This window comes from Microvirga sp. GCM10011540 (assembly GCF_042650665.1).
In the GTDB taxonomy this organism is placed as follows: domain Bacteria; phylum Pseudomonadota; class Alphaproteobacteria; order Rhizobiales; family Beijerinckiaceae; genus Microvirga; species Microvirga lenta.
The window spans coordinates 1-54456 of record NZ_JBHSBQ010000010.1; the positions used below are offsets into that span (position 1 = coordinate 1).

56 protein-coding genes and 4 pseudogenes (1 of these 60 only partly in view) are annotated in these 54456 nt (G+C 62.3%); 26 read left to right on the forward strand and 34 right to left on the reverse strand.

The features are described from left to right. Positions 1 to 753: 753 nt before the first annotated feature. The 8 genes and pseudogenes from ACFOYU_RS04170 to ACFOYU_RS04205 form a co-directional block, all read right to left on the reverse strand. Positions 754 to 1770, reverse strand: a complete 1017-nt coding sequence (locus tag ACFOYU_RS04170) for an LLM class flavin-dependent oxidoreductase (RefSeq protein ID WP_377032540.1) — start codon at positions 1768 to 1770, stop codon at positions 754 to 756. Between the two features lie 270 nt (positions 1771 to 2040). Continuing rightward, positions 2041 to 3672: an acyl-CoA synthetase gene (locus ACFOYU_RS04175; RefSeq protein WP_377032541.1), complete on the reverse strand. Its 1632-nt coding sequence runs from the start codon at positions 3670 to 3672 to the stop codon at positions 2041 to 2043. Between the two features lie 128 nt (positions 3673 to 3800). Further along, the gene (locus tag ACFOYU_RS04180) at positions 3801 to 5030 is read right to left on the reverse strand and encodes an ABC transporter substrate-binding protein (protein ID WP_377032542.1); all 1230 of its coding nucleotides are present in this window, start codon (positions 5028 to 5030) and stop codon (positions 3801 to 3803) included. Between the two features lie 219 nt (positions 5031 to 5249). Beyond that, positions 5250 to 5810 (reverse strand): alpha/beta fold hydrolase, encoded by a 561-nt coding sequence (locus ACFOYU_RS04185; RefSeq protein ID WP_377032655.1) that lies wholly within the window; start codon positions 5808 to 5810, stop codon positions 5250 to 5252. Positions 5811 to 6122: 312 nt separating this feature from the next. Next, a pseudogene (locus tag ACFOYU_RS04190) lies at positions 6123 to 6376 on the reverse strand (DUF1272 domain-containing protein). Between the two features lie 33 nt (positions 6377 to 6409). Beyond that, on the reverse strand, positions 6410 to 7108 hold the full coding sequence (locus ACFOYU_RS04195; protein ID WP_377032543.1) for a GNAT family N-acetyltransferase: 699 nt from the start codon (positions 7106 to 7108) through the stop codon (positions 6410 to 6412). Positions 7109 to 7207: 99 nt separating this feature from the next. Further along, positions 7208 to 8137 (reverse strand): DMT family transporter, encoded by a 930-nt coding sequence (locus ACFOYU_RS04200; RefSeq protein ID WP_377032544.1) that lies wholly within the window; start codon positions 8135 to 8137, stop codon positions 7208 to 7210. A 53-nt stretch (positions 8138 to 8190) separates the two neighbouring features. Next, positions 8191 to 9168, reverse strand: coding sequence for a quinone oxidoreductase family protein (locus ACFOYU_RS04205; RefSeq protein WP_377032545.1), 978 nt, complete (start codon positions 9166 to 9168; stop codon positions 8191 to 8193). A gap of 97 nt (positions 9169 to 9265) precedes the next feature. On the opposite strand from ACFOYU_RS04205, the gene ACFOYU_RS04210 reads away from it, so the two are divergent. Further along, entirely contained in the window at positions 9266 to 10144 is an 879-nt protein-coding gene (locus ACFOYU_RS04210) for a LysR family transcriptional regulator (RefSeq protein WP_377032546.1), read from the forward strand. 134 nt (positions 10145 to 10278) lie between these two features. Continuing rightward, complete coding sequence (locus ACFOYU_RS04215) at positions 10279 to 10950, forward strand: cysteine hydrolase family protein (protein WP_377032547.1); 672 nt, start codon at positions 10279 to 10281, stop codon at positions 10948 to 10950. A gap of 40 nt (positions 10951 to 10990) precedes the next feature. Here the strand turns inward: ACFOYU_RS04215 and ACFOYU_RS04220 are convergent, their stop codons facing one another. Then, complete coding sequence (locus tag ACFOYU_RS04220; protein ID WP_377032548.1) at positions 10991 to 11932, reverse strand: LysR family transcriptional regulator; 942 nt, start codon at positions 11930 to 11932, stop codon at positions 10991 to 10993. A 114-nt stretch (positions 11933 to 12046) separates the two neighbouring features. On the opposite strand from ACFOYU_RS04220, the gene ACFOYU_RS04225 reads away from it, so the two are divergent. The 4 genes from ACFOYU_RS04225 to ACFOYU_RS04240 all read left to right on the forward strand — a co-directional run bounded on the left by ACFOYU_RS04225 (position 12047) and on the right by ACFOYU_RS04240 (position 14914). Further along, complete coding sequence (locus tag ACFOYU_RS04225) at positions 12047 to 12670, forward strand: glutathione S-transferase (RefSeq protein WP_377032549.1); 624 nt, start codon at positions 12047 to 12049, stop codon at positions 12668 to 12670. Positions 12671 to 12681: 11 nt separating this feature from the next. Next, the gene (locus tag ACFOYU_RS04230) at positions 12682 to 13575 is read left to right on the forward strand and encodes a pyridoxamine 5'-phosphate oxidase family protein (RefSeq protein WP_377032550.1); all 894 of its coding nucleotides are present in this window, start codon (positions 12682 to 12684) and stop codon (positions 13573 to 13575) included. Positions 13576 to 13644: 69 nt separating this feature from the next. After that, positions 13645 to 14277 carry a glutathione S-transferase family protein gene (locus ACFOYU_RS04235; RefSeq protein WP_377032551.1) on the forward strand — a complete coding sequence of 211 codons (633 nt, stop codon included), beginning with the start codon at positions 13645 to 13647 and terminating at the stop codon, positions 14275 to 14277. 70 nt (positions 14278 to 14347) lie between these two features. Then, a complete protein-coding gene (locus tag ACFOYU_RS04240) occupies positions 14348 to 14914 on the forward strand; it encodes a cysteine hydrolase family protein (RefSeq protein WP_377032552.1) in 567 nt (188 codons plus the stop codon). 89 nt (positions 14915 to 15003) lie between these two features. On the opposite strand, the gene ACFOYU_RS04245 is transcribed toward ACFOYU_RS04240, so the two are convergent. The 3 genes and pseudogenes from ACFOYU_RS04245 to ACFOYU_RS04255 form a co-directional block, all read right to left on the reverse strand. After that, entirely contained in the window at positions 15004 to 15576 is a 573-nt protein-coding gene (locus ACFOYU_RS04245) for a DUF4865 family protein (RefSeq protein ID WP_377032553.1), read from the reverse strand. Further along, positions 15573 to 15983 carry a cupin domain-containing protein gene (locus ACFOYU_RS04250; protein WP_377032656.1) on the reverse strand — a complete coding sequence of 137 codons (411 nt, stop codon included), beginning with the start codon at positions 15981 to 15983 and terminating at the stop codon, positions 15573 to 15575. The genes ACFOYU_RS04245 and ACFOYU_RS04250 overlap by 4 nt, the downstream gene beginning before the upstream one ends. Next, a pseudogene (locus ACFOYU_RS04255) lies at positions 15984 to 16385 on the reverse strand (tautomerase family protein); the annotation flags it as partial. A 119-nt stretch (positions 16386 to 16504) separates the two neighbouring features. Between ACFOYU_RS04255 and ACFOYU_RS04260 the strand changes: the two are divergent. After that, positions 16505 to 17404, forward strand: coding sequence for a LysR substrate-binding domain-containing protein (locus tag ACFOYU_RS04260; protein ID WP_377032554.1), 900 nt, complete (start codon positions 16505 to 16507; stop codon positions 17402 to 17404). Between the two features lie 241 nt (positions 17405 to 17645). Here the strand turns inward: ACFOYU_RS04260 and ACFOYU_RS04265 are convergent, their stop codons facing one another. Beyond that, positions 17646 to 18341, reverse strand: a complete 696-nt coding sequence (locus ACFOYU_RS04265; RefSeq protein ID WP_377032555.1) for a DUF2182 domain-containing protein — start codon at positions 18339 to 18341, stop codon at positions 17646 to 17648. A gap of 128 nt (positions 18342 to 18469) precedes the next feature. Continuing rightward, positions 18470 to 19114: a DUF1326 domain-containing protein gene (locus ACFOYU_RS04270; protein ID WP_377032556.1), complete on the reverse strand. Its 645-nt coding sequence runs from the start codon at positions 19112 to 19114 to the stop codon at positions 18470 to 18472. A gap of 539 nt (positions 19115 to 19653) precedes the next feature. On the opposite strand from ACFOYU_RS04270, the pseudogene ACFOYU_RS04275 reads away from it, so the two are divergent. Then, positions 19654 to 20540: pseudogene (locus ACFOYU_RS04275) on the forward strand (PhzF family phenazine biosynthesis protein). A gap of 187 nt (positions 20541 to 20727) precedes the next feature. On the opposite strand, the gene ACFOYU_RS04280 reads toward ACFOYU_RS04275, so the two are convergent. Beyond that, entirely contained in the window at positions 20728 to 22095 is a 1368-nt protein-coding gene (locus ACFOYU_RS04280; RefSeq protein ID WP_377032657.1) for a PLP-dependent aminotransferase family protein, read from the reverse strand. Positions 22096 to 22248: 153 nt separating this feature from the next. Between ACFOYU_RS04280 and ACFOYU_RS04285 the strand changes: the two genes are divergently transcribed. Further along, positions 22249 to 23109, forward strand: coding sequence for a DMT family transporter (locus ACFOYU_RS04285; protein WP_377032557.1), 861 nt, complete (start codon positions 22249 to 22251; stop codon positions 23107 to 23109). Positions 23110 to 23353: 244 nt separating this feature from the next. Here ACFOYU_RS04285 and ACFOYU_RS04290 read toward each other — a convergent pair whose 3' ends face one another. Next, positions 23354 to 23767, reverse strand: a complete 414-nt coding sequence (locus ACFOYU_RS04290; RefSeq protein ID WP_377032558.1) for a hypothetical protein — start codon at positions 23765 to 23767, stop codon at positions 23354 to 23356. A 120-nt stretch (positions 23768 to 23887) separates the two neighbouring features. Then, entirely contained in the window at positions 23888 to 25072 is a 1185-nt protein-coding gene (gene ampC / locus ACFOYU_RS04295; RefSeq protein WP_377032559.1) for a class C beta-lactamase, read from the reverse strand. A 100-nt stretch (positions 25073 to 25172) separates the two neighbouring features. On the opposite strand from ampC, the gene ACFOYU_RS04300 reads away from it, so the two are divergent. Then, complete coding sequence (locus ACFOYU_RS04300; protein ID WP_377032560.1) at positions 25173 to 26045, forward strand: LysR substrate-binding domain-containing protein; 873 nt, start codon at positions 25173 to 25175, stop codon at positions 26043 to 26045. 61 nt (positions 26046 to 26106) lie between these two features. Here ACFOYU_RS04300 and cml read toward each other — a convergent pair whose 3' ends face one another. Together cml and ACFOYU_RS04310 are read right to left on the reverse strand one after the other, a co-directional pair. Then, positions 26107 to 27306, reverse strand: a complete 1200-nt coding sequence (cml, locus tag ACFOYU_RS04305; RefSeq protein WP_377032561.1) for a CmlA/FloR family chloramphenicol efflux MFS transporter — start codon at positions 27304 to 27306, stop codon at positions 26107 to 26109. 493 nt (positions 27307 to 27799) lie between these two features. Then, positions 27800 to 28945: a D-alanyl-D-alanine carboxypeptidase/D-alanyl-D-alanine-endopeptidase gene (locus ACFOYU_RS04310; RefSeq protein WP_377032562.1), complete on the reverse strand. Its 1146-nt coding sequence runs from the start codon at positions 28943 to 28945 to the stop codon at positions 27800 to 27802. 743 nt (positions 28946 to 29688) lie between these two features. Here ACFOYU_RS04310 and ACFOYU_RS04315 point away from each other — a divergent pair. The 11 genes and pseudogenes from ACFOYU_RS04315 to soxA all read left to right on the forward strand — a co-directional run bounded on the left by ACFOYU_RS04315 (position 29689) and on the right by soxA (position 38562). Further along, positions 29689 to 29937, forward strand: a complete 249-nt coding sequence (locus tag ACFOYU_RS04315) for a hypothetical protein (RefSeq protein ID WP_377032563.1) — start codon at positions 29689 to 29691, stop codon at positions 29935 to 29937. A gap of 425 nt (positions 29938 to 30362) precedes the next feature. Continuing rightward, the gene (locus tag ACFOYU_RS04320) at positions 30363 to 30674 is read left to right on the forward strand and encodes an integration host factor subunit alpha (RefSeq protein WP_377032564.1); all 312 of its coding nucleotides are present in this window, start codon (positions 30363 to 30365) and stop codon (positions 30672 to 30674) included. A gap of 446 nt (positions 30675 to 31120) precedes the next feature. Next, positions 31121 to 31489, forward strand: a pseudogene (locus ACFOYU_RS04325) (DoxX family protein). 804 nt (positions 31490 to 32293) lie between these two features. Continuing rightward, complete coding sequence (locus ACFOYU_RS04330) at positions 32294 to 32752, forward strand: (2Fe-2S)-binding protein (protein ID WP_377032565.1); 459 nt, start codon at positions 32294 to 32296, stop codon at positions 32750 to 32752. A gap of 19 nt (positions 32753 to 32771) precedes the next feature. After that, a complete protein-coding gene (locus ACFOYU_RS04335; RefSeq protein ID WP_377032566.1) occupies positions 32772 to 34946 on the forward strand; it encodes a molybdopterin cofactor-binding domain-containing protein in 2175 nt (724 codons plus the stop codon). 4 nt (positions 34947 to 34950) lie between these two features. After that, complete coding sequence (locus tag ACFOYU_RS04340; RefSeq protein WP_377032567.1) at positions 34951 to 35271, forward strand: c-type cytochrome; 321 nt, start codon at positions 34951 to 34953, stop codon at positions 35269 to 35271. Between the two features lie 9 nt (positions 35272 to 35280). Next, positions 35281 to 36543 (forward strand): FCSD flavin-binding domain-containing protein, encoded by a 1263-nt coding sequence (locus ACFOYU_RS04345; protein ID WP_377032568.1) that lies wholly within the window; start codon positions 35281 to 35283, stop codon positions 36541 to 36543. Next, positions 36497 to 36991, forward strand: coding sequence for a sulfur oxidation c-type cytochrome SoxX (soxX, locus tag ACFOYU_RS04350; protein ID WP_377032569.1), 495 nt, complete (start codon positions 36497 to 36499; stop codon positions 36989 to 36991). Before ACFOYU_RS04345 ends, soxX begins: the two co-directional genes overlap by 47 nt. Then, complete coding sequence (locus ACFOYU_RS04355; RefSeq protein ID WP_377032570.1) at positions 36988 to 37455, forward strand: SoxY-related AACIE arm protein; 468 nt, start codon at positions 36988 to 36990, stop codon at positions 37453 to 37455. The genes soxX and ACFOYU_RS04355 overlap by 4 nt, the downstream gene beginning before the upstream one ends. A 1-nt stretch (position 37456) precedes the next feature. Next, positions 37457 to 37777 (forward strand): thiosulfate oxidation carrier complex protein SoxZ, encoded by a 321-nt coding sequence (gene soxZ / locus ACFOYU_RS04360; protein ID WP_377032571.1) that lies wholly within the window; start codon positions 37457 to 37459, stop codon positions 37775 to 37777. Beyond that, positions 37774 to 38562, forward strand: coding sequence for a sulfur oxidation c-type cytochrome SoxA (soxA, locus tag ACFOYU_RS04365; RefSeq protein WP_377032572.1), 789 nt, complete (start codon positions 37774 to 37776; stop codon positions 38560 to 38562). Before soxZ ends, soxA begins: the two co-directional genes overlap by 4 nt. Before the next feature lie 19 nt (positions 38563 to 38581). Here soxA and ACFOYU_RS04370 read toward each other — a convergent pair whose 3' ends face one another. Next, a complete protein-coding gene (locus ACFOYU_RS04370; protein ID WP_377032573.1) occupies positions 38582 to 39094 on the reverse strand; it encodes a hypothetical protein in 513 nt (170 codons plus the stop codon). A gap of 470 nt (positions 39095 to 39564) precedes the next feature. Then, complete coding sequence (locus ACFOYU_RS04375; RefSeq protein ID WP_377032574.1) at positions 39565 to 40620, reverse strand: SDR family oxidoreductase; 1056 nt, start codon at positions 40618 to 40620, stop codon at positions 39565 to 39567. Positions 40621 to 41012: 392 nt separating this feature from the next. Between ACFOYU_RS04375 and ACFOYU_RS04380 the strand changes: the two genes are divergently transcribed. Continuing rightward, the gene (locus ACFOYU_RS04380; protein ID WP_377032658.1) at positions 41013 to 41720 is read left to right on the forward strand and encodes a L,D-transpeptidase; all 708 of its coding nucleotides are present in this window, start codon (positions 41013 to 41015) and stop codon (positions 41718 to 41720) included. A gap of 446 nt (positions 41721 to 42166) precedes the next feature. On the opposite strand, the gene ACFOYU_RS04385 is transcribed toward ACFOYU_RS04380, so the two are convergent. From ACFOYU_RS04385 to ACFOYU_RS04395, 3 genes are all read right to left on the reverse strand, one after another. Next, on the reverse strand, positions 42167 to 42628 hold the full coding sequence (locus ACFOYU_RS04385) for an Lrp/AsnC family transcriptional regulator (RefSeq protein ID WP_377032575.1): 462 nt from the start codon (positions 42626 to 42628) through the stop codon (positions 42167 to 42169). A gap of 915 nt (positions 42629 to 43543) precedes the next feature. Beyond that, positions 43544 to 43756, reverse strand: a complete 213-nt coding sequence (locus tag ACFOYU_RS04390) for a NepR family anti-sigma factor (protein WP_377032576.1) — start codon at positions 43754 to 43756, stop codon at positions 43544 to 43546. Positions 43757 to 44106: 350 nt separating this feature from the next. After that, on the reverse strand, positions 44107 to 44919 hold the full coding sequence (locus ACFOYU_RS04395; RefSeq protein WP_377032577.1) for an alpha/beta fold hydrolase: 813 nt from the start codon (positions 44917 to 44919) through the stop codon (positions 44107 to 44109). 167 nt (positions 44920 to 45086) lie between these two features. On the opposite strand from ACFOYU_RS04395, the gene ACFOYU_RS04400 reads away from it, so the two are divergent. Beyond that, positions 45087 to 45518 (forward strand): DUF1772 domain-containing protein, encoded by a 432-nt coding sequence (locus ACFOYU_RS04400; RefSeq protein WP_377032578.1) that lies wholly within the window; start codon positions 45087 to 45089, stop codon positions 45516 to 45518. Positions 45519 to 45699: 181 nt separating this feature from the next. Here ACFOYU_RS04400 and ACFOYU_RS04405 read toward each other — a convergent pair whose 3' ends face one another. Then, positions 45700 to 45873 carry a hypothetical protein gene (locus ACFOYU_RS04405; protein ID WP_377032659.1) on the reverse strand — a complete coding sequence of 58 codons (174 nt, stop codon included), beginning with the start codon at positions 45871 to 45873 and terminating at the stop codon, positions 45700 to 45702. Between ACFOYU_RS04405 and ACFOYU_RS04410 the strand changes: the two genes are divergently transcribed. Then, positions 45790 to 45978: a hypothetical protein gene (locus tag ACFOYU_RS04410; RefSeq protein ID WP_377032663.1), complete on the forward strand. Its 189-nt coding sequence runs from the start codon at positions 45790 to 45792 to the stop codon at positions 45976 to 45978. The two genes, ACFOYU_RS04405 and ACFOYU_RS04410, sit on opposite strands and share 84 nt — an antisense overlap. Before the next feature lie 158 nt (positions 45979 to 46136). Here the strand turns inward: ACFOYU_RS04410 and ACFOYU_RS04415 are convergent, their stop codons facing one another. From ACFOYU_RS04415 to ACFOYU_RS04455, 9 genes are all read right to left on the reverse strand, one after another. After that, a complete protein-coding gene (locus tag ACFOYU_RS04415) occupies positions 46137 to 46316 on the reverse strand; it encodes a nuclear transport factor 2 family protein (protein WP_377032579.1) in 180 nt (59 codons plus the stop codon). Beyond that, on the reverse strand, positions 46300 to 46434 hold the full coding sequence (locus ACFOYU_RS04420; protein WP_377032580.1) for a hypothetical protein: 135 nt from the start codon (positions 46432 to 46434) through the stop codon (positions 46300 to 46302). Before ACFOYU_RS04420 ends, ACFOYU_RS04415 begins: the two co-directional genes overlap by 17 nt. Positions 46435 to 46549: 115 nt before the next feature. Next, positions 46550 to 46912, reverse strand: coding sequence for a DsrE family protein (locus ACFOYU_RS04425; RefSeq protein ID WP_377032581.1), 363 nt, complete (start codon positions 46910 to 46912; stop codon positions 46550 to 46552). A 146-nt stretch (positions 46913 to 47058) separates the two neighbouring features. Then, positions 47059 to 47955, reverse strand: coding sequence for a hypothetical protein (locus ACFOYU_RS04430; RefSeq protein WP_377032582.1), 897 nt, complete (start codon positions 47953 to 47955; stop codon positions 47059 to 47061). Positions 47956 to 48199: 244 nt separating this feature from the next. Then, the gene (locus tag ACFOYU_RS04435; RefSeq protein WP_377032583.1) at positions 48200 to 48565 is read right to left on the reverse strand and encodes a GlsB/YeaQ/YmgE family stress response membrane protein; all 366 of its coding nucleotides are present in this window, start codon (positions 48563 to 48565) and stop codon (positions 48200 to 48202) included. A gap of 257 nt (positions 48566 to 48822) precedes the next feature. Continuing rightward, entirely contained in the window at positions 48823 to 49386 is a 564-nt protein-coding gene (locus ACFOYU_RS04440; RefSeq protein ID WP_377032584.1) for a gamma-glutamylcyclotransferase, read from the reverse strand. A gap of 1009 nt (positions 49387 to 50395) precedes the next feature. Further along, positions 50396 to 51277 carry an MBL fold metallo-hydrolase gene (locus tag ACFOYU_RS04445; protein WP_377032585.1) on the reverse strand — a complete coding sequence of 294 codons (882 nt, stop codon included), beginning with the start codon at positions 51275 to 51277 and terminating at the stop codon, positions 50396 to 50398. A 16-nt stretch (positions 51278 to 51293) separates the two neighbouring features. After that, on the reverse strand, positions 51294 to 52253 hold the full coding sequence (locus ACFOYU_RS04450) for a tripartite tricarboxylate transporter substrate-binding protein (protein ID WP_377032586.1): 960 nt from the start codon (positions 52251 to 52253) through the stop codon (positions 51294 to 51296). 29 nt (positions 52254 to 52282) lie between these two features. Continuing rightward, entirely contained in the window at positions 52283 to 52642 is a 360-nt protein-coding gene (locus tag ACFOYU_RS04455) for a hypothetical protein (RefSeq protein ID WP_377032587.1), read from the reverse strand. A gap of 98 nt (positions 52643 to 52740) precedes the next feature. On the opposite strand from ACFOYU_RS04455, the gene ACFOYU_RS04460 reads away from it, so the two are divergent. Together ACFOYU_RS04460 and ACFOYU_RS04465 are read left to right on the forward strand one after the other, a co-directional pair. Further along, complete coding sequence (locus ACFOYU_RS04460; RefSeq protein WP_377032588.1) at positions 52741 to 53685, forward strand: LysR family transcriptional regulator; 945 nt, start codon at positions 52741 to 52743, stop codon at positions 53683 to 53685. Between the two features lie 646 nt (positions 53686 to 54331). Further along, positions 54332 to 54456, forward strand: partial view of a GGDEF domain-containing protein gene (locus ACFOYU_RS04465; RefSeq protein WP_377032589.1) — the beginning only. It continues 814 nt past the right edge of the window; the window shows 125 of its 939 coding nt (coding positions 1-125); its start codon is at positions 54332 to 54334; the stop codon falls past the right edge of the window.

The window sequence follows — 54456 nt, forward strand, 5'->3', positions numbered from 1 at the left end:
CCATCGTGCAGCGTCAGCTACATCAGGGCGAGCACGGCCTCGTCAATCTTGTCGTGGTCGATCTCCATGCGGCCACTTTACCACGCCGCAGCCGAAATTCCGCGGTCCTCGGCGGATGCGTACGATCTAGCCGCCCGTAGCAAGATTGGGCACAACGGTACTCGCACGGAACCGTGTAAAGCAACCCTCCTAGCCGTTGGGCAAGAGGCGCGCAGTGAGAGAGCCAGCTCCCACAGGAACCAGTGGCAGGGCAGCACCGCCCATAGAACCATCAGCACCAAAGTTACGGATAGCTGTAGTCCCATCGCTGCTCCGGTATCACTTCGAACTCCATGACATTCTGATCGACGTGAGTAGTTCGTGCGGATCAGCACCTGCCACTAAGAGACGAGTTACTCAGGGAGGGTAGGGAACTGGCAGCCGGGAGGACGCACGGAACAGAGTATGTCAAGCCGCATGGCACCCTTCCAGGCCGGCGTGAATCGCCTCGAGCCGCCTTTCAAGCTGTCTCGCATTCGGTACCTTCCCTAAAATGATAGACCGCTGCTGTCCTTGCTGCTTGTCTCGACAGCAGCGGCATTGAATGGTGGTCGTGAAATGGCACTTCTCGTAGGCCGAGGGTCTGCTTCAGCAAGGAACAGCGGCCGCTCCCGGAGGGCAGGGGATCGTCTCTGCATGACCTAACAGAGACATTCAGCCGACGAGCCCAAACTCGCACCGATCAGCCTGTCCGGCTAATCCCTGCCTCGACGGTCATCGCCAGCCCAGCGCTGGAGCGACATGCTTTAGGATGGCCTCGATGACATGGGCGTTGTAGTCGACGCCAAGCTGGTTCGGTATGGTCAGAAGCAGCGTGTCGGCCTCTGCAATTGCCTCATCCGCCTTGAGCTCCTCCACGAGCCTGTCCGGCTCGGCAGAGTAGGAGCGGCCGAAAATTGCGCGCATGTTGTCGATGATGCCGATCTGGTCGTTATCCTTGCCGTACCCGAAAAAGGCGCGGTCGCGGTCGTCGACGAGAGCGAAAATCGAGCGCGAGACCGAGACGCGCGGCTCATGGGCATGGCCTGCCTCCTTCCATGCTTCCCGGTAGCGACGGATCTGCTTGGCCTGCTGGACGTGGAAGGGCTCGCCCGTCTCGTCCTCCTTCAGGGTCGAGCTCTGGAGGTTCATGCCCTGCTGCGCGGCCCACACAGCAGTCGCATTGGAGGCGGACCCCCACCAGACACGCTCGCGCAGACCCTCGGAATGCGGCTCGATGCGCAGCAGGCCAGGCGGGTTAGGGAACATCGGGCGCGGGTTCGGCTGGGCAAAGCCCTCGCCTTTGAGGACGTTGAGAAGCACTTCCGTGTGGCGGCGTGCCATATCGGCGTCATTTTGGCCCTCTTCGGGCACGTAGCCGAAGTACCGCCATCCGTCGATCACCTGCTCCGGTGAGCCGCGGCTGATGCCGAGCTGGAGCCGGCCACCACTGATCAGATCGGCCGCGCCTGCATCCTCGGCCATGTAGAGTGGGTTCTCGTAGCGCATGTCGATGACGGCGGTGCCGATCTCAATGCGGCTCGTCTTCGCACCGATCGCCGCCAGCAGGGGGAAGGGCGAGGCGAGTTGGCGCGCGAAGTGATGGACGCGAAAGTACGCGCCGTCCGCGCCGAGCTCCTCGGCCGCCACGGCAAGGTCGATGGATTGGAGGAGGGCATCCTGGGCCGAGCGCGTCTGTGACTGCGGTGAAGGGGACCAGTGCCCGAACGAGAGAAAGCCAATCTTCTTCATCAGCCCGCCCTATGCAAATGCCTTCAGTTGATACGACACGATAGCAGGAAGACCGTATGTTCGTGCCGAAGTCCTCCTAAGACTGTTGCCACGGTAGATCAATCCGGCCGCATATCTGCTCAAGAAGGAAACATCGGACATTCTCGAGGGCAGGGGATCCTCGCAGCCTGGCCCGAAGCTTACCATTATTGATCTCGGGATCTCACGAGTCAGCATTGCGAGCACTCGCTGTCACGGGTACCGACGCCTTCCTGGTGGCGAGCAAGAGGCCTAGGGCTGGGCCCGCGCCAGCTCCCGCAGGCAAAACTTCTGGATCTTGCCCGTGGACGTCTTCGGCAGCTCGGTGAACACCACCGTGCGCGGGCATTTGTAGGAGGCGAGGTGCTGCTTGCACCAGGCGATCAGGTCTTCCGCCGATGCGGCCTCGTCCGGCTTGAGCTCCACGAAGGCGCACGGCGTCTCGCCCCATTTCTCGTCCGGCATCGCCACGACGGCAGCGGCCTGGACGGCAGGATGCTTGTAGAGCGCGTCCTCCACCTCGATGGAGGAGATGTTCTCGCCGCCGGAGATGATGATGTCCTTGGAGCGATCCTTGAGCTGGATGTAGCCGTCCGGATACTTGACGCCGAGATCGCCCGAATGGAACCAGCCGCCCTCGAAGGCCTTTGCGGTGGCGCCGGGATTCTTGAGATATCCCTTCATCACCACGTTGCCGCGGAACATGACCTCGCCGAGCGTCGCGCCGTCCGCGGGCACGGGCTGCATGGTTTCGGGATTGAGCACGTCGAGGGCTTCGAGAACCGGATAGCGCACGCCCTGGCGGGCTTTCTTCGCGGCGTATTCCGCCGAATCCAGCCCGTTCCATTCCTCGTGCCATTCGTTGACGACGGCCGGGCCGTAGACCTCAGTCAGGCCGTAAAGATGGGTCACGTTGAAGCCGGCATCCTTCATGGCGGCGAGCACCGCCTCCGGCGGCGGAGCGGCGGCCGTGAAGAATCGCACGATGTGGGGCAGGGGCCGTTTCTCGGCGACCGGCGCGTTGAGGAGCGTCGACATGACGATGGGGGCGCCGCACAGATGCGTGACGCCGTGATCGGCGATGGCGTCGTACATCGGCTTCGCCCGCACGGCGCGCAGGCACACATGGGTGCCGGCGACGATGGACAGCGACCAGGGGAAACACCAGCCGTTGCAGTGGAACATGGGCAACGTCCACAGATAGACCGGGTGCTGGCCCATGCCGCCGATGACGATGTTGCCTATGGCGAGCAGATAGGCGCCGCGATGGTGATAGACGACGCCCTTGGGATCGCCCGTCGTGCCGGAGGTGTAGTTGAGGGCAATCGCGTCCCACTCGTCCCGAGGCAGGCTCCAGGAGAAGTCCGGATCCCCGTCTGCCAGGAAGTCCTCGTACTCGATCTCGCCCAGGCGCTCGCCCGATCCCGAGAATTCCGGGTCGTCGTAGTCGATGACGAGCGGCTTGACGCTGGAGAGTTCAAGCGCCGCCTTCACGATGCCTGAGAACTCCCGGTCGGTGATGAGGATTTTGGCGCCGCTGTGTTCGAGCGAGAAGGCGATGATCCGGGCGTCGAGGCGGGTGTTGAGGGTGTTGAGCACCGCGCCGGCCATCGGCACGCCGTAGTGGCATTCCAGCATGGCGGGTGTGTTGGGCAGCACCACCGAAACCGTGTCGCCGCGCCCGATCCCGCACTTGGCGAGAGCCGAGGCAAGACGCCGGGAGCGGGCATAGAAATCACGGTAGCTGCGTCTGAGAGAGCCATGGATAATGGCTGTGCGCTCAGGATGAACGCTGGCGGCTCGCTCCAGGAAGGTGAGGGGCGTCAGGGGCTGAAAGTTGGCTGGATTTTTGTCGAGATCTATGTCGTAAGTGGTCAAAGTCATGGTTGTTTCTCGAAGCCCAGCCGGTGACGCTGCTCAGCAATTTGTAGATCCATGGGGATGCATGATCCTGAGCCGGTAGACATGAAAATGGAGTCCAGGGCCCCGCGAAGTGGCCCTGGACTCTGATCTTAGTGTCTACTCTTGATGAGTGGACACTCACCCTCTGCCAAGGGGCGGAATGCCTGGTCGCCGGGAATCGTTTGAACGAGCCTCAAATAATCCCAAGGCTCGCGGGACTCTTCCGGCTTCTTCACTTCGAACACGTATAGGTCATGCACCATGCGGCCGTCCTCGCGCACCCGGCCATTTTCGGCGAAGAAGTCTTTGACCGGTAGCTCCTTCATCATCCGCGCGACCGCCTCGGCCTCGTCGGTACCAGCTGCCTCAATCGCTTTGAGATAATGCAGGATCGACGAATACACGCCCGCCTGTCCCATTGTCGGCATAGCGCCATGGCGCTTATGGAAGCGCTTCGACCAGGCCCGCGTCTCGTCGTTGAGGTCCCAGTAGAAGGCCTGCGTCATCAGGAGACCCTGAGCCTGCTCCAGGCCGATCGCATGGATATCGGTGATATGCAGGTAAAGGCCTGCAAGCTGCACACCCGACTGTGTGATGCCGAATTCATGCGCCTGCTTAATGGCATTAACCGTATCAGCGCCGGCATTGGCGATGCCAATCATCTTCGCTCCTGAGCTTTGCGCCTGGAGAAGGAAGGAGGAGAAGTCATGATTGCCCTGCGGGTGCTTCACACCGCCCGCAATCTTGCCACCGGCCCTGACCACAGCGTGGGCTGTGTCTCGTTCCAGGGCGTGACCGAACGCGTAATCAGCAGTCAGAAAGAACCAAGGGCCACGGCTTGCCAGCGGCTGCCCTGTGCCCACCGCCAGGCCGTAGGTGTCATAGGTCCAGTGAATGCCGACAGTCGAGCAGAACTTACCGGTGAAGTCTGATGACCCTCCGGTGGAAGCAATCACCAGTCGGTTCTTTTGCCGCCCGATCTCCTGGACGGCTAGCATGACCGAGGAGGTCGGCAGATCGACGATTGTGTCGACCTTGTCCTCGTCGATCCAGCGTCTGGCGACCGCCGCCCCGACATCGGGCTTGTTCTGGTGATCGCCAGCCACAACCTCGATCGGCTTGCCCAGCACTGACCCGCCGAAATCCTCGATGGCCATTCGGGCCGCAATGGTCGAGCCTGTCCCGGCCATGTCGGCATAGATCCCGGACTGGTCGTTCAGCACGCCGATTTTGACGATGTTGTCGGAGACAGGCTCTGCGGCCACCGCTGGCCCATGCAGGCCTCCCAGCGCGAGGGTGCAAACTACCGCGAGTGGCGCAGCCCGGTGCTTGTAAAGCATCGGCATTTTCCTTTCATGCAGAACTGATCGCCGCAAAAAACGATGCCAAGGCTGTTCTTGTCAACGGAAAAGTTCGTTATATAGAACGAGATTTTGCGGTATGATGGCTAACAACTGTTGCATTTTGGTCTAAATGTTCCGTTGCATGTCCTCGGTCCAAACTCTCAGATGCCACACAAGTAGCGGATCTGTTCGTTACAGCGGACAAGCTACTGCATGCTAGGCGCGGTGCCTCACATTGGTACTGGCGCCATCGTGGTGCTTGCTGTGTCTGCGGGATCCATGCAGCTTTTGGATCCTTGGCTGTGGCCCGGGTCCGGTAGTACACCAGACAGGCCGCGAAGGTGCCCGGGCGCGCGTAGGCATCGACCATGATGGCGAGTTCCTCATCTGACAGCATGTCCCACTGCCGAGTCCAGTAACGATAGAAGTAGCGCAGGTACGCACCAACCGTCTCGCGGCTGTGGCCGACCAGTTCCTCAGCGAGAGGCAACTGATGGAAATGGTGATACCAGAACTCGCGCTGGGCCTGGGGCTCAAAGCGGCGCCAACTGATGCCAGGATAGAAGGGTTCAGTAGGGCCAGCGCCCGCACATGGTGCGGAAACCGGCGGGCGAGCGTCTGGGCGATTGTGGCGCCGATGTCGTGCGCGACGACCACGACGGGAGCCAGCCCGAGATGTTCGACCAAGCTGGCGAGGTTATCCGCGTGAACCTCAGAGGTGTACCCGGAGGACGGCGGCAGGTTGGGCTTTTCGCTGTCGCCGAATCCGAAGGTCAGGCGCGATCACATCGGCCAGGGAGGCAAAGCCCGAATGACGCGGCGCCAGTCGTACCAGAGCCCGGGCCAGCCATGGAACAGCAGGACCGGGTTGCCGCGGCCTTGCCGCACGTAATGCAACAGGACTTCCCGACTGCCTGGCCCCACGCCGGGTCCCCAACTTTGGATGATGGTGAGAGAGCCTGCGTGCCCGCCGAACGGTCGTTCGGTATGGGAGGATACATTGCTTTTATCCTTGGGTTGAATTGGGCGCACGGGAATAAAATCCGGGACGGCGCTCGCCGTCGCCGGAGCGGCCAGCCACAAGGGAGGTCAGGGTGCTGCGACTTGGCTCGTCGGACACGGGGTGCTGCGATGCACGCGCTCGGCGGAGGGTGGATATTTGTCCAGGAGCCGCGCAGGCCGGACGGGACGGACCGCAAAGCCGCCACCGCAGTTCGGGCAGATCCCCTTGAGCCTGTCCTCGGCACATTCGGCGCAGAATGTGCACTCAAAGGAGCAGATCCTCGCGTCTGGGCTGGCCGGTCCCGGTTGCAGCACTCGCAGTTCGGCTTCAGCGTCAACATGTCATTTCCTCGTGCGGCGGGAGCGCTACGGGGTCAGTCCGAATCGCGGTTGCGCCCAGCAGCGCGGTTCATCAGGTTAGACAGCGCTCTGAGCTGGTGCCCAGTCGCGTCGAAATTCGACGGCGACAGCCATCGCACGTACGCCGACTTCCGCGAAGACCAATCCCGTTCGGTCATGGCGAACCACGCCGTATCCCGATTCTCGCCTTTGACTACCATGTGCTGCCGAAACAGGCCCTCGTACGAGAAGCCAAAGCGGACCGCAGCGCGCTTGGAAGGCGCATTGCGGTTGTCGCACTTCCACTCGAGGCGGCGGTAGCCCAGGTCGTCGAAGACCCAGCGGGCGAGCAGGAAGATCGCTTCGGTGGCGCCCCGGCTGCGTGCCAGGCGAGGGCCGAACAGGATGTGCCCGACCTCGGCCACACCGTTGGCGGGATCAATCCGCATGAGCGCTAGACGGCCTTCGGTGCGACAGGTGTCGCGGTCGACGATGGCGAAGAACAAGGGATCCTCCGATGCGGCGGCTTGGGCGAGCCACGGCTCGAACGAGGGCCGGTCCGGGAAGGGACGATCCGTCAGGTAGCGCCAGAGCATGTCACGATCCGGTCCGCTGCCGGCCTCGAAGAGTTCATCGCCGTGCCGAGCGGGATCGAGCGGCTCGAGGCGGATGTAGTCCCCTTCCAGTCTCATCCTGTGCGGCCGCGGCCGCGGTGCCCAATCCGTCAGCGACATCGTCGTTCTCCTCATCTCATTCAGAGTAACCCGCCCGGGCCGCATCCCGGAACCGCTACGGTGCGGAACTTAGCGTTCCATTCAGTGGAATGATCGTGCTCACCTGCAACCGCGTGCACCAGGCAGCGTCCTCGCGGCGAGCACCGGAGCGGCAGCTCGGTCCGCCAGGGTGGGCTGGCTGTCGAGGGAACGTCGGGCGGCGACCGCCAATCCGCCTAGGACCAGAACCGCTCCGGCCATCTGCCACGGGCCCATCGCCTCCTCGAACAGAAGCCATGCCGCAGCGGCCGCCAGCACGGGGCGGGCAAGCGCGGTAGCGGACGCATACGATGCAGGCAGACCGTGCATCGCGTAGGCCATGAGGCCATGGCCGCCGATCTGCACGCCGAGGGCCATGGCGACGATGGGCAGCCAGCCAGGGGCCGCCGAGGGCAGAAGCGGATCGCTCGAGCCGATCGCCACAGGTGCGAGGAGGGCGGCCGCGATCCCGCTCGTCCACAGCATGATCTGCGTGGCCGACATCCGCCGGCGGAGATCCTTCACAACGAGGAAGTAGGCCGCATAGAGAAATGCCGACAGCAGCGCGAGGCCCTCCCCAAGACCCAGTCGCCAGCCCTCGAATGAAGCCCCGGTCATCAGCGCAGCCCCGCCGATCGTCACCCCATATCCAGTGAGTTGCCCCATGGAGGGGCGCTCCCGGAGGAATACAATGGCAAGGAGCGTCACGAACACCGGCGAGAGGTTCATCAGCAGGACGGCGTTCGCGACCGTCGTCTCGACGGCGGCCCAATGATTGGCCGCCATGTCGCCGACCGAGAGTAGACCCGCGGCGACCAGGAGGAGGTAATCGCGTCTGCGCAGGGGCTCTGCGTTTGCCAGCCGCGCGGGTGTGATGGCGATCAGCACACCCGTGGCGAGGACCATGCGCAACCAGAGTGTCGCGGTGGGGTCGACCGGACTGAAGCGGACGAGGAGAGGGGCAGCCGCGACGAGAACGCAACTGGCCACGAGGGCAACGAAGTAGTGCATGGGAACTCCGGGACAGGACAGGAGGCCCGGAGACGTCCGGGCCCAGATACAGGTCAGGCAGCTAGGAGAATGGACCCGGTGGTGCGTCGACCTTCGAGATCGGCATGGGCTCGGGCGGCGTCGGCGAGCGGGTAGACGGCTCCTATCGCCACGTTGATCCTGCCTTGCTCGAGCAGGGACATGAGCGCGGTCGCCGCCGTGCGGTAGGCTTCGAGGTCGGTCATGTAACCGAACACGCTCGGCCGCGAGAGCGACAGCGAGCGCCGCGGGCCGAGCTGCGCCACTTCGATCGGCGGGATCGGTCCCCCTGCCTGGCCGACGCTCGCTACGGTGCCGAACGGACGCATGGCATCGAAGGTCTCCAGCAAAGTCGATGCGCCGATGCCGTCGTAAGCCACGTCAACGCCGCGGCCGCCTGTGAGCTCCTTCACCGCATCGACGAAGCTGGTCTCCCGATAGAGAATTGCGTGGTCGAGACCTGCCGCACGGGCGATCCCGGCCTTCTCCGCGCTGCCCACAGTGCCGATCACAGTGGCACCTAGCAGCTTCGCCCATTGCGTCACGACCAGGCCCAGGCCGCCCGCGGCGGCGTGCACGAGGATAGTGGTGCCGGGCTCGACCGGATAGGTGCGGTGAAGGAGCATATGGGCCGTGATGCCGCGCAGCATGATGCCGGCGGCATCGCGCTCGGAGACGGTCGCCGGCAGGCGCAGGAGCCGCTCGGCCGGGACCAGCCGCGCGGCAGCATAGGCGCCGGCCGGAAGGGCCGTGTAGGCTACGCGGTCGCCGACTACAACGGAATCGACGCCGGCGCCGACCGCCGCGACGGTTCCTGCCCCCTCCACACCGAGGACGGCTGGAACCTGCGGCAGAGGGTAAAGGCCGGTGCGATGATAGACATCGACATAGTTCACGCCGGCGAAGGACTGGCGCACGAGCGCTTCGCCGGGACCGGGTGGAGGAAGCTCGACGGCGTCGAGCCGGAGGGTCTCGGGGCCGCCGAATTCATGGATGCGAACGACGTTGGTCATGTCTAGTCACCAGGATTGAGGAGATGCAGTCTTGGTCTGGGACCAGCTTGGCTGCTATTCGGTATTCTTGCCGGGCATCTGGGGATTTTTACGCAGAATGGATTGGGATGATCTGAGGTACTTTGCCGAACTGGCCCGGACCGGAAGCCTTTCGGCCTCCGCCCGCACGTTGCGGGTCGACCATTCCACCGTGGCCCGGCGCATCACGTCGCTCGAGGAGGCACTCGGTATCCGTCTCTTCGACCGGCTACCGCGCGGGTACGTGCTCACGCCCGAGGGCGAGCACGTGCAAGAGCATGTAGATCGCCTGGAGGAGGATGTGTTCGCCCTTCAGCGCGCCGTGCAGGGACGGGGGCCCGGATTGTCCGGCACGGTGCGGGTCAGCGCACCGCCGGCCTTCGCCAGCCTGTTTCTCGCGCCGCGTCTCAGATTGCTGCGCGAACGGCATCCCGATATCGCCCTGGAACTTTCAGGCTCCAACGTCTCCGTGAGCCTCACGCGACGCGAGGCGGACATCGCGCTTCGGCTGGCGCGGCCCGAAGGCTCGTCCCTGGTCACCCGCAAGGTGGCCACGGCCGGCTACGGGCTCTTTGCCTCACGTGCCTATGCCAGCGGGCGGGCGCCTGATGCCCTGGATCTTCTCGGCTACGAGGAGAGCTTGGAGCACGTGCCCCAGCAGCAATGGCTGCGGCGCTTCGCAAATGGACGGCCGTTCGTCTTCCGCACGAGCGATCTCGTCGGCTTGCATTCGGCGGTCAGGGCAGGTCTAGGAGCCGCGGTGCTGCCGTTCTTCGTGACCGGCAGCGACTCCGACCTCGTCTGCATTCAGCGGGAAGGGGTGCCCCGGCGCGATGTCTGGCTCGTCGTACACGAGGACGTCCGGCGCTCGCCGCGCGTGCGCGCCGTTATGAACGTGCTGGTCGAGATCCTGGGGCGCGAACGGGCCCTGTTGGAAGGGGACAACCCTGGAGAATAATGTCGTTCTGTGCATTCGTGCCCAGAAACGTCGCTCAAACACTCAGGGCAGACGGCCGGGGTCGGTGTCATAAGGGAAATGGGACAGAAGCCATCCGTCTCTGCCCTATTAACTCCCGCTACAGGAAAACAAAGATGTCATCGACCCCCAGAACCCTTCGCCAGATTGCGGGCGCGCCGTCCACACCCGGCTCCCCCGATGATGCCGCCCTCGTGCTCATCGACCATCAACGCGAGTACCTGCCGGACGGCGGCTTGCCGCTCACCGGAATCGAGGCCGCCGTCACGGAGATCGTGCGATTGCTCGATTTCGCCCGCCGCCATGGCATGCCCGTGTTTCACGTTGTCCACCATGCCCGTCCCGGTGCGCCGCTCTTCGATCCCGGCGGTCCGAGCGCGCAGATCATCGCGGGGCTCGAGCCCAATGCTGGCGAAGATGTCATTGCAAAGTCCCTGCCCAACGCCTTCGCGGGCACGGATCTGCACGATCGGGTTCAGGCAACGGGCCGTATGGACCTGCTCATTGCGGGCTTCGCCACCCATATGTGCGTCAGTTCCACCGTGCGGGCCGCCCTCGATCTCGGGTACAGGGCCACGGTCGTGGCGTCGGCGACGGCAACGCGCGACCTGCCGTCCCCGCTGGGCAGCGGGGAAATCGTCTCGGCCGAAGTGGTGCAGCAGGGGACGCTCGCAGCCCTGGCCGATCGGTTCGCCATCGTCATGCCCGATGCCGAGGCTCTTGCCCAGGCGATGCAGACTGAGGGCCAGCATGAGGTGGTTTCCTCCCGAGGCCGTCTCCACGGGTAGTCGACCGTCCCCGGGCGGCCGGGGGACTCAGTGGATCAGGTCAGTACCGCTCCCCGTCGCCGTCGGCAGGGAGCAGGGCTTCCGGTACTCCTCTCAGGACGTCGAGGGCGCCGAGCGCCGGAGCCGCGAGATCGACAAAAGCCCGCGCCTTGGGCGGCATGCGCTGTGTGCTGGGCATCACGATGTGAACGGGCAGCGGCTCGGGCTCGAACTTGGGGATCAGCCGTACCAGGTGTCCCGCGGCGAGATCGTCGACGACCTGATAGGAGAGCGGGCGCCCGATGCCCCGGCCAGCCCTAACCGCCAGCAACATGGCGTCGATCTCGTTCACGGCCAGGCGGGGCACCAGGCGAACCACTTGCTCCCGCCCGGCGCTTCGGAAGCGCCATGCCTGTTGATCGGCGCGGTCGCTCGCGAAGATCACGTCGTGCTCGGCAAGATCCGCCGGCCGGCGCGGTAACCCGCGCCGCTCGATGTAGGCGGGGCTCGCGACGAGCAACCGCCCGACCGCTCCGACCCGCCGGGCCACGAGGCTGGAGTCCGACAGGGGACCGATGCGCACCGCGACATCGATCTCGTGCTCGATTAGGTCGAGGTTGCGGTCGGACAGGATCAGTTCGGCCCGCATCGACGGATACGCATCCAGGAAGTTCCCGATGACCGGGGCCACGTGACGGCGGCCGAACACCAGGGGCGCGGTGACGCGCAGGACCCCCCGCAAGGGTGCGCCGGAGATCTCCCCAATGGCGCTGTCGTAGCCTGAGAGCAGGCGTCTCGCATGCTCTGCGAGTTGCCGGCCCGCCTCGGTCGGGGCAAGGCGCCGGGTCGAGCGCTCGACCAGTCGCGCCCCGACCCGCTCCTCCAGCGCCGCCAGACTGCGCGTGACGGACGGCGGGGACCGCCGGAGCTTCCGTCCCGCACCGGTGAGACTGCCGGCATCCAGGATCGCGATGAAGACGGCGAGCTCGTCCAGTCGGTCCATGATCATTCCGTGAAGTGGAAAAGTGTATTGCAAATTGAGGGCATTCTTGCCGCTGAAGGCAAGGATTATTCAAGGATTATTCCTGTGGCGGTTAAACTCCTTGAGGCCAAGCGCATGTCCGACACGACAATCCTCCTGCACGGAACGGCCCTTTCCGGTCACACCCACCGTGCGGAACTCATGCTCTCCTTGCTCAGCCTGCCTTATCGCCGGGTCGACGCTCCGGATACCGTGCGCCGGACGCCAGAGTTCCTCGCCATGAATCCCCTAGGCCAGATCCCGGTGATCGAGGACGGGGAAGTGGTGCTCGCCGACAGCAACGCGATCCTCGTCTACCTGGCCAAGCGCTACGATGCGGGAGGCTCCTGGCTTCCGGAGGACCCGGCCTCCGCGGCCGCGGTCCAGCGCTGGCTGTCCGTGGCCGCGGGCGAGGTCATGTACGGGCCCGCCATGGCGCGGATGGTGACGCTGTTCGGCGCTACGGCGGACCCCGCCAGCACCGCCGCGATCGCAGCCCGGCTGCTGTCCCTCATGGAGACACACCTCGCGACGCGCAACTACCTGGCTGGAGAGGCTCCGACCATCGCCGACGTCGCCTGCTATTCCTACGTGGCTCATGCACCGGAGGGGCGGATATCCCTCGAGCCTTACCCCGCCATCCAAGGGTGGTTGGGTCGGGTCGAGGCGCTGCCGCGCTTTAAGCCGATGCCGCGCTCCGCGATCCCCGACGCCGCATAAGGGTGACGCGAATGACCCAGTCCCCGTTCCATGCGGGCGAGTTGGAGGTCCAGGCCCGCGCCGGCGTGCAGGCCGCCGGCGGCGCGATCCGCGACTTCATGCCGGAGCAGCACCGTGCCTTCTTCGGCCTCCTGCCATTCCTGCCCGTCGCCACGACCGATCAGGATGGCTGGCCCGTGGCGACGATCCTCACGGGCCGGCCCGGCTTCATCGCCAGCCCCGATCCCGGGAGCCTCCACATCGCGACGCTTCCGGACGCCGCTGATCCCGTGAGGCCGTACTTGGCGTCCGGTGCCCAGGTGGGAGTGCTCGGCATCGACCTGGGCACCCGCCGGCGCAATCGGGCCAATGGCGTGATCGCCTCGACGGGAGCCGACGGGATTCTGATCTCCGTCCACCAGAGCTTCGGGAACTGCCCGCAATACATCCAGGTCCGCGACGTCCGGCCGGCTGATTCTTGGCCCGGCGTGCCCGAGCCGATCGAGGGGCTGGACGGGCCAGCCCGTACGTGGATTGGCCAGGCCGACACCTTCTTCGTGGCCAGCGGCAGTGGGTCGGTCACCGGTCCGGCGGGCGGCGTGGATATCTCGCACCGCGGGGGCACGGCAGGATTCGTCCACGTCGACGGCGACACCCTGACGATCCCCGACTACCGCGGCAACCGCTACTTCAACACCCTCGGCAACCTCCTGCTCGATCCTCGTGCGGCGCTGCTGTTCGTGGACTTCGGGTCGGGTGACCTGCTTCACGTGCAGGGCGAGGTCGAGATCCTGTGGGAGAGCGGTGGCACCTGGGGCTTCGAGGGTGCCGAGCGGCTGTGGAGGCTCCGAGTCGCGCGGGCATGGCGTCGCAAGGGCGCGCTTCCGCTCCGGTGGTTCACGCGGATCGGGGACGCTGGAGGCTGAACCGAACCATTTCCAACGCCGGGCTTCCCGGCTCCATTCCGTCGTTCCGAAAGTGCAGGAGACCGCTTGATGTACAAGCTCTACTACTCGCCCGGGGCCTGCTCCCTCGCGGCCCACATCGTCCTTGAGGAGATCGGCCTGCCTTACGAGCTTGAGCTCGTGTCGGTGCAAGGCGGTGCCACGTCTCGACCAGAGTACCTTGCCATCAACCCCAAGGGACGGGTGCCGGCGCTGGTCCGCGACGGCGAGGTCCTGACCGAGGTCGGCGCCATCCTCGTGTTCCTGGCGCGACGCCACGCGGACAGCGTGCTCCTCCCCGACGATCCATGGCTTGCCGCGCGGTGCCACGAATGGCTGTCCTGGCTGTCGAGCGAGGTGCATCCGGCATTCGGCCAGGTCTGGCGTCCGGAGCGATCCGTCGGGACGGCGGCCTATCAAGCCGATGTGCAGGCGAAAGGCCGCGAGAACGTTCGTGCCCGCCTCTCCGACATCGAGTCGCGGCTCACTGACGCCAGCGAGTATGCGGTCGGCGGTCGATACACCGTGGTTGACCCATATCTCCTCGTCTATTTCGGATGGGGGCGGTACGTGGGCGTCGACATGGCGGAATATCCGGCATTTGCGCGCCATGCGGCCCGGGTCTCGTCCCGCGAGGCGGTTCGCCGTGCACTCCTGCACGAAGGGTTGTTGAAGGCCGCATAGGTCGACGAACCCGCCTGATCATAAGCCGATGTCTTACTCAGATCCCTTCATTGCCAAGGAAGAGAATTCTATGAACCGCCTACCTGCCGATGCGGCATTGATCGTCATCGACGTCCAGCAGGCCTTCGACTTGCCGCTATGGGGCGCACGCAACAACCCGGAAGCGGAAGCCAACATTGGCCGCCTTATCGGGGGTTGGCGGCAGAGCGGCCGCCCCGTGATCCACGTGCATCACGAATCCTCATCCCCGGCCGGAGCCTTTCGGAAGGATGGGCCGGGCGTTCTGACGAAGCCCGAGGCGATGCCGAAGGAGGGCGAGAAGCTCTACTGGAAGACGGTCAATAGCGCTTTCATCGGCACCTCCCTTGAGGCCGACTTGCGCCAAGCTGGGATCACGACCCTCGTCATCGTCGGGCTGACCACCAATCACTGCGTCTCGACCACTGCCCGCATGGCCGGCAATCTCGGGTTCGAGACCTTCGTCATCGCCGATGCAACCGCGACGTTTGAACGGATGGGGCTGGACGGGCACATGCGGCCTGCCGCAGAGGTTCATGCATCCGCCCTCAGCGACCTTGACGGTGAATTCGCCACAATCGTCGGAACGCACGATATCCTGAACATAATCGGGGTCTGAACCTGAAGGTCGGCATGCCTGTGGCCGCCGTTGCCGGATTAAGCAACGAGCGCCACCGGGTCCGCGGACCCGGTGGCTGCGATCCTCGTCTAGCCGAGAGCGGGCCTGCCTCTCGCAACATGGCCCACGCGGTACGTTTGGACACTGCGGCCTGGAACCATCCCCGGCACCTTGTTCCAGAGCCGGAACCGCACCCGCGTCCACATAGTCGGTTCGAAACCCGCGACCGACGCGAGGACGTCGCCGCCCTCGACCGTCGCCCGTGCCTCGTCGCTGTCCCGCCGCCTGATTTCCTCGAGCGGCGCATGGGATTCGATCGGGAGGATCTCGCGGGTGGCGAACTTCGCTTCCCTGAACTCCGGGGCAACGCTGGTCTGCCAGACAATCCAGGTACTGACGCTTGGCCAGCCGAAGTCATTGGCGAGGGTCTGGAACCCCGGGCCGCACAGGAAGTCGCTCGTACCCTCCGCCCTGTCCCAGACGTAGAACGGGGCGTAGAGGTTCTCATGGCTTCCCAGATCGCCCCTGGCTGCCCTGAGGTAGGCCTTGAACGTCAGGTTCGGGAACCCGTCGAGCAGGAGGCCCTTGTCTCGAATGCGGCGGTCGATGATTTTCATATCGTAATCAGCCGGAAGGGCGAGGCTGTACTGCATCGCGATCATGGCCGCATCTCCACAGGCTCGAACCAATCGACGGCCCGGCCGTCCTGCACGGACTGGATGCTGATGTAGCTGAAGGTGTCGTCGGGAGCCGCTCCATGCCAATGGCGCTCGCCGGGCGCGAACCAGACGGAGTCGCCCTGACGGACGGTGATGATCGGGCCACCATCGGACTGCACGCGGCCTGTGCCCGACACGACATACAGGAGCTGGCCGCGTGGATGCGCATGCCAGTTGGTGATGGTGCCGGGATCGAGCACCGTGCGCATCGCCGTGTTCTCTCCGTCCTGACCGCCGTCCAGAAGCGGCTCGACCTGAATCGGCGCCGTGGACACACCCGCCGGTGAACGTGTCAGCCTCTCTCCGGACCGACGGATCGTCATTCGCTCTGGGTTGGATGCGCCATTCATTGCGGGGCGGACCCGAGCGCTATCGTCTGAGATCGTCTCGCCCTTGCTGAAAGACCAGTCCTCGGCCGAAGTCGTGTTGATGACGATCATCACGTCCTCCGGGCGGATCCCCGGCGACTGCCGGAGCCGTTCGACGACGCGCTTGTAGAGGCCCTTCTTGACCTCGGCTGACCGCGGTTTTCCGGCCGTGATGGCAATCAGCACGAAATCCTCCGACCGCGGGCCGCCGAGATAGGTCGGATCGAAGATCAGCTCGCCGTGTTCATGCTGGTGGATGACCTGGAAGCGATCATCGGCGGGAACGTCGAAGATCTCGACGAGGGCGCGATGCACGTTGTCGGACAATGCGCGCAGATAGTCCGGGCTCTTTCCCTTGAGGAGGGACATGCGAACGTAAGGCATAGAGTTCATCCTGGTGTTCAGCCGCTCAGCGGCCTTGACAGCCCGACACTCGCACGCAAGGGTAATCCATAAAATCAGAAAGATTAAAACAAATAGTCCTGAAAAATGGGATGATCGAAATGCGCCATGTCACCTTCGACCTGGACGTGCTCCGGAGCTTCGTCGCCGGGGTTGAGTTGGGCAGCTTCGCCAAGGCCGCCGAGCGGTTGGGCCGCTCGACATCGGCGGTGAGTACGCAACTCCAGAAGCTGGAGGGCCAAGCAGGCACGGCCCTGCTGCGCAAGGCAGGGCGGGGCTTGGCGCTGACGGAAGCGGGCGAGACGATGCTGGCCTATGCGCGCCGTCTCCTCGAACTCAACGACGAAGCCGCCGCCGCGGTTCGTGGTGTTGAGCTCGAAGGATGGATCAGGCTCGGCATGCAGGAGGACTTCGGCGAGTCGTTGTTGCCCGAGGTGCTGGGGCGGTTTGCTCGGGCTCATCCCAAAGTCCGGATTGAGGCCCGCGTCGTCCGCAATGCCGAGTTGATGGACCGGATCCTGTCGGGCCGTCTTGATCTCGCTCTGGCCTGGGACAGCGGGGTGGCGACGCCCTTCCGCGAGACCATCGCCGAACTTCCCATGTGCTGGATCGGTCCGGAGGACGGGGACATTGGATGGAGCATGACGAGCGGAGATCCCGTGCCGCTCGCCTCCCTCGAGGCGCCATGCCTGATCCGGTCCGCGGCCACGGAAGCCCTTGACCGGGCGGGCCTTGCCTGGCGACAGGCGTTCGTCAGCCCGAGCCTCTCGGGATTGTGGGCCGCGACCGCCGCAGGGCTCGGGCTGACGGTGCGCACCCCGCTTGGCCTCCCGCCACGGGTTCGCCCGTTGACCTCGGCGGCGACGGGTCTTCCGGACTTGCCCAAGCTCAATCTGGTCCTGCACCGGGGCGAGGCTGAGCCGAGTCCCGCGGTGGCTCGCCTCGCAGAGATCGCGCAGCACTCCGTACGAGAGGAAGTCACAAGGCAGACCAGGGCTTGATGATGCATCCGCTCGTGGATCCTTCCGAAGCCAGCGTGTAGGCGTCGCAAAAGGTAAGCACGGGACACATCAGGAAACACACGATGACAGGGCAGCCCCATCCGATGACCAGATGGTAAGAGCGATCAATCCGCTGCTTAGGCGAACGTCAGTATATGGCGCATCGGAAACTTTGCGCATAAGTGAGTTTGGGACTCCAAAGCGGAAGTTCCTCCAGGGTATGTCCCGAAGAGCCTTTCGGTCACGATGCAAGGGCTAGGAGCCATGCGCCGGCCCCGACGAAGGCTGCTCCCGTGATCCGTGTGATCCACCATCCCGCTGGGGTGATCTTCTCGACTAGGACGAGGATCGCGATGCCGGCGATCCATAGTACGTTCATCACCCCACCCAAGAAAAGCAGCGCCATCAGCGCCCAGCAGCACCCAATGCAGTAAAGACCATGCTCCGTCCCGAGCCTGAGAGCCGCCTGAGGCTCACGGCGAAATCCGCCATGCCGCTGAATGAAGAGGAGCGGGGATCGGCATTGCGACAGGCAGGCGTCCTTGAGCGGCGTCCACTGGTAAACGCCCGCAGCGATCAGGATCGCGCCACCAAGAGCGGTGCTCGCGCTTTTCATCATTGGGGTCAGCAGGAGAACTTGCTCAAGCGACCATTGCACCAGCGTGGCAACGAGAGCGAAACTCGTCCAAGCGAGGAGGTAGCCCCCTGCAAACCAGGCCGTTGCGGCAAAAGGCTTATGACGAGCCTGAGCCTGACGGGCCACACCCGCATAAATCAGGACCATCGGAGCCGCAGATGGCAGCATCATGCCGACCATCATGACGGCCCACATGACGAACATGAACCCAAACTCGGTGGCGCCCCAGGCGCGCAGGCTCGGTCCCGTCATTTCAGCCATATCCAGTCCCGACATTCCCATCCCCGACATGTCGGTCATCGCCGCATGATCGGCGTCCGTGGCGGAGAGCCATAGGACATAAGCCCAGGCCAACGCTGCAAGGGCACCGAGCGCAGCCAAGATCACCACACGGTCCCGCCGCAGCACGAGGTCGAGAGCCGCATCCGTCATGGGGTTGGCCGCACCACTCCAGACCCTGTCATGTGAAGATGAGCGAAGTGGGCGTGGGAGTCTTCCAGATTGAGTTCGATGGCGCCTGTTGCCGTTCCCCAGCCCCGGCCGATCTCGGCCACGGTGTATTCGAAGCCGTTAGGAAGATTGATTCGCGCCTGGTGCGGCTGACCTGTGACTGGATTGAGAATCGGCTCGCCCCGGGCGTCGATCACGCCCGGCACCCGGAGGCGCGCCGTGCGGCCATCGACATCGATCTCGAGGTCGATCCGGGCAAAGATCGGATCGTTCACCTTCTCATAGGTCGTGGCAAAGACCTGGAAGAAGGTGGCTCCAGGCTCAGTGTCCTCGCCGCTCATGATGCGCAGGAGTGCCTCCCGCTGCTCTGGGGTTGCCCGCTCATCGACAATGGGCGTCGCGTGGCCTCGCCCCTCATGGATCGCGCCTGGCCAGGCAAGGACACAGGCTACCTTGAGGCCATCGAGCTTTGTGTTGCCGTGATAGCCTTCCGCGATCTCGAACCCGGCAACGGCTTGGCAGTGGCCGTGGGTTGGCTGGGCATTGAACTGGCAGGGGCAGCCATAGTCGCAGTTGCAATGGATAAACTCGCGCCCTTTGATCGTCCATGTGACATCAGGCATGGTCACCTCCCTAGGCTCTGGCGCAGACCGCATTCGGCGGAACAGGGATAGCGATGAGCAGGATACTCCCAAGGCCCATCAGGCACCAGCCTTCTACCTCCTCAGGACAGAGGTCTGCGGATCAACTCGCAGGGTGTGATCATCCAGAACTTTCATGGAATGATCCTGTGTATCGCTCGTTTGGCGACAAAGTGACCTTGAGCGGAAATGCCAATGACCCGTGGGGAGTTTCCTGCGATAAGCGTGGTGAGACCGGAATGTCTCTGATTGGCACCGAGCTGAAGTAGAGCCAACGTCCGCTGAAGCAGGGAACACCGGACGTTCCTGGAGAGCAGAGGATCGTCAGTGTGTGGCCCAAGCGCTGAGATTCATGGCGAACGTCCGGGGGCTCTCGGCGTAGCAAATCCGAATCTAGGAAATCGATCAGGCCAACTTCGACAATCAGCAAGGATGATCAGTCGCATTCCATTGCTGAATTATTCCTCAGCCGACTTCGCTGGTACGAAATGGCTAAGTCCGATCTGCCTTTGGAACCTGCCGTGCCCCGCTTTCCGTACGAGACTGTAGACGTCTTCACCGACCGCCCCTTCGGCGGTAATCCGCTGGCTGTCTTCACTGATGCACGAGGGCTTTCCGATGCGCAGATGCAGGCATTGCGGCGGAGATGAACTACAGCGAGACAACATTCGTCCTTCCACCCGACGACCCAGCCAATGATGCCCATGTGCGCATCTTCAATCGCACGGCCGAGATGCCCTTTGCCGGACACCCAAATGTCGGCACGGCTTTTGTGCTAGCGCGCCACGGGCGGGACCGCGACGGCGTGCTGCGGTTTGAGCAGAAGGTTGGCCTCGTCGAGATCGCTGTGGAACGCGATGTGGACGGAGCGGTGACAGGGGCTGTTATCGGTGCCCCGCAGGCCTTGTCCCTCGGTATGGAATTGCCGGACGACGAGATCGCCGCCTGCACCGGGCTTTCAGTCAACGACATCGTTACAGCAGCCCACAAGCCGGTGCATGCCTCGGTGGGTGTCAAGTTCGTTCTGACGCAAGTCAAGCCAGAAGCTCTTGCTGGTGCGACGCCTGATCTCGCCGTCTTTCGCAAGCTCGTGCGGTTGCATGGCGAGTTGGCTGGACGCTTGTCACTATTCGTCTATGGGCGTGACGGCGACAGGATCCGAGCACGGATGTTCGCACCGCTCGCGGGTACCTGGGAAGACCCGGCCACGGGCAGCGCCAGCGCGACGCTCGGGGCGCTGCTGCTCTCGCTCGACGGTGGCGACAAGGCCACCTTCAGCATCACACAAGGCGTCGAGATAGGTCGGCCGAGCTTGCTCAAGGTGACGTCGTGGCGCGACGAGGATGGCTATCACTCGCGCGTCGGCGGCAGTTGCACCCCGATGTTTCAGGGCGAAGCGCTGCTTTAGAGGACTGAGAGCTCCAAAGGCGTCCTCCGCGCCATCAAGCCGGAACTCAGAAAGGTTCGCACTTGGCACGTTGGTGAAGTTGACTGAATGTTGGCTCTAGAAGGGAACGGCGGACGTAAGGATCGGAAATCTCCTTGCTTGACCCCAACCACTCATGGTGGGCAGGTGCGGATCAATCGTGAAGGTTTTATTTGGCACGATGGGTACGCATTGCCCGCTCGAGAACTGCCACGATGTGCGGATCGCCCGACTGCGCGACATTGAAGCGGAGGAATGAAGTGGCGGTCTGTGAGACACTGAACACGTTGCCCGGGGCGAGAACAACGTTCTCCTCCACGACCATGCGGGCGAGCGCGGAGGAATCCTGGTCCTCCGGCAGGCGGCACCAGAGATAGAAGCCGCCACGCGGCATGAGCCAGGGTCGGATACCGAGAGGCTCCAGCCGGGTTGCCGTTTCGCGTCGGGCCCGGGCAAGGCGCTGGCGCAATTCCTCCATGTGTTTGCGGTAGCCGCCCCCTGCGAGAATGCCGGCAATGAGCTCGGTAGCGACCGGGCTCGGCCCGCCGAAGCACGTCGCAACTTGGAGGTCGACCAGACCTTCAATCCAGTCGGCCCGTGCGGCGATGTAGCCGCACCGGATCGCGGCGGACAGCGTTTTCGAAAAGCTGCCAATCCGAATGACTCGGTTGAGCCCATCGAGCACGGCAAGACGGGGTGAGGGTTCCGGCTCGAAATCGGCAAAGATGTCGTCCTCGATGATCGTCAGGTCGTGAGCTGCGGCTGCACTTAACAGCCTGTGGGCGATCTGCGGCGACAGGGTGGCGCCGGTCGGGTTATGGAGCGCAGAGTTGGTGATGTAGAGGCGCGGTCGCTCTGCCGCGAGGATCGTCTCGAAGGCTGCTACATCGGGCCCAGTGGCTGTGTAGGGCGCGCCGACGATTCTGACTTGGTGCGCCCGAAGCAATGCCTGAAAGTTGAAGTAGCAGGGGTCATCCACCAGCACCGTGTCACCAGGCCTCAGCAGAAAACGGCAAATTAGATCAATTGCCTGTGTACCCGATCCAGTGAGCATGATCTGGTCGGGTGAAACCTCAGTACCTTCTTCGGCGAACCGGCCGAGCAGCAACCGGCGCAGAGCCGGCGAGCCACGCGTCGTTCCGTAATCGGCAAGCACTGGATCTTCAGCACGCGCCAGTGCCCGCAAGGCACGGCGAAGCGCGGTATTCGGCATCCAGTCTGCCGGTAGCCAGCCGCAACCGGGTTTCAACATCGTGGGATCGGCGTCGAGCGATTGGCGCGATACCCAGAACGGATCGACAGCCCGATCGCGCCGCGGCTCTATCTCCGCCAGCGCCAGCGGTGGCAACCCGTTGCGAGCAACGTAGAAGCCGGAACCGCGTCGGGCGCGGATTAGGCCCTCAGCCGCAAGACGGTCATAAGCCTCCACGACGGTGGACGGAGATACATTCATAGTTGTGGCAAGGCTCCGGATCGAGGGCAGCCGGTCCCCTGAAACGAGGGCACGGCTTGACACCTTCAACCGGATTGCCGCCATCACCTCACCCGTGCGGGTCAGTTCTCGGTCCTTCACGTGCGCTCCCCTGACTGTGTGGCCACCTATGCCCATACAGTATTGTGAAATCGTATGGCACTGTCTCTGTCTGAGCTAGCCTTGAAATCCTATGATCCCTGCTGAAAGGGAGATCACATGGATCGAACAGCGAACGGGTGGGGCAGCGGCCTCCTGGGTGTCATCATCTTCAGCGGCTCGTTACCGGCCACGCGGGTCGCCGTCGGCGACTTCTCGCCCCTGTTCCTGACCTCAGCCCGCGCGGTGATCGCCGCGCTTCTTGGAGCAGCCTTCCTCGTCGTGCTTCGGCAGGTGAGGCCCGGGCGCAGCGATCTTGGCTCGCTGGTCGTGGTTGCTCTCGGTGTGGTAATCGGTTTCCCATTGCTGACGGCCCTTGCGCTCCAGCACATCACCTCGGCGCACTCCATCGTCTTCATCGGCCTTCTGCCGCTTGCGACCGCCATCTTCGGCGTCCTGCGCGGCGGCGAGAGGCCGAAGCCGATGTTCTGGCTGTTTTCGGGCCTTGGTGCTGCAACGGTCGTAGGCTTTGCCCTGTCCAGCAGTGACATAGGCTCTCTCACGGGCGATCTGCTGATGGTAGCCGCGATCGTGCTTTGCGGCCTCGGATACGCTGAAGGAGCCACACTGTCCCGAAGGTTGGGCGGCTGGCAGGTCATCTCGTGGGCTCTGCTTCTGGCGCTGCCGATGATGGTGGCGGTCGCGCTGATCACGATGCCGGAATCCTGGAGCGAAATCGGCGGTCCGGCTTGGCTCGGGCTCGCCTATGTTTCGATCTTCAGCATGCTGGTCGGCTTCGTCTTCTGGTATCGCGGCCTAGCGCTCGGGGGCATTGCGGGCGTCGGGCAGTTGCAACTGCTCCAGCCCTTCTTCGGATTGGCGTTGGCGGGCCTGCTGCTTCATGAACCAGTCGCTTTGACGATGGTTGCGGTGACGGGCTTTGTGGTTCTTTGCGTCGCCGGCGCCAAGCGTTTCGCCTAAGCTTTCGAGAAGAGAACACACAGCCTCTTCGTTGTGTCGGTGCCGACTTAGGAAGGCTCCCTAGCCGCTGAGCAGAGAAAGGTCCGGACCTGGCACTTCGCGGAAGAAACACTTCGGTCTGCTCACGAGGCGGTGAGCAGATCTTTTTCATTTTACTGTCCTTTACTCTTCGACCCATAGCGGGTCTCGGCTGCTCTTGTCGAGACTGTCGCCGGGCTGTCGCAAGACCGTTCCGGGCGATGATCTATGGCTCTGGTCGACTGGTAAGACAGGGATCCAGAACGACGTAGTTCGCGGCCATCTTGCGATAGCTCCCGGTCACAGTCACGGTATCACCGATCTTCAGATCGTTCGTGGCGTACGTCACGCAGAGGACCTTCGCGTCCGGCTCATTGCAGATTCCTATATAGGCGAGCACGCCGTCGAAGTACACGAGGGTCAGGGTGCCGACCGCACTGAAGTCGATCCGGTCCAATCCCGACGGGGATGGCACACTTCGGATCATGTCCTCGATTTCATGGCAGCGGGCAGGCCGCTCAGGGATCATCTCGGCAGGGGCGAACGGGCCCTTATCACGTCTACCCTGCCCCGATGCTGCCTGGAGCGGCGTTATGACTGCCGTCAGCGTGAGAAGAACGGCACCTTCTTTTCGAAGCATGTTTCTCATAACCTGTCCCTGTCACGCAATGCTTCAGCAGCCTCCTAGACTTGCCACGCGCATGGTATGTACGTGGCAGGCAGTTTCCGTCGCCTCTCGGATCGATGAAGGACAGCATTCTCAGCGTGCGCTCGTCACGTCGGACTGCTTGTCCAGAGCGGTCAGGATCCGGTGCGCGGCTTTCACACGGGCCGGGATGGGATAGTTCCTGTTCGCCAGCATCACGACGCCAATGCCCTTGGTGGGAACAAAGGCTACATAGGCCCCGAACCCGTTCGTCGACCCGGTCTTGTTGATCAGCACATCTTCGCGGGGAGGCAGCGGCGCGCCAAACCTCGTCACTTCATTAGGTTTGAAAGATACCTGGACCGAATTGCCCTCCAGCAGTCGGTCGAGATCCGTTGGATAAGCATACATCTCCCAGGCCAAGCCCTGGATCATGTCACCGACCCTGTAGTATCCGGTATGCGTCGCCGTGATCGCGCGTTGCATCGTCTCGTCCAGGGCCGCGCTGTCCATATTCACTTCGGCAAAGCGGATGAGATCAGCCGACGTCGTCTTCACGCCATAGGCTTCTGAGTCCCAGATGCCGGGCGATACCCGAATGGGCTTGCCATTCCTTGAATAGCCGTAGGCGTAGTCGCCCATCCGATCTTGAGGAACCCTGATGTAAGTGCGTTTCAGGTCAAGCGCTGGGAAGAGCATATGCTCCATCAGGTCGTCGAAGGACTTGCCCATGCTTCGGGCGGCAAGATGGCCGAATAGGCCGATGCTCGGGTTCGAGTATTGCCGATGGGTGCCGGCGGGGTAGGCTGGGCGCCAGTTCCGGTAATAGGCGATCATCGTGTCCTGATCGGTGACATCGTCGGGAAACTGCAAGGGCAGGCCGCCCGCCGCATAGGTGCCGAGATCGAGAAGGCTGATCTCGTCGAAGCTGCTGCCTGCGAGAGCGGGCATGTAACGGCTCACCTCGTCAGAGAAGGACAATGATCCCGTCACCTGCGCATAGGATGCGAGGGTTGCGGTGAACGTTTTGCTGATCGAACCGATTTCGAACAGCGTATCCTCGGTGACCTTCCGCCCGCTCTCCTTCGAGGCGACACCATAGTTGAAGTAGGAGCGCTGGCCCCGAATCGTGACCGCCACGGCCAGGCCTGGTATATTGTACTCTTCCATCACGGGCCGGATCGCCTCATTCACGATCTGCGCGAGACGATCTTGGCTGCCGCCCTCCGCGGCATGAGCCCATGGACTGAAGAACAGGGAAGCGGCTGCAAGACTCCCGAATCGTCGCCGTGTGATCATGGCATCTTTCCTCCGTTGTCCGGCGGAACTTGACCGACGGACTGGATTCCCGCAAACGAGGAATTCTCGACGGAGCCATTAGAAAAATTTGGTCTTCGGCATGACCCGGCCATATCTCCCTCTCAACGCCTTGCGGGCATTCGAAGCCTCGGCCCGGCATCTCAGCTTCACCCGGGCTGGGCTGGAACTGCGTGTGACGCAGGCCGCGATTAGCCACCAAGTGAAAGGCCTCGAGGAGATGCTGGGCGTCAGCCTCTTTCGCAGACTGCCGAGGGGGCTTGCTTTGACGGACGAAGGGCTGGTGCTCGTGCCTGTGCTCACGGAGGCGTTTGAGCGGATCGGTGCGACGCTTGATCGGCTGGAGCATGGCCAGATCGAGGAGGTCGTCACGGTCGGGTGCAACAGCACTTTCGCGAATGGATGGTTGCTCCAGCACCTGGATGAGTTCCGGGCCCGGCATCCTCTGATTGACCTGCGCCTGCTGATCAACAACAACCGGGTCGATGTGGCGGGCGATGGCCTCGACCTCGCCCTGCGCTTTGGTAACGGATCGTGGCATGGAACCGAAGCTGTTCATCTCCTGTCGGCACCCCTATCTCCGGTGTGTGCGCCCGCGACGGCCAAGCGCCTGCGCCATCCCTCAGATCTCGCGCAGGAAACCCTGCTGCGCTCCTACCGGGTTGAGGAATGGCCTCTCTGGTTCGAGATGACAGAGACCCCGTGCCCCACCATTCGCGGACCGATGTTCGACAGTTCCGTGACGATGGCGGAGGCTGCCGCCCAGGGACTGGGCCTTGCCCTCGTTCCAGTCTGCATGTTCCAGCGCGATCTCGCCGCCGAGCGGCTCGTGCAGCCCTTCGAAGTTGGGGTGTCTGCCGGCTCCTACTGGCTGACATGGCTCAAATCCAAGCCTCTGACGCCGGGAATGGAGGCCTTCCGGGACTGGCTCCTGCTGAAGTTGGGTTGCGATTGAAGCTCTTGATCTCCGTAAATGGGTCGGTGAGGTCGGGCATATCGCCCGACCTCACGTTGGATCACGTCCGCAGGCGGCCTCGTTGATGCAGGAATCCCAGTGCGGTCAGGACGACGATGGCCATGATCGAGGAGAAGGTTGCAAGCGGCCATGCGGTGTCACCTGGCAACCGGATCACAGCCAACGTTCCACCAATGCTGACGATGAGGCTCTGCACGCAGAAATGCAGCGCCACCGCCGATCCGGCGATGTCTCCGAACTTTTCTAGGGCGCCGTTCGCCGTCACCGACACCGTGAAGACGATGCCGATTGCCATGACCCACATGGGGACGATGAACGTCCCGAAGGATGGTGCCCCGTGCACCTGCCCCATGCTTAGCAGCCCTGCGCCCAGGAGCAGCATCGCCATGCCGCGCGTGAGACTGCCAGAGTTCCCCCATCGGGCAACGAACCGCTTGGCGAAGCGCGTCGTGATAATCATCACGATCGCTGCCGTGGCAAACGCGAAACTGAATTCCAGCTCCGAATAGCCAGCCCTGTCGATGAGGATGCGGGGGGCGGTCGAGAAGAACACGAAGAACGTCCCCATGGCGGCGCTGAACCCGAGCGTGTAGGTCCAGAACCCAAGGCTGCGGAGGACGGGCAGGAACGAATGTCGTGACATGGCGGCTGTTTTCGGTCGGGTTTCACGCCAGCGGAACAGAGCATGAAGGACCGCGAGAACGGCAAGAACACCCAGCGTGACGAAGATCGAGTGCCAACCGAAGCTGTCGGCAAGGAGCGCTCCGGCGATCGGTCCTAAGGCGGGCACAAAGGCCAGCATGGAACTGAACAGGCTGTAGATGACCACGCTTTCCGGGCGATCGGCATATACATCCCGGACGGTCGCGAAGGTGGCCACCAGGGCTGCCGAGGCTCCCACCGCTTGCAGGAAGCGAAGGATAACGAAGGGAATGGCAGTCGAGGATGCAGCCAAGCAGAATGATGCCGCGGCGAACAGGATTGCACCGCTGACCAGAATGGGCCTCCGTCCGACACGATCCGAGATCGGCCCGAAGATGATTTGACCGAGCCCGAGCATCACCATGTAGAGGCTCAACGTGAGTTGGACGACGGCCGGGCTGGTGCCGAGAATGCCCGGCATGGCCGGAACGATGGGAAGGTAGATATCCATCGCCAGGGAGGCGAGAATATCGAAGGGTGCCATCAGCAAGAGCGCTGTCGGCAGGGAATAGGCCCACTTGGGGGGCTTTGGAGACATGATGAGGCATCCGCTCAAATGAGGATCATTCGGCGGCGACCTGCCTGTCAGCATAGGCTGGGATCAGTTCGACAGACGCCGCAACAACAAGGAAAGCGTTGTTGCGGCTTACTTGTCCGACGAGGGCTCGGCTCCCATGCCACGGCTCCAAGGTCATACGAGGTAAGAACAGAGATCGTCGATTAACATGGCGTCCTGGAGTAGACAATCCTCGCGGGATCTCTAGGACGAGGTCTTCCAAGACAATAAGGCTACTGGCAAGGAGACGGAGTTTGCCTTGAACATGGCCGCTCGGACCGGGCGGCATGCGGAATGACCCCTCTCCGACCTTCGGAAGGTCCGCTCTTGGGCATGACCTCCCGGTCCGGAGGCAAAGCCTTCAGGCCGGGGGACGTTAACGATCCACGCGAGTTCCTCTCTCAGGGCTCAGTAGGGGGCATTGTGGTCTTTTGGGACGCATTGGGGAGCTTCGGCTCGATAGGTGCACCTGCGGCTACAACTGGGACTGAATGGCTTTGAGGAGCCGGAAGCGCATCGCGCCGTTGTTGCTTTCGAGCGCGATCACGAAGCGCACACGCCCATGCTTCGAAGTATCGGTATAACCCGCTAAGGTGCGGACGCCGGAAAAGCTGCCGGTCTTGAAGTGAGCGCCGTCGCCGCTTTGGAGCAAGTGGGCATGGGGCTCAAAGAGGTGCAGCAATTGGGCAAGGCCGCGGGCCGTGAAGCGGTTGCCGCGGCTGATGCCCGAGCCTTCCTCAAGGTAGATGGACTCGGCGAGGCCGTGCCTGGCGAGCACCTCGTTCGCAACCTGGAGCGACTTCTCAAGGCTGACGGGCCCGCCTAGGCGGTGCCCGCCAATCTCCAGAAAGACCTGGTTAGCGATGTAGTTGTTTGAGCCTAGCAGCAACCCGGCAAGGATCTCCGAAAGCGGGCGTGATTGGCGGTGAATGTAGACCGGCTCCAGGCCCGCAGGCACGGCTCCGGTCGAGATCTTGCCCTTGACGCTGCCGCCGGCCCGCTCGATGAAAGCGGCAATCAGCTCGCCGGCATATTGCATGCCCACTGTGGGATCCTGGGTCAGGCTGATGCGACCGCGACCCTGGGCGCCCCGTGCTAGGAACTGGCTGACAGCGAGCGGCGTGATCGGGGTCTGTTTCTCGGCGGAGTGGACCGTCTTGCCCTTCCGAACAGCATGGATCGTGTTGAAGTTCACCGCGAGCGCGGAGTTCAGCGCGTTGTAGGCCTCCTCGGTGTCCTCGATGCCCGGGATACGGATGTTCGAGGGGTAGTAGCTCGCGTCCAGCACGATGCCGCTTAGCGGCTGCGTACCGGTTGCAGCGACCAGCACCGGCGCGAGCTGAGCCAGCTCTTCGGAGACAAGAAAAGGATCGCCGCCACCGCGAATGTAGAGCACTCGGTCGCCACCCAGGTAGAAGCGGGTCTCAAAGCGGTAGTCGGCGCCGAGGACTTCCATCGCCAGCCAGGCGGTTACGATCTTGGCGACGGAGGCCGGCACGAAGGGCCTATCGGCATTCTGAGCCACCAGTTCGTTGCCCTTTTCGTCCATCACGAGCACCAGCCCCGACGGAGCAAGCGCGGCGAGCTTCTCCCCAGCACCGGCCAGGGCTGGGGCAGGCATCAGGAGCAGGGCGCAGGCGAGCAGGTCAGACCGCAGGAGGGCGCTAGCCCGTGCCCTCCAATTCGTCGTTCTCGGTGATTGGCTCAACATAGCACTATAGTCTCATTGGCCTATATGGGAGTTCGAGGATTGTCCGCTTCCGCGCGGCTCCTGAGCGCTTAGCGGACATGCGTTGCGAGGGTGGTCGACGGAGAATGAAGGTGACGTTTGCCTCCTCGATCGGCAAGTTCTCGGAAATCACAGATACTTGAGGCCAGCTTCGTCAATCTAGCACCTCAGAAGTGCACCATTCTATCAACCCAGCTCCTCTCCGAAGATCCTCAGTTTGCTGGAACTATATCGATAATGTGGTTGCTGGAGCGTACGTTCAACGGCACGCTCGTGGCAGTCGTGGTCAATGATGCGTTTTGCGCATTACCACTTAGAGGGTGGTTGGCGCCCAGGATCGGACTGCACCATTCTGACTAAATAACCGACTTTACCTGCTGCGTTGATTCGCCGGCAAGCCGTTATTTCCGGGTCGTGTGTGTCGGTGCTTATTGTCAGGCCTTGTTAGACAAGTCACAGCCCATCAAGGTCATAGGCGGAGCTGTTAGCTGTCCGGGGGCACTGAAGGTTGTTGCCTGCTGCTGGGATGGATCCTGGGGCGCTTACGGTCGCTTTCGGGATCAGTGCGGTACGCCTTCATCTCGCCCCGAAACCCACTATGATCTCCTGCTTCACAGAATGAGGGAGGGTGTTCAATGCCGCGTACCTCTACCGTATCGATGCAGTTCCCCTGGTATTCTGCCGACCTTCAGGCCGCCCTGGCGGCGCTTGCGGATACTGAAGCCGAATATCGCAGCGATTGTGAGCAGCTTCGGCTTTGGGCCGGTCCTGAAATCATCAAGGAGCGGCTGCTCGCCCAACTCAAAGATCGCCATCAGCGGCTGCGCGAGCCTCTAATCCAGCGGTTGACCGAGTTACAACATCGTATGGGGCCACCGCATTAGGCGGCGCAGGCACGTTAAGCTATTCCAGCGACATCGATAGGGGGATACATGCGGCAGGCTTCATCGACGATGCTCACGGGGGTCACCCTGCTTGTAACATCGTCGCGCACCTTGGCCCAGGCACCTGCTCCGGGTGCGCTACCGGCTGATCCGGCAGTCGCGCCAGAAGGCGGTCTCGCCGACTGGTGGTGGGTGATCCTGCTGGGGATCGTGGTGATTGGTACAATCTGGTATCTCGCCCGTAGAAGGCGAGCCCCGTAGAACGACGGGAGGTATCACGTGTGTCCCTGGCGATACAGCCATACTCGTGCCGATCAGGCATTCTGGTGATGTCCAACGGGAGGGCTGCGGGGCACTTCCTCCTTGGTCCTCGGGAAACGCCTCAGCTCCAAGCTGGGGCGTTTCTCATTATCGGGAGCGGGCTGATGGCGGGAAACACAGTGACTCGAACGGAACTGAGCGAGGCGGTTCGTCAGAAGCTCGGTTTCTCGCGGGCGGAATCGGCAGAATGGGTCGGGCAGGTACTTGAGGAGATTTGCGACTGCCTCGCGGCGGGCGAGGATGTGAAACTCTCGGGCTTTGGTCACTTCATAGTGCGAGACAAAGGAGAGCGCGTCGGGCGCAACCCCAAGACCGGAGTTGAGGTGCCGATTGAGCCGCGCCGCGTTTTGGCATTTAGGCCGTCCAATGTGCTCAAGGCGCACATCAATGGCGGCAGCAACACCGTCGGCGGTTGACGTACAGTGTCATTCGAGTTTTCCCAAACATATTGTGATCAACCCAACAGCAAGTTTCTGCGTTGAGCGGCCAGTATCATCGGACACGTAGGCAGAGACCGTTAGGGTCGGAACGAAAACTTTCATCTTTACCGACGCTGAAATGGCAGACTCCATAGCGAGCGTCGAAGCTCGTCCCTCACTTCAGCGTGCTTCGGTTCTATTCGTTGCCTCCGTGAGCGCCTTTGTTGGGGCAAGTCTGTTCTTCGCCAGCCTCTGACCGACGCATGGAAGTCTGCGCCTATTCTGGGGCCGGGAACCCATGAGCGAACTGCGGGGTCTGGAAGGCATTTAGCCTACACGTCTTATCGGCCTGGAATGCCACGTGATGGCGAGAAGGATCGCCTGATGCCTACTCGGATACGCTCGACCGCTGGTCACCCTAAGCCTTGGCTACTCTGCGGATCATGACGGCCCTGATCTTCATGCTGCATGGCACCAAAAAAACTGCTCGGCTTTCCGGTCCCGCCGCAAAGCGGAATGCCGCCACTCTTCTCCCTTCATGGGACCGGCGGCGTTCTTGAGCTTGTCGGTGGAGTGGTGGTCCTTGTTGGCCTGATCACCCGTCCGGTAGCCTTCACATCCTGGCCGGGGAGATGGCCGTCGCCTACTGGATGTTTCATGCTCCTCGAAGCCTGTATCCCGTGCTCAACAGAGGGGATGCATCGATCCTCGACTGCTTCGTGTTCCTGCTGTTGATGTTTGCCGGCCCAGGAGCATGGAGCATTGACGGCGTGAGCAGGAGGACAGGTCCGCGACATTTCTGGGAACAGTGAATGGCACGCAAGGAGACGCTGCGCGCAGAGCGCAGCATCATGATGCCCGCCAGCGGAAGGGGCTTAGGCTCAGATGCTTCCGCGCTCTGAGGGTGGTATTGCTGCCGTCGCTCATTCCTTATGGAGAGCCACCTCACAACGATTAGAACACCCCAAGGCCCACCACCGCACGACGTGACCCATGGGGAACGCGGTGTGCTGGCTCTGGAGCGCTTGCCCCGAACTGCCCTGTCGTGGGTCTTGTGATGAAGCCGGTCGGAGAACCGGATGCGGTAGCGTCGCACGCCCGGTTTGATGAGCCGAGGTAGGAAGCGGGGCATTGCCGCATGGCCCAAACAACCGCGCCCATCCTAGACTCTACCGCCTGAGACCTAAGCTCGAAGGCAGCAATCCTCACGCAACCAAACCTTTCGAAAAGCGAATGGACTTCACTGCCTGACCCGGAGCTACCCGTCCAATTGGTAGAGGAAGGGGCGAAGGGTAGCCGCGGGCCGCCCAGCCATCGAGGAACTGACCAACAGCCTGTTTTCTCGGCCTAGACGGCACTTAAGGACTAACCCATCTGAGGTATCATGTACATCCGACAGGTGAAAACGGGCCAACAGGGATGGCGCTCGAACCCTGCACCATGTCCAGACGGCTGTCTCTACGACAACAGGCATCAGTAACCAGAGGGCTGCCAGGGCAGCAGGTCTGCAAACCGCCAGATCGCGAACGATTGACTGGAGTCTAGGTGAGCCTAGGATCCATACTTTGGTACTGCGTACGGAGGCGGCGCTCACAATACAATCTGGGAGGAAGCTCATGGTCAGCCTGACGATCAATGGAACTGTCCGCGAAATCGATGCTGAACCGGACACGCCTCTCTTGTGGGCCATTCGCGAACAGGCTGGATTGACCGGTACGAAATATGGATGCGGCGTCGCCCAATGCGGCGCCTGCACAGTGCATATCGACGGCCTCGCCACCCGCTCCTGCACCCTGCCTATCTCGGCGCTCTCGGCCGACCAGAAGATCGTGACGATCGAGGGACTGTCGCCGGATGCATCCCACCCTCTGCAGAAGGCCTGGCTCGAACTCGATGTGCCGCAATGCGGCTATTGCCAGACCGGCCAGATCATGGCGGCCGCGGCTCTCCTCCAGGCCAATCCCAAGCCTTCCGACGAAGATATTGTGGCCGAGATGTCCAACATCTGCCGGTGCGGGACCTACAACCGCATCAAGGCAGCCATCAAGCTTGCCGCTGGACAGAACCGCGGCTGACCGGCGACGGGAGGAATCAATGACTGCTGCACTCGACGTATCGCGCCGCACATTCCTCGTCAGCTCCGCCGCTGCCGCTGGCGGGCTTGCGCTGGGATTCACCCTTCCGTTCGGCACGGAAGCGTTGGCCCAGACATCTTCCGAGATCAACGCCTGGGTGGTGATCAGGCCTGACGACACGGTTGTGGTCCGCATCGGCCGCGTTGAAATGGGTCAGGGAACGCTCACCGGCCTAGCCCAGCTCGTTGCCGAGGAGCTGGAATGTGAGTGGGACAAGGTGACGACCGAGTATCCGACGCCGGGCCAGAACGTAGCCCGCAGCCGCGTCTGGGGCAATTTCCAGACGGCGGGCAGCCGGGGCGTGCGAGACTCGCACGACTATATGCGCAAGGGCGGAGCCGCCGCCCGCCATATGCTCATCCAGGCCGCAGCCAATGAGTGGGGAGTGCCGGCAGGCGAATGCAGCGTCGCGAAAGGTGTGATCACCCATGGGCCATCCGGACGGACCACGACCTATGGCAAGGTTGCCGAGGCAGCCTCGAAGCTCAATGCGCCCAGCGACGTCACGCTCAAGGATCCGAAGGACTGGACGATTGCCGGCAAGCCCGTGAAGCGGCTCGACACTGTCGAAAAGCTCAATGGCGCTCAGATCTACAGCATCGACGTGAAGCGGCCCGGCATGCTCAACGCCGCAATCAAGGCGAGCCCCGTCTTTGGCGGGAAGCTCAAGAGCTTCGACGCCGCCAAAGTTGAGGGCATGCCGGGTGTCAGAAAGGTCGTCCAAGTCGGCGATGATGCCGTTGCGGTTGTCGCGGATACGTGGTGGCGCGCGAAGACCGCGCTCGACGCCCTGCCGATCGAGTGGGATGCAGGGCCCAACGCGCAGCTCTCCAGCGAGACCATCGCCGAGATGCTGAAGGAAGGGTTGACTGCCGACCAGGCCTTCGTCGGCAACCGGGCGGGCGACGTCAAAGCGGTCCTGGCAAACGCGGACAAAACGGTCGAGGCGGTCTATGGTTTCCCGTATCAACACCATGCCACCATGGAGCCGATGAACGCCACCGCCCTGTGGACCGATGACCGTTGCGAAGTCTGGACGGCAACCCAGAATGCCGAGGCGGCGCTTGCGACCGCGGCCACGGCGGCGGGCCTGCCGGTGGGCCAGTGTGAAGTCTATCGCCACAACCTCGGCGGCGGCTTCGGCCGGCGTGCGACGAGCCACGATTTCGTCCGGCAGGCCGTTCTCATCGCCAAGCAGATGCCCGGAACGCCCGTGAAGCTGATCTGGTCCCGTGAGGAGGACATGCTGCACGGGCATTATCACCCAATCACCCAGGCCAAGCTGGTGGGCGCTCTCGACAAGGACGGGAACTTGACCGGGTTGCACATGCGCATTTCCGGCCAATCGATTCTTGCGGCCGTGAATCCTCAGGCCCTCCAGAACGGACGTGACCCCGCGACGTTCCAGGGGCTCAACCCGAGCGGGACGGAGGGCGTGCTTGGTTACACCATCCCGAACCTGCTCGTCGATCACGCCATGCGCAACCCGCCAGTGCCTCCCGGCTTCTGGCGAGGCGTGAACAACAACCAGAACGCCCTTTATCTCGAGAGCTTCATGGATGAGCTCGCCCACGCGGCCGGCCAGGATCCGCTCGAGTTCCGGCGCAGGCTGCTCGTGAACCACCCCAAGCACCTCGCCGTGCTCAATGCCGTGGCCGAGAGGGCAGGCTGGGGCACGCCGCCGCCGCAAGGGGTTCACCGCGGTCTCGCCCAGCATATGGGCTACGGCAGCTATGTCGCGGCCTGCGCCGAAGTCTCGGTCGACGATGACGGGGTCTTGAAAATCCATCGCATCGTGGCGGCAACAGATTGCGGGCATGCCGTCAATCCCCAGCAGATCGAGGCGCAGATTGAAGGCTCTTTCGCATATGGTCTAAGCGCCCTCCTTCTTGGCGAGATCACGCTGAAGGACGGCAAGGTCGAGCAGGAGAACTTCGATACCTATCCCGTGGTCCGCATGGAAGAGATGCCGGCTGTCGAGTCCATCGTCATGCCGTCGGGAGACTTCTGGGGCGGCGTCGGTGAGCCGACGATCTTCGTGGCGGCTCCGGCGGTTCTCAATGCGATCTTCGCCGCGACCGGCAAACGCATCCGCTCCGGGCCGTTGACAAAAGCGGACCTGCGTCGGGCGTGAGGTCGTGAACGGCGCAGGCCCGAAGGCCTTTCCGACCCGCGAGAGCTTCATGATCCTCGCGGCGATCATGATCGTTGCAGCTACACCGGCGAGGGCGCAACCGGCTGCGCCTCCCGGAGTGACGGCATGCTCCGGGTGCCATGGTCCCGGAACCGTTGGTACGGTCGTTCCCACGCTCCAGGGGCGCGAGCCGGGAGAGATCGTTGCAGCCATGCAGGCCTTCCGCACCGGCCGAAGACCGGCGACGGTCATGGACCGCATTGCGAAAGGCTTTTCCGAAGAGGAAATCCGCGCCATTGCGGCCTGGATCGGTCGGCAACGCTGAGGTGACGTCATGTCCGGAACGATGAGCCGCAGGACGTTCTTGGGATCGGCGGCGCTCGCGGCAGCTGCAGTTACGCGGTGCGCGGCGGCGCAGTCCTCCCCTCGGGTGGTGGTCATCGGGGGCGGGTTTGGAGGGGCGACCTGCGCACGGGAGCTGGGTCAAAAGGGGCTTGCCGTTGTGCTGGTCGAGCCTGAACCGACCTACACGGCGTGCCCGTTCAGCAACGCCGTGATAGCCGGGCTGCGGCCCATCGTGGCCCAACAGTTCAAGCTCGGCATGCCTGGGCCGGATGGCGTCAACATCGTCCGGCAGCTAGCTGTCCAGGTTGATCCCTGGAACCGCCGTGTCGGCCTCGCGGACGGCTCGTCCATTGATTACGACCGGCTCGTCCTCTCGCCCGGCATCGACATCAGGTTCGACGCCTTGCCCGGCTACGACGAGGATGCTTCGCTGGTGCTGCCCCACGCGTGGAAGGCAGGAGAGCAGACCGTGCTGCTGCAGCGCCAGCTTGAGGCGATGGACGATGGCGGCACCGTCATCATTGCCGCCCCGAGCAACCCGTTCCGATGCCCCCCTGGGCCTTACGAACGAGCGAGCCTGATTGCCCATTATCTCAAGATGAACAAGCCCCGCTCGAAGCTTCTCATCCTGGATGCAAAGGATAGCTTCTCAAAGCAGCGCCTGTTCCAGGATGCCTGGCGAGAGCTGTATCCGAGCATGATCGAGTGGGTGCCGCTGTCATCCGGCGGGAAAGTGATCGAGGTGGAGCCTAAGTCTAAGACGCTGGTGACGGATTTCGATCGCCACACGGGCGACGTGGTGAACGTGATTCCGCCTCAGCGGGCCGGGAAGATCGCACAGGCTGCGGGCGTCGCCGACCGGAGCGGATGGTGTCCGATCGATCCTGTCACGTTCGAGTCGCGCCTCCAGCCGAATGTCCATGTGATCGGCGATGCCTGCATCGCAGGCGGCATGCCGAAATCGGCATTCTCCGCGAATGCGCAGGCGAAGGTCTGCGCCGCTGCGGTTGCCAGCCTTCTTCGGGGAGAGACGCCCGCCGCACCGAAGCTCATCAACACCTGTTACAGCCTAGTTGCCCCCGATTACGGGATCTCGGTCGCTGGCGTCTATCGCCCTGTCGACGGTGTTCTGACCGATGTGGAAGAGGCCGGTGGGACGAGCCCGCAGAATGCTCCACCATCGTTTCGAGAGCAGGAAGCCACCTATGCCGAAGCATGGTTCAAGACCATCACCAGCGAAGTCTTCGGGTGATGTCCTGGCGATAGCGGCGGCTTCTCTCTTGCTGGTGGCATCCGCACCGATTGGGGCGCAGGAGATGCGCTTTTTCGAGATCGTCGACGATGGCATTCCGGAGCCGCTCACAGGCACCAGGGGCGACCCTGCTCGCGGCCGTGCAATCGTCGTTGATCGCCAGAAAGGGCTTTGCTTGCTCTGTCATTCCGGACCGTTTCCGGAGCAGCGCTTTCAGGGAAACCTCGCTCCCGACCTGAGCGGCGTCGGCGCACGCTGGTCGGAAGGGCAGCTGAGACTGAGAATCGTCGACAGCAGGCGGATCAATCCTGCCACGATCATGCCGCCCTATCATAGTATCGATGGACTCGTCCGGGTCGGAAAAACCTGGCAGGGCAAGCCCGTGCTGAGCGCGGAGCAGGTCGAGGACGTGGTGGCGTTCCTCACAACATTAACGGAGGCTCCATGAGCGACGGACCAGGCCCCAGGGGCGCTACTAGGCGTGAGGTGCTCGCCACCGGTGCTGGCGCTCTGGCGCTGATCGTCACGCGTCCTGCCCAGGCAACCCCGGAGAGCATGGCGGCGGCCATCAAGGCTTGGGTTGGCGAGGCAGAGGTGCGGAAGGGGAGGGTTGCCCTCGATATTCCGCCGCTGGTCGAGAACGGCAACTCCGTTCCCTTGAAAGTTACGGTCGAGAGCCCGATGACAGCGGAGGAGTTCGTGAGGTCCATTGCCATCTTCAACGAACGGAATCCGCAGCCGAACGTCGCTCATTTCCACCTCAGCCCGCGCGCCGGCCGAGCCGAGGTCTCGACCCGCATCCGCCTGGGCGACTCCCAGAACATCGTCGCGATTGCACAGCTCAGCGACGGCACCTTCTGGTCCGACACCGCCGAACTCATCGTGACCCTGCCGGCCTGTGTGGAGACCTGACATGGCGCGCGCCCTCATCAACGTTCCTAAGACAGCCAAGCGCGGCGACATCATTGAGATCAAGACCCTGATCTCCCATCCCATGGAGACCGGCTATCGGACCGGCGCGGATGGCGCGCTCGTCCCGCGCAACATCATCAACAGGTTCATATGCACCTATAACGGGGAGGAGATCTTCAGCGCGGATTTGTTCCCGGCCATTGCGGCCAATCCGTTTTTCTCGTTTACAGCGGTCGCGACGGAGAGCGGGCGCATCGCCTTCCGGTGGATCGGAGACCAGGGCGAGGCTCACCTAGAGACTGCAGAGATCATCGTCGAATGAGCGGGCTTCTGCAAGGAATTGCCTGGAGCGCTGGAGCGCTGAGTCTCGGCGCTGTTCTTGCGAGTGCTCAACCATCTCCTCCGGCGGAGCGCCTTTCTGGCTTCGACTTCATGAGCCCCGAGTCCCAGACAATGCAGCGGGACGACATCGCCAATCCGGGGATGCTGTGGGTTGCGGAGGGAGATGCGCTGTGGAGCAGCAAGGCCAATCCGAGTGGCCGCTCCTGCGGTGATTGCCATGGCGATGCGGCGGTGAGCATGAAGGGTGTCGCCGCGCGCTACCCGGCCTACTCCGCCGAACAGGGGCGGCCCATTGATCTCCAGGGGCGCATCAACCTGTGCCGGACCGCGAACCAGAACGCTACGCCTCTTCCATTCGAGAGCCGGGAGCTCCTCGCTCTCACTGCCTTCGTCGGGAAACAATCGCGGGGCATGCTGATCGTAGTGGGAGACGATGAACGCCTCGAGCCGTTTCGTGTCCGAGGCCAGGAGCTTTACGAGCGGCGGCAGGGACAGCTCAATTTTTCGTGCGCCAATTGCCACGACGACAATTGGGGGCAAAAGCTCGCGAGCAGCGTAATTCCGCAGGCGCACCCGACCGGATATCCCATCTATCGCCTGGAATGGCAGGACATGGGCTCCCTCCAGCGCAGGCTTCGGAACTGCATGGTGGGAGTGCGAGCGGAACCCTACGCTTACGGCTCACCCGAATATGTTGACTTAGAACTGTTCCTCATGACGCGCGCCAGAGGCATGCCGTTGGAAACGCCTGCCGTTCGCCCCTGAGGGGCGGCAGCGGATGGCCTCAGCCGCTCGTCGGCTTGTCTGCCAGTTTGGGGCCGATGGTCAGCGTGATTGCCTCTCCCGGCTTGAGGCCGTATGCGGCCAGGGCTTGGCTCAGCTCCTTTCCTGCATCGCCTGCCCTAATGCGTTCGTGACCAATCCTCTTGCTCCAATCGTCCGATTCATTCTCCGGTGGCGTCCACCCGAGCTGCTTGAGGATTTCGGGGGCCTCTGCCTTCATCAGAGGATAGTTGAACTTGCTGACGGCCTCAGCCAGGACACCTTCGTCGGTTCGGATAATGGTGACGTAGTACTTTTCGCTCTCGCTATAGACCGTCGCGGCCATTTCGGGCTGTGATGCCACGAACGTTACCAGCTCGGACAGACATTTCTCGCTGAAACGCCTCAGCTGCTGGGTCATCGTTCCGGTGCACGATAGCCCTTCCGCCTGCTGTGCGGCGGCCGTTTCTGGGCCTAAGACGTAGACCGGGAGCACGAGAGCTGAGAATTGCAAGATCTTCCGCCAATGAGTCATGGGGCCTCTCCTCTTGGAGCCGCAACGGACCAACAAAGCACAGCAATTTCGGTTCCTGATGGTTCATTTCGCTACGGCTCAACTGAGGCGAATAGCCATTCTCAGGCGTCAAACACTTCCATTCCTCCACCACGTCTGAGCCTAGGGGCATCGGATGGGTAAAGTGGGTTTGCACTTTCGAGATCAGTCCGATGCCCATTCCATGGGTGAGCACATCATCCGGAGCGGAAACCGGGTCCGCTTTTCGCTCCCGCGGTCCTTCAGTTCGCAGACGCGGACTTCCGGATCCGCACGTCGCACGTAAGTGGCTACGGAAAGCCAAGATTCTCACGCAGTGCTCGTAGGAACAATTGCGGTGCTACGGGTCGCCTATCTCTCGTCCGCTTCGCCCTTTCCAATCCAACCCCAGGCACACGCCTTAAGGCCAAGTTCCAGACCACGGCCGCCGTCTTACACGCCCGGGTTTCGTGCTAGTGCGACCCGGTGCTACGCCGACGCGGCGACGCGGCTCTCGGGCGCAGCAACTGCAGCGCCGCGAAGCCAAAGCCCGCCGCAGCGGCGAGAGCCGCTCCCGGCAGAAAGCTGGCGGGGTGAAGCTGCGCCTCCAGGAACAGGCTCGTCTTGCGCGATCCGCCCGGCAGCGACGATCGCTCGGTGCCGTCTGACCGGGACTTGTAGAGATTGTCCCGCCGCTCCATGCAGCCCGGATCGCTGGTCTCCTGAAGAATCCGTCCACCGGCTTCCATCGCATAGTCAGTCAGGCGTGGCGCAAGAGTGCCCATCATGGAGAGCGCCCAGCCCCCGAACCCGACAATGATGTCACGCCGATCGTGCTCGCAGGCGAAGACGATGGCCCGCGCCACAAGCTCGGGATCATAGGAGGGCGGTGGATTCTTGGTGCCGGGCGAGTCCAGATAGCTGCGCGCGTGCTCCATATAGGGCGTGTCGATAGCAGATGGCTTGATGAGAGTGACCTGGATTGGTGCGCGATCCTCCTCAAGCTCCATCCTGAGTGCGTCGGTAAGACCCTTCACGGCATGCTTCGAGGCGGAATAGGGACCTTGCAGGATGTCGGCTCGGTCGCTCAACACACTTCCCATGTTGATGATCTTGCCGCCGTGCTGACGCAGATGTCCGGCGGCCACCAGACAGCCATGCAGAACGCCGAAATAGTTGGTTTCGAACAGCCGCCGGTGGTCCTCGATCGGAATCTGCTCGACGGTTCCGAAGATCGCCACGCCGGCATTGTTGATCCAGGTGTCGAAGCCGCCGTACTCCTGGACAGCTCTGTCTGCGACTCGCTCCATATCCTCAAAGCGGCCGACATCGGCCGCAACAGCAATGGCTCTTCCACCCTTGACCTCGCAATCACGGGCGATCTCCTGCAAGGCGACCTCGTTCCGGGAGACGAGAACAAGCTTGGCGCCCCTGGTGGCCAAAGCGCGGGCCGTCGCCAGGCCGATGCCGCTGGATGCTCCGGTCAGAACCACAATCTGCTCCCCGACGGGTTTGAGGCGTACTGTCATGGAATCTCCTGGTTCGGGAACCGGACCGAAGCCACACCCGAAATTTGTTCCGCACCATCTTCAAGGCGCTGCGAGCAGGGAGGTTCCGCTCGATCCAACCTCCGAAGAAGCAGCGGCGCTCCTCGCGGGCGGCTTCTCCGACGTTGTGGTGAGCATCCGCATTTATCGCCGCGGTGCCGAAGCCAACCATCAGATCGGGCCACGCGGAGTGAAACCGCGAGGCCATCTGGATTTTCCAACCAAGTTTTTGGTAAGCCACGCGCAGCGACGGCCTGGGCTTGCCAATTGAGCCGGGTGACGGCACTCTCTAGCTCAGCAGGACGTTCAGCGGGTGGTTGCCGGAGTTTTGGCTCGTCGGGCAGCAGGAGAAGGGAAGCAGCCAAACCATGACCATGGACAGTGGCAGCGCCGATGCCGGCGAGACAGACGAGGTGGCTTCGCATGGCCGTCGTCGGGCGGGGGGGCTTAGCCGTCGGTCGTTTTTGGTCGGCTCGGCCACCGGTCTCGGCGCGCTGGGGTTGGCCGGTTGCGTGACATCCGACGGCATGAGCCTCGCCGAGGCCGCGAAGGTCTACGGGCCAGTGCCCGATGAGAAGTTCCCGATCCCGGCAATCGATGTCAGCAAGGTCGATCCGAAATATTATCGCCGGACCGTTCGCTACGACAGCAAAGAGGCGCCCGGTACGATCATTGTCGACCCAGGCAATTATTATGTTTACCGCGTCGAGGACGATGGAAACGCCACCCGCTATGGCGCCAATGTCGGCCGCGATGGGTTCCGGTGGAGCGGTGAGGCGTATGTTGGGCGCAAGGGTGAATGGGCGACCTGGACCCCGCCCAAGGAGATGATCCGGCGCCAGCCCGAGGCGGCCAAGTGGGCCCGCGGTATGCCGGGCGGCCTCGACAATCCGCTCGGCGCCCGCACGCTGTATCTTTATCAGAACGGCGCTTACACGCTCTACACGATCTACGCCAGCCTCGATGCCGAGTCGATCGGCACCGGCATCACGAGCGGCTGTGTCGGCCTCCTCACTCAGGACATGATGCACCTGTACTCACGAACGCCGGTCAAGACGAAGGTGATCGTCCTTCCGGCATAGCAACGGCGCCAGCCCCGACTGGCGCCGCTGATGCGGGCAGCGCAAAGGACAGGCTCGTTCTTTGCATCTGAGGGATTGTATGGGTGGCGATTCCGGAAGGTTGACGAAGGGACTATTGTCGTCACGCGCGACCCTAGGTTAGCGACGCCAGCATTCAGCGACCCGACGGCCACTCTCACGGGCATATATGCCCGTCAGTCCTTGGCCAAGGATTGGGCGGTGGGGAACCGCGGCTCTCGGATCTCCTGAGACGTAACACCTCGATCATCATAGATCCTTACCAACTGACATTGATCAAGCGACCTCAACGCGCAAGGTTGGCCTAGTCCAGATCTCTTCTGGAGCAAGCAATGTCTCTGGCTCAGCAACTTGAGATAACGCGGCATTCATCCTGGACAAGATCTCGAACTCCACACCGCTTGTTCCCGACGTGACTGCCGCTTCAGTTATCTGTCCGCAAGCAGCAGGGGATCGACCGAGACGGCTCTCTTCAGTTCGCGAAGAGCAAATGTCGAGCGCGAATGACGAATGCCTGGAATCCGGTAAAGGCTCTCGCGTAGAAAACGCTCATAGTGCTCTGTATCGGATACGGCTACTTTGACGAGGTAGTCGTAGTCTCCCGTCACAAGGTGCGCCTCGACCACCTCCGGGATCTTCGCCAGGGCATCTCCAAACTGCTCAAGCATGTTCTCATCATGTCTATCAAGAGTTACCTCGACGAAGATCACGTTCGATACCCCTATGGCCTGGTGGTTGAGGACCGCGACATAGCCCTCAATGGCGCCGCTGGCTTCCAAGCGCTTCACACGGGTCCAACAGGGTGATTGGGAAAGACCAACTCTCTCGGCAAGTTCGGCCATCGTAAGCCGGCCATCCCTCCGAAGAGCCGAGAGGATCTTGCGATCCATTCCGTCGACTGATGCCCTGTTGCGGCCAAGTTGACTCTCAGAACGCCTGTTCTGCCTCACTGCCGTTCTCCTGGATTCCATTCTGCAATGCGAGCATACAGAACTTACTTCGGCAAGAAATTCTGGCGGAGCGCAAATAATATCTTCTTAGACAAAATGATCATATCGGAGGGAACAATGTCAGGAGAACCGAGGTGGGAGCTCGTGGTTGAGGCGGCCCTGACCGACACTTACGATGGGGCAATTCGCATTCTCGGAGATGCCCAGCGCTTTGGTTTTGAACTCGGAAGCTTGGCGCTCACAGCTAAGAGTGACGGGGGCGGCTCGGCCACCATCTTACTGTATGTTCCGGCCTCTGTGGACGCGCAACTCGTCTGCGCCAAGCTGGCTCGCCATCCCGCAGTACAGCGTGCGAATGCCAAGGCCAGTCCTAGCACAGCTTCCCTCGACTGTCCGCAGCCGGAGGCCGCATGAGATCTCCGCGATGCCGCCGAGGCTCTAAACGCCACTGGATGGATCTTCAGTCGCAGATCAAATCGCGCCAGAACCTGTATTAGGGCGAGATAACATCTTTCCTGTCTTCTTGATCGGAACAAAATAAGAACGAATGGCGTTCCTGTTGATAATATGGCTAGGCTTAGGAGCTTCATCGTCTACCAATGTCGCTCACACTCAAAGATGAAGATGTTGAGGCTGAGGCCCGTTCCATTGTCCGCAGGAGGATAGAGAACTCAGGATGGTATGCCCACGCTACGGAGGCTGAACGTAGGTATCTCATTGAACAGGACGTGGAGCGCCATTGGCATCTGATGATCCGTGAGGCTACTTCACGGCTGGCTGGTAGACTGGCGCAGGAAAACCCTGACTAACACAAGGTGTAGGGCTAGCAGCCCCGTGTGGAGGCTGTGGAACGGCTTATGCCTCCCCCTCGTCTTTGCCGTTTTCCCGCTGTGCAAGTCTTTCCAGTATCTCCCTTAGACGTTCAGGAATCTGCTCCTGTATCATCTCCTCATAACCTCCCTTCATTCGGAGGCCGAGTTCCCGCAGTAACTCTCGCTGAGCGTGGGACGTGAGCTGGTCGGATGTAATGCTCCACATGCCGCCGTTGGGCTGAGGCTTCTTCGTCACTTCTGCCTCCGCTAAACAATCGCGTCAGACAGAACCTGCTTAACCTATGTTAAGTTGCGGTTAAGCCTCACGAAACCGCAACTGGTTTTGGAAGTACACCGAGAGGGGAAGCTTACCCAATAGGCGACCTCTGGGTTCACACCGACCCCCGCAATGAACTTGGCCGCTCGTGCCGGCAGGAAACACGGACTGAGCGCTTCCTCTAAAGCCTTCGTCAGCTTACCAGACCAAGCCAGAGTTTCATTCCCTGTACCGATCTCCTGTGCGTGACCCCATGCAGACCTTGTGTGTTCAAAGGAGAAGAGCAGCGAGGCTTGACTGTTGATGGGCACCCGAAAGCTTCCACCCACCTACGGAGTGTTCGGGCTTTGGAGGAACGCGATCAGATCGAGCGCGACATCGTCCGGCGCCTCCCACTGGGGATCATGACCAATCTCGGGACTGATCTTGACTATCGCACCGGGGATCCGTGTGGCGAGGTGCTCCTGCTCTTCCTGTGAGAAGACGCCGTCGCGGTCGCCGCCCAGGATCAGAGCCGGGCAGCGGATCCGGGCGAGATCCGGTTCGGGATCGGCCGCGAGAAGGCCGAAAAGCGCGGCCTTCCAGACCCGCGCCGGGGCCTTCAGGCTCTCGGCCACGACTCGCTCAAAGAATGCCGCCGGCACCGGGCGGTGGATGGTGCTGGCCTGAAACATGCGGACGAAATCCTCGCCGACGGGATCGTCGAGCGCGTCGACCTCCCGCAGCAGGTCCTGCGTGATCGGGTTGCACGCTGTCACGGCCGAGCCAATGAGGACCAAGCGCTCAACGCGCTTGGGAGCTTGGGCTGCGACTGTGCGGGCGATGAAACTCCCCATTGAATGGCCGACCAGGGTAGCCTCTGCGATTCCAATCGCGTCCATGAGCTGGATGGCGTCCCTAGCGAGTTCGGCAGGCGCATAGCCATCCATCGGCCGGTCGGATTCTCCATGCCCGCGCTGGTCCGGGACGATCACGTGCCAGTCCGCCGGGAGGAGCGGGAGAATGCGGCTGAAAGATACCCAGGAATCGGAATAGCCGTGCAGCATCAGCACGGCCCGGCCGTCCTCCGGCCCCTGCTCAGCCACATGCAGACTGAGGCGAGACGGCAGGCAATACTTCGCGAACCGCAGATCGATTGACATGTCAGCCAGTATACTGTGGGGGAGAGAAGACGAGCAATGGTGGCCTGCTTGTTCAGCCCTGAGCGGGTCTGGATGGTTCCGCCCTACGCGACCCTGGGGCGGGGTGGAACTTCTATGCCTCTTTGGCCTGGAGGGCTTAGGATGCGTAAAATCTGGAGGAATTCGGTATGCTCACGGGTCAGTTCGCGCTCGTTGTCGCCGCATTGTTCTCGGGCGCTGCCCTCTACATCAACGTGGCCGAGCAACCCGCGCGTTTGGGGCTTGATGACCGTTCCCTGCTGGCCGAGTGGAAGCCGGCTTACAAGCGCGGTACGGTCATGCAGGCTCCTATGGCCATCGTAGGATTCCTGCTCGGGCTCGCTGCGTGGTGGCAGACCGGGCATATCGGCTGGGCCATTGGAGGGCTGCTCATGGTTGCGAATTGGCCTGTGACGCTCTTCGCCATCATGCCGATCAACAACAGGCTCATGGCGACCGATCCGGCAGCGGCTGGTCCTGAGAGCCGAGCCATGATCAAGCGGTGGGGCTCGCTGCACGCCGCGCGCACTGCGCTTGGCTTTGCGGCATCCCTCGCTTTCCTGTGGGCATCCCTTGCCTGAGCAGCGCGTCCCAACGCGAACCTCCATCTCACAGCGGAGTGTTCGATGTTCAGCCCTCTACACAAATAAAGTTATGAGCTGGAAAGGTCCGATAGTGGCACGAGGCGGAAGTAGATCGAAAATCTGCACTCGTGCGGTGAGCGGACCTTCAATCGGTAAACCTTAAAGAATGCGCCTGACCCTAGAGGATCTGCGGGGCCAAATGGAGGTAGAAGCTGATAGGGTCTGTGCCGAGCTTGCGTATTGAAGGGTGCCCGTGGGTGGCGATCGAATGATCGGCATCTCGCCCTTTTGGCGTCAGCAGTGCTTCCCTGGCACGAGCGCGGCGCTCCTGATCGCCAACCCGGTAGCGCATCTCACCCTCAAGCAAATGGAAGATTTCGTGCTCGTAATGGTGAAAGTGAAGGGGCAGTGGGTTCCCTTGAGAAGCACGGTGCTCAAGAACCGAGATGCCATCTGAACCATCCCGTGAAGAGACGCGGACGATGATGTGGGAGTTGAGGAACCAGAAGTTTCGACGATCTGAGATAGATCGGTCCATGGTTGTGCCCTCACTCACAGCGTTGTTCGAAGCGGAGCGTAACAGTGCCTTGACAGCCTACAAGGGAAGTTCTGGGATCAGCCAGTCCGCTGTTTCCGGTACGAGTTCTTCACTGCGATCTTTCCATCCCGGAACGTGAAGACGTCGCAACCCTGGATCTCTACGCGAGCGCCATTCGGCCCGGTCGCCGTGAAGACCCACTCTGAGACGCCGCGCTCCCCAGCAATGAAATGCCTGGGATCACCCCATTTGGGCATCCGGAAAGGTAGCAAAGACCTCCTCAATCCCACGACGGAGTTCGTCGTGACCCGTGTAAACGGTGCCCTTCACGTCGGGTCCACGGCTGGCCTCAAACACGCAGTCTTCGGTCATCATCGCCAGGATTGCATCGGTATCGTGCCGGTTCTACGCCGCCGCAAAGTCGTCGAGGAATGCACTGGAAACGGCGTCTGGCATCTGGGATTCCATCCTGGCTCGAGTGCTCACCGGGTCAGTAGACAATGTTCCGGTCGCACTCTATCACCAGCCGAACCAAAGTCGGTGGGGTTCCCTTCTCATAGGGAATACCTTGGAGGTCCTCATCGGCCACACCTCGTGCGGCACAGGACCCGCCCGAGAGGTAGAGGCGACCGCCTCCCGCGATGATCTTCGAGTAGTGTTCGTTGAGCGCACCTGTGCCGAGCCCCACCAGAGCGTTCCGCACCGGCTCGCGCAGGAGTTGGACAGCATCGCCTGCCAGGAAGACATGAACTTCATGTCCAGCTTCAACCGCCGCTGCTGCGACAAAGAAGGCGAGGGTCGCCTTGGTAGGGTTCTCAGGCCCGCACGTGATGTGAACAAGAAGGCTGGACATGAACACCTCACCCAAGCAGGAACGTAAAGGCACTGTTGCGCATCAACTATGCGCTTGATCATGCGGTGGGCCAACGTAGCGACCCTACTATTCTGGATAAGGCGCTTTGAAGGGCCTGGAGGAGCGGGCGTATTTCTCCAAACTCTTCAGTGGAGCACTCCCGTCCGCACGGGCACCGCGATTTTAAAACCAACCACCGCGTCGAAGAGGGCGGTCTTCCGGTATACTGGGGGGCGCACCCAGTCGGCCTGGGTTTCATCACCTCGGCGGGCCATCTCCATGAGCCCGAACCACGTGAGCGGGCGGAGCACGCGGCTCCTCATGGCGTACCCAGAAAAGTCCCTAACTGTTCGATCGAGATTTTCGTCGCGGACAGTGCAGACTTGGGTGAGCAGATCGGTGTCCTCCCAGTCGCAGGCCGCCACTGATATGCACCAAAGCACAATGCCGATATGGTCCTGCGGCCAATGTTCGACAGGAGCCCGATCAAAATAGCTGAGGCTGACCCGCCACAGGGTCGTCTCGAACAGAAGCGCAAAGAGATCAGCGGATGCGTTCGGGGTCAGAAGGGTTTGAGCTTTCTTTGTGGCGATCAGCACCTTTCCCCGACGGCGCAGCAGGCCCGCCACCTGGAGTACGATGCGAGTGATATGAACCGGCAGGGCATCTGCCTCGCTCAGCACCCGATTGACGGCAAGGACTTCATTCTTCGCGTAGTCGGGCCAGTCGATCAATTCAAAGAGGGCTCGCGTATCGGCTCGTGACAGGGCACCCGTTGCGGTCAGGGGTAAGCCGCCTTGTGCGTCAGCCCGTTCAATCACCTGACGGGCTGCCATGACCAGTGGGACAGCGCTGATCTCGTGCGGCGCTCGGTTCGGAGTGAGGAAAATGCCATCGGGTAGGCCGCGCCTTGGTGCGTCCACAAGCGCATGAAGACCCTCTCGATCCAGAAGCCGCCAAGCGGGAATGAGGCGGCTTTCCTCTGCCATGGTAACGCTCGCAATTGTTCCAATCCTGTCGATCCCGCCGTAACGCTGCGGCACTTTGCTCCTGCGCCGCTTGTGGTCACTCGGCCTGATCTGTCCGCGTATTGTATCCACTTATGGCTGGGAAAGAAGAAGGGCGGCTCTGAAGCCGCCCAGTTATGCGCAATCAAGCTGCACGAGTGGGCGTAGCGATGTGAGCGCGGTATGCTGCGGCTGATTTCATTGGAATGGTGCCTGCTTCGGTAAGCTTGGTGATGTCGAACTTGGCCCGTCGTTTGCCGTCTGGCGGGTACAATGCCTCTCAGCCAATAATGCGGGCGAGGAGGACGACGATGATTGCTCCTATGGTTGCGGTGGCAATCCGGCTAGCAGTCTGATTACGAATCCCGAGGTCAACTCCAAAGCGCTCCAGAAGAAACCCGCCGACGAGAGATCCAGCAAGGGCGGTGACCACGTACTGAAGAAGGCCAGAGCCGCCCACAAGCCAACTTGCCAGCCATCCTGCCACGATACCGATTCCGGCTTGGGCAGCAATGGCTCGCTTGTCCAGGGCGTTTAGGGCCTCCCGATCCACGCTGATGCGGATCGGCAGCCGAGTGCGAGTTTGATCAGGTGCTTTGCGCCTGCCTCGCGACTTATTTGGGTTGGGCTTCGATGTTTTCGCCATGCCTTCGATATGGACGCTCGTGGGGCTACGATCCAGGAGTTACGCCGGGAGAATCGTAGATAAGCCTGCCTCTCCAATTACAACGGCACCAAGGGCAGTGGCGACCCCGGAGGTCTGCCTGAGCGGCCATTCCGCTTGGCGATTGGACCTTCGCTCCAGCGTTTCGCCTTGAGTTCTCGACCTGGAATGCATAGACCTTCTCTACATGCTCTTGGTCGACGTGGGTGAGTTCCTTGATCTCCCCCTTGCTGCAAATCTCAGCCGTTGTGGATTCTCTCGATCCGCTCGGCAACAAGCTCTTGGAGCTTCCAGAGCCCGCGATCATGGATGCCGTGCTCTTTGAGATGCGTGACGGTATTGCAGAGATACTCCGCGCCAGAGCCCCAGTGGCCGCAGGCTCGAGCCAGCACAACGGCGACCTCCTCAGCTGACAGTCTGCCGACGTAGAACCGGGATTGGCGGTTCATCACAAAGGCAAGCGCCCTGAGGGGGCAATGCTCGGTCTGCACGCTGATCCAGCGGGGGAGATTGTTGGGCGGCTTCACCGTCATCTCCCGCCGCACCAGCTTGCCAAGCTGCGCTTCCAGGTTCTGCGGGACAAGCTTGAACAGGACACCTTGGCACTGGCCGCCTCGGTCTAGGGACATCATCAGACCTGGCTGCTCCTTGGAACCTCGGAACCGCATGATCCTAAAGCAGAAGGAGCGATGCCAGCCTCGTGCTGTACCTTTCCTGACCTCAACATGCTCCATCTCGGGCTTCCAGATCAGCGAGCCATAGGCGAAAAGCCATGTGTCTGGCTCACCGGGATGAGCGGTCAAGAGACTCTCCACGACTGCGTCATAGTCCTCATCCGCTTGGTAGACCCAGGTCGGGTCTGGACCGGGGTTTCCCAGCACCCGATGGACCTGGGCCAGGAGGTCCGGTGTAAGTGCCATCTGCCGAGTTGCCCTCATGAGCGATCTCCAGAGCGAGGGACCGTCGGCCTACCTTAGCACTGTCCGGGCTCGGTTCGATTGCGCCAACATACCTGTGGTACCTTTCTCAGAGTCATCCCGTAGGCGGCCACGTGATCTTCCACACGTAGCCTTCCTCGCCTGCGTGGCACGACCATTCACGTGATCCTAAATGGGTTTCAACCCCGACGGAGAAATTGACGATGACAGCCCACGGGAATACCTCGGATAATGGGCTCTGGCGCGACGCTCGGACCAGCGACTTGAACAGGGTCCTCCCAATCCAGGCGGTCGGGGCCTCCTTCGGATGTTCAGGCTCAAACGGCACGACCTGAGAATCAGTCTCGGGTCATTTCGGCTCTGGTCCTTGCCTGCAGCGCCGACCCTGCCAATCGCTGGATGTATCCCGCGCCCGAAACCTTCCTGTGGTACTTTCCTGACTTTGTGAGGGCTTTAGGTGGCAGGCCTTCGGGTGCAGGACAGCTTAGTTCATTGGCGATGCGCAAGCCGCTGCGCTGTGGCTGCCACCGGGTGTAGAGCCTGACGAGGAAGCTCTGATGGCCCTTTTCCACCAAAGCCTCCCCGAGCATAGTCAGAAAGGCCTATTCGCGATCTTCGAGCAGATGGGGAGTTACTATCCTCACGGGCCGCACTGGTACTTGCCGTTTATTGCATTCTTGCGCCGCCTGTTCGGCAGCTCTGGCCCCACTCTGCTCCCAGGCAGAACCGAGGCCATCGTGGTGCTTGGTCCAATATCGCTCTTTAGCCTCCTCCAGGCGAAAGCCGCAATCCCGTAGTTCTAGGGTAAGCTGACCATCACAAGGCCGCGCTCAACGGCTCAGTTTGACCTGGAGCCGACGGCAACAAGAGGCAATCACACCTCAAGCAGGTCGCGCCCGGCAATAACCAGCCCGCCAAACGCCTCCCTCGCAGAAGCGATCCACATCTCCTCTGTGATGGCCGGGTCATCGCCTGGCACGAAGTGGTTCAGCACCAGCGTCCCGACCTCCGCTTGGGAAGCGACAGCGCCCACTTGCTCCGTGGTGGTGTGGCTGGCCAGCAGGTGCGCATGCAACTCGCGGGCATTCGGAAGACCGGCGATCAGTCGCGGCAGGCTCTCCACCCGCATGACCTCGTGTACCAGCACATCCGCTCTCCTGGCCAAGCCGAGAAGGTCTGGACAAACCGCTGTGTCGCCGGACAGGACGAGCGAGCGGTGCGTTGTATCAAAGCGGTACGCATACGCGTCCTGTAGGGGAGGATGATGGACCCGCCCCGCCGTCACTCGGATGTCTGCCGCCTCCAGAACAACGCCGGACGCTCCGATCTCATGCACCCGCACAAGATGCTGGGGATTGCCGCGGCCCTCATCCTGCATGCGCGTGGCAATCTCAAACCAGAACGCCGCGAACAAGCCGTCGATCAGTGCGGCTAGGGGGGGTGGGCCGAAAACGTCTATGGGGGAGCGGAGGCCTCCGATCCAGGCGTGGTAGAGCAGCGGCCCCAGCTCCAGTGTGTGATCGGAGTGGTGATGGGTGATGAAGATTGCTCCGAGTTCGTGTGGCTGAACCCCGCTGGCGAGCAGTTGCCGGGTTGTGCCATAGCCACAGTCGACCAGATAGGCGGTGCCGCCGGAGAGGATCAGATTGGCCGGGTTGGACCGCAGCGGGCTCGGGCGCGGTCCGCCCTTGGTGCCGAGAAGGATCAGCCTGGTCTCGTTCCCGGCAGGTGCTGAATTGGCAGCATCGGGCATCATCGGGTCGATCTCCCTGTTATGGGTCCGGCGTAAAGGCAGCCGCCTTCACGGCCGGGGCCCACGCCGCCGCGTCTCGGGCCAGGATTTCGGCAAGGCGCTGGCGGGAGGTACCTGTCGGTTCGAAACCCATTGCGACAACCCGCTCTCGCACCTGCTCTTTCTGCAGGGCTGCGGTGATCAGCCGATTGATCTGTTCGAGAAAGGCCGACGGCGTACCCTGGGGCGCGAACACCCCATGCCAACCTGCCCCGGTGATGGGGTAGCCCGCCTCCTGGAAGGTCGGAACGGCCGGCAGGAGGGCTGCCCGTGAGATGTTCGAGGTCGCCAGAATGCGGATGCGGCCGGCCCTGTGCAATTCAATCAGTTCGCCCGTGTTGGCGAATACCAATGGAAGCTGGCCGGTAAGCAGGTCGTTCACGGCCGCTGACGCCCCGCGATAGGGAACATGTCGCAGGTCAAGGCCGGCTTGGCGCCCGAACAGCACGGCAAAGAAATGGGGAAGAGTACCGGCTCCCGGAGTGCCGTAGCTGCCCTTTTCGGGGTGGGCCTTGAGCCAGTCGACCAGCTCGGGAAGAGAGGACGCCGGTACGTCCGCATTCACGGCCGCCGCGAAGTCGAATGTCGCAATCTGCGAGACCGGCGCAAAATCGGCCACGGGATCGTATCCCAGCGTCGGATAGACGTGCGGGTAGACTGCCATCGGGGCAATCGGGGTGAACAGAAGCGTGCTGCCGTCGGGAGCGGCGCTTTTGACGGCCTGCACGCCGATGCGCCCAGCCGCGCCCGTCTTGTTCTCGACGATGACATTCCGGCCCAAGCCCGCCTGCAGCTCTGCGGCCATGATCCGGGCGAGAGCGTCAGTGGCGGAGCCCGCCGCAAACGGCATGACAAGCCGGATGGTCTCAGTCGCCGAAGCCGGAGAGGAGAGAGCCAGGCCGGCAACCAGGGCCAGGACCGGAGCGAGCACCTTTTTCATGGGGACCTCCTATGGTGCGGGTCGACGGGTCACGCGGCGGTGGCTTGCGGCCACAGTCGCCGGAGCAAAGGACGCGGCAAGCGAGGGGGCGACTGGAGCCGGCTGGCTCGGTTCAGAGCGGCACGCTTCCAGGCGGTGACGGCGACGATGGCGAGGCAGCATCCGGCGTTCACTCCGTTGATCGCGGCCAGATAGCCGTCGCCGAGATTAACCGCCGCGTGGGCGGCCGTCGCGCTGTTGGCCAGGAGAAAGATCGACCATGAAGTGATTGAGAGACAGGACGCGCCGTGCCGGTCCCGCGCCACGCAGACAATCTGGGGCACGTAGGAGCCGAGGCGTAGAAAATTGCAAGCCGAGAACGCCAGAAACGAAGCCTCGCCCAAGTCCATGGCCGCCTCCTCAGGATTGATGTCGTGAGTGTCGCGCAATTGGGCTATAAGGAGAATTCGTATTGCGGAATGGGTCTATAACCGTTTGGAAGAGCCTCATGCAGTGGGACGAGCGCATCGGCCGGCGGCTGCGGCTGCGAGATCTCCATACGCTTCAGGTGATCTCCGAGACCGGGAGCATGGCGAAGGCTGCAGGGCGACTTGCAGTCTCCCAGCCGGCCATCTCGAAGGCCGTGGCCAACCTGGAGCATACGCTCGGCGTGCCGGTGCTGGACCGGACGCCGCGAGGCGTCGAGGTGACGGCTTACGGGCGAGCGCTGCTGAGGCATGCGGCTGTCGTTTTCGACGACCTGAGACAGGGGATCGCCGAGATACAGTTTCTGCGCGATCCGACCCAAGGGGAGCTGCGGATCGGAGCGCCAGAGCCGATCACGCAGGTTCTGTCCGTGATCATCAATGACGCTCTGGCCGCAACGCCGAACATCCGCTTTCAGGTGATGGTCGGCGACACGGCCGTGCTGTTCGAGGCCTTGCGCGAGCGACAGTTGGACGTGGCGCTTACGCGCATACCGGAGCGGCGCACTGAGGACGATCTTGAGACGGAAGTGCTCTTCCAGGACCCGCTTGTGGTAGCGGCCGGCACCCACAACTCGTGGGCCAGACAACGCAGGGTCAGCCTAGCCGACCTTGTCGACCAGCCGTGGGTCCTCCCGCCGGCGGATACTGTTCTGGGGCGATTTGGGGCTGAGATCTTCCGGGCACGCGGTCTCGAACCGCCGCGAGCGAGCGTGGTGACTCCTTCACTCCAACTGCGATTGAGCTTGATGAGCAGTGGACCTCACCTTTCGCTTCTTCCGAAAGCGATGTTGCGGTTTTCCAGTGTCCAACCGGCGATAGCCGCAATCCGGCTGGAATTGCCTGAGACCGAACGTCCAGTGGGCTTGGTCAGGGTGAAGGGGAGGAGCATGAGCCCGGTGCTGGGCACGTTCGTCGAACAAGCCCGAAAGGCTACGTCCCGGATTGGTGCGAACGCCACAAGCTGAGGCGGACGACCGTAATAGTGGCAGCTTTGTCGACGGCCGGCCCATGGATTGCTGTCATTGGTTGACTTTTTGGACTTGGGTGAACCGCAGGCAACGTTAGGACAATCCGCTAGCGAGGTGGAGAAGTAGGGTTTTCTTGGAGATGGCCTGCTGATCGCTCTTGGGCTGCTCTACCTACTCGCCTCTTGGATCGCCACACCCCTTCACCGCCTCGTCGAGAGCATTGAGGCGCTGGCCGGCGGCCGCTCCGGTCGACCGCCGCATGACGAAACCCGTTATCGGGAGGCCGCGCGTCTCAGCGCCGCGCTGGTCAGGCTGCAGACGAAATCGGTTCGGCCCTGTCAGCCGGTCGGCACGAAAGGGAAATCGGCCTCGCCATCGTCATAATGAGGCGGCGGGAAGAGACGGAATCCCAAGACCTTATCGGAAATCTGGAAGCTCCCTCATGGAAAGGACTGGCTTCGACCTTAGCGATCATTCGTGCTCGCAATCTGTACCGAGACGCAAGGATCACTGGTAAACAACCATGGGCCCTGGATGGGCCGCTTCCGGTACGGAGCCGAGAGAAAGAAACCCTCAGTGGATGGGCGGGTTGCAGCTTGGAAACAGCCAGCTATCCTGCTTGTCCTCCTTGCCTTGGGTTTCGATGACTTGGTTCCTATTTGATCTCGATGACGAAGCCCTCCGTTGCCTTGTGGAGGCCCTCACCGAAAGCGGTCAGGCCGTGTCCATCTTCGATGCCGAGGACAACCTCCGGTACGCGAACAAGAC

Excerpts from the sequence above, each read along its gene's own strand:
- ACFOYU_RS04400 (WP_377032578.1), top strand. The coding sequence starts at position 45,087 with ATGCTCACGGGTCAGTTCGCGCTCGTTGTCGCCGCATTGTTCTCGGGC.
- ACFOYU_RS04445 (WP_377032585.1), bottom strand. The coding sequence starts at position 51,277 with ATGATGCCCGATGCTGCCAATTCAGCACCTGCCGGGAACGAGACCAGG.
- ACFOYU_RS04460 (WP_377032588.1), top strand. The coding sequence starts at position 52,741 with ATGCAGTGGGACGAGCGCATCGGCCGGCGGCTGCGGCTGCGAGATCTC.
- ACFOYU_RS04200 (WP_377032544.1), bottom strand. The coding sequence starts at position 8,137 with ATGCACTACTTCGTTGCCCTCGTGGCCAGTTGCGTTCTCGTCGCGGCT.
- ACFOYU_RS04245 (WP_377032553.1), bottom strand. The coding sequence starts at position 15,576 with ATGATCGCGATGCAGTACAGCCTCGCCCTTCCGGCTGATTACGATATG.
- ACFOYU_RS04230 (WP_377032550.1), top strand. The coding sequence starts at position 12,682 with ATGACCCAGTCCCCGTTCCATGCGGGCGAGTTGGAGGTCCAGGCCCGC.
- ACFOYU_RS04355 (WP_377032570.1), top strand. The coding sequence starts at position 36,988 with ATGAGCGACGGACCAGGCCCCAGGGGCGCTACTAGGCGTGAGGTGCTC.
- ACFOYU_RS04310 (WP_377032562.1), bottom strand. The coding sequence starts at position 28,945 with ATGCCTGCCCCAGCCCTGGCCGGTGCTGGGGAGAAGCTCGCCGCGCTT.
- ACFOYU_RS04220 (WP_377032548.1), bottom strand. The coding sequence starts at position 11,932 with ATGGACCGACTGGACGAGCTCGCCGTCTTCATCGCGATCCTGGATGCC.
- ACFOYU_RS04425 (WP_377032581.1), bottom strand. The coding sequence starts at position 46,912 with ATGTCCAGCCTTCTTGTTCACATCACGTGCGGGCCTGAGAACCCTACC.
- ACFOYU_RS04410 (WP_377032663.1), top strand. The coding sequence starts at position 45,790 with ATGATCGGCATCTCGCCCTTTTGGCGTCAGCAGTGCTTCCCTGGCACG.
- ACFOYU_RS04335 (WP_377032566.1), top strand. The coding sequence starts at position 32,772 with ATGACTGCTGCACTCGACGTATCGCGCCGCACATTCCTCGTCAGCTCC.
- ACFOYU_RS04265 (WP_377032555.1), bottom strand. The coding sequence starts at position 18,341 with ATGACCGACATGTCGGGGATGGGAATGTCGGGACTGGATATGGCTGAA.
- ACFOYU_RS04370 (WP_377032573.1), bottom strand. The coding sequence starts at position 39,094 with ATGACTCATTGGCGGAAGATCTTGCAATTCTCAGCTCTCGTGCTCCCG.
- ACFOYU_RS04330 (WP_377032565.1), top strand. The coding sequence starts at position 32,294 with ATGGTCAGCCTGACGATCAATGGAACTGTCCGCGAAATCGATGCTGAA.
- ACFOYU_RS04320 (WP_377032564.1), top strand. The coding sequence starts at position 30,363 with ATGGCGGGAAACACAGTGACTCGAACGGAACTGAGCGAGGCGGTTCGT.
- ACFOYU_RS04405 (WP_377032659.1), bottom strand. The coding sequence starts at position 45,873 with ATGCGCTACCGGGTTGGCGATCAGGAGCGCCGCGCTCGTGCCAGGGAA.
- ACFOYU_RS04180 (WP_377032542.1), bottom strand. The coding sequence starts at position 5,030 with ATGCTTTACAAGCACCGGGCTGCGCCACTCGCGGTAGTTTGCACCCTC.
- ACFOYU_RS04420 (WP_377032580.1), bottom strand. The coding sequence starts at position 46,434 with ATGATGACCGAAGACTGCGTGTTTGAGGCCAGCCGTGGACCCGACGTG.
- ACFOYU_RS04450 (WP_377032586.1), bottom strand. The coding sequence starts at position 52,253 with ATGAAAAAGGTGCTCGCTCCGGTCCTGGCCCTGGTTGCCGGCCTGGCT.
- ACFOYU_RS04300 (WP_377032560.1), top strand. The coding sequence starts at position 25,173 with ATGACCCGGCCATATCTCCCTCTCAACGCCTTGCGGGCATTCGAAGCC.
- ACFOYU_RS04345 (WP_377032568.1), top strand. The coding sequence starts at position 35,281 with ATGTCCGGAACGATGAGCCGCAGGACGTTCTTGGGATCGGCGGCGCTC.
- ACFOYU_RS04280 (WP_377032657.1), bottom strand. The coding sequence starts at position 22,095 with ATGGCGGCAATCCGGTTGAAGGTGTCAAGCCGTGCCCTCGTTTCAGGG.
- ACFOYU_RS04235 (WP_377032551.1), top strand. The coding sequence starts at position 13,645 with ATGTACAAGCTCTACTACTCGCCCGGGGCCTGCTCCCTCGCGGCCCAC.
- ACFOYU_RS04375 (WP_377032574.1), bottom strand. The coding sequence starts at position 40,620 with ATGACAGTACGCCTCAAACCCGTCGGGGAGCAGATTGTGGTTCTGACC.
- ACFOYU_RS04195 (WP_377032543.1), bottom strand. The coding sequence starts at position 7,108 with ATGTCGCTGACGGATTGGGCACCGCGGCCGCGGCCGCACAGGATGAGA.
- soxX (WP_377032569.1), top strand. The coding sequence starts at position 36,497 with ATGCCGAAGCATGGTTCAAGACCATCACCAGCGAAGTCTTCGGGTGAT.
- ACFOYU_RS04385 (WP_377032575.1), bottom strand. The coding sequence starts at position 42,628 with ATGGATCGCAAGATCCTCTCGGCTCTTCGGAGGGATGGCCGGCTTACG.
- ACFOYU_RS04380 (WP_377032658.1), top strand. The coding sequence starts at position 41,013 with ATGGACAGTGGCAGCGCCGATGCCGGCGAGACAGACGAGGTGGCTTCG.
- ACFOYU_RS04205 (WP_377032545.1), bottom strand. The coding sequence starts at position 9,168 with ATGACCAACGTCGTTCGCATCCATGAATTCGGCGGCCCCGAGACCCTC.
- ACFOYU_RS04260 (WP_377032554.1), top strand. The coding sequence starts at position 16,505 with ATGCGCCATGTCACCTTCGACCTGGACGTGCTCCGGAGCTTCGTCGCC.
- ampC (WP_377032559.1), bottom strand. The coding sequence starts at position 25,072 with ATGATCACACGGCGACGATTCGGGAGTCTTGCAGCCGCTTCCCTGTTC.
- ACFOYU_RS04225 (WP_377032549.1), top strand. The coding sequence starts at position 12,047 with ATGTCCGACACGACAATCCTCCTGCACGGAACGGCCCTTTCCGGTCAC.
- ACFOYU_RS04170 (WP_377032540.1), bottom strand. The coding sequence starts at position 1,770 with ATGAAGAAGATTGGCTTTCTCTCGTTCGGGCACTGGTCCCCTTCACCG.
- ACFOYU_RS04315 (WP_377032563.1), top strand. The coding sequence starts at position 29,689 with ATGCCGCGTACCTCTACCGTATCGATGCAGTTCCCCTGGTATTCTGCC.
- ACFOYU_RS04415 (WP_377032579.1), bottom strand. The coding sequence starts at position 46,316 with ATGCCCAAATGGGGTGATCCCAGGCATTTCATTGCTGGGGAGCGCGGC.
- ACFOYU_RS04290 (WP_377032558.1), bottom strand. The coding sequence starts at position 23,767 with ATGCTTCGAAAAGAAGGTGCCGTTCTTCTCACGCTGACGGCAGTCATA.
- ACFOYU_RS04395 (WP_377032577.1), bottom strand. The coding sequence starts at position 44,919 with ATGTCAATCGATCTGCGGTTCGCGAAGTATTGCCTGCCGTCTCGCCTC.
- ACFOYU_RS04285 (WP_377032557.1), top strand. The coding sequence starts at position 22,249 with ATGGATCGAACAGCGAACGGGTGGGGCAGCGGCCTCCTGGGTGTCATC.
- ACFOYU_RS04175 (WP_377032541.1), bottom strand. The coding sequence starts at position 3,672 with ATGACTTTGACCACTTACGACATAGATCTCGACAAAAATCCAGCCAAC.
- soxA (WP_377032572.1), top strand. The coding sequence starts at position 37,774 with ATGAGCGGGCTTCTGCAAGGAATTGCCTGGAGCGCTGGAGCGCTGAGT.
- ACFOYU_RS04250 (WP_377032656.1), bottom strand. The coding sequence starts at position 15,983 with ATGAATGGCGCATCCAACCCAGAGCGAATGACGATCCGTCGGTCCGGA.
- ACFOYU_RS04240 (WP_377032552.1), top strand. The coding sequence starts at position 14,348 with ATGAACCGCCTACCTGCCGATGCGGCATTGATCGTCATCGACGTCCAG.
- ACFOYU_RS04210 (WP_377032546.1), top strand. The coding sequence starts at position 9,266 with ATGGATTGGGATGATCTGAGGTACTTTGCCGAACTGGCCCGGACCGGA.
- ACFOYU_RS04435 (WP_377032583.1), bottom strand. The coding sequence starts at position 48,565 with ATGGCGAAAACATCGAAGCCCAACCCAAATAAGTCGCGAGGCAGGCGC.
- cml (WP_377032561.1), bottom strand. The coding sequence starts at position 27,306 with ATGTCTCCAAAGCCCCCCAAGTGGGCCTATTCCCTGCCGACAGCGCTC.
- ACFOYU_RS04455 (WP_377032587.1), bottom strand. The coding sequence starts at position 52,642 with ATGGACTTGGGCGAGGCTTCGTTTCTGGCGTTCTCGGCTTGCAATTTT.
- ACFOYU_RS04215 (WP_377032547.1), top strand. The coding sequence starts at position 10,279 with ATGTCATCGACCCCCAGAACCCTTCGCCAGATTGCGGGCGCGCCGTCC.
- soxZ (WP_377032571.1), top strand. The coding sequence starts at position 37,457 with ATGGCGCGCGCCCTCATCAACGTTCCTAAGACAGCCAAGCGCGGCGAC.
- ACFOYU_RS04270 (WP_377032556.1), bottom strand. The coding sequence starts at position 19,114 with ATGCCTGATGTCACATGGACGATCAAAGGGCGCGAGTTTATCCATTGC.